The organism is Nocardioides sp. (genome assembly GCF_030149505.1).
Classification (GTDB): Bacteria; Actinomycetota; Actinomycetes; order Propionibacteriales; family Nocardioidaceae; genus Nocardioides.
Genome location: NZ_JASBRN010000057.1, coordinates 1 through 57,671, shown reverse-complemented (window position 1 = coordinate 57,671; position 57,671 = coordinate 1). Strand labels below are relative to the sequence as shown.

Below are 57,671 nucleotides of genomic sequence, written 5' to 3'. Positions count from 1 at the left end.
GTCGAACAGCGGGAGCTGGTCGGGCAGGGGGTCCACGACGGTGCCGTCCTGGAGCATCTCGGTGTAGCCCACGATGCTGGTCACGGGCGTGCGCAGCTCGTGGGAGACCGTCGAGACGAACTCGTTCTTCGCCTCGTCCAGGGCCCGCAGCCGCTCGACGGCGGTCCGCTCCTTCTCCAGCGCCGCCACCAGCATGTCCTGGCCCTGGCGCTGCTCGGTGACGTCGCGGCCCACGCAGAGGAAGCCCACGTGCGGGGTCACGCCGCCGGCGGTGGCGCTCAGGGACATCGAGACGACCCGGCGGCTGCCGTCCCGGGCCACCCACAGCCAGTCCCGGGCGGGCAGCTCGCCCGAGCCGATGCCCCGCACCAGCGTCGCGAAGGCCTCGTCCGGGTCCCGGCTGCCGAGCCGCTCGGAGACCTGGTCGGGGTCGAGCAGGTCGAGGAAGCGCTGCCCGACCTGGCGGCCCGCGTCGTGGTCGAGCATCAGCTCGGCGCCGGCGTTGAACACGGTGATCCGCCCGTGGTCGTCGACACCGATGATCGCGGTCGTGATCGCGGCCCGCATCAGGTGGGAGACGAGGCCGGCGCTCGCGCGCTCGGTGGTGACGTCGATGCCGGTGAGCACGGCGTACGCCGGCAGGTCCTGCTCGTCGCGCACCATGTTGTTGCTCCACAGCACCCGCAGCGTGGATCCGTCGCGGGTCGTCGCGTCGGCCTCGCGGACCACCGGCTGGCCCGACCGGTTGGGCCAGAGGAACAAGGCGTCGAGGTCGGGGGCGCTGGCCACCAGGCTGGTCTCGGCGATGGTGCGTCCGACCAGGTCCGCCTCGGTCCAGCCGGTGAGCCCGGTGGTCGCGGCGTTGACGCGCACGATCCGGCCCTCCAGGTCGGTGACGAGGATGATCGCGGCGGTCGTGTCGAGGGTCGCGGAGGTGAGCCGCTCGGCCGCCTCGAGCCGCTGGCGTGCCACGTGCTCGGCGGAGACGTCGAGCAGCTGGGCCGACCACACGACCCGGCGGTCGTCGTCGTCGCCGTGGGAGAGCCGGCTGAGCGCGACCTCGACCCGGGTGGAGGCGGCGCCGCGGACGCTGACCCGCCCACGCCACGACTGCCCGGCGGCGGTGCGCACGTCGAGCTCGGGCGGCGTGGCCAGCAGGTCGCCCAACCCCAGGCCGAGCAGCGAGCCGTGCGGGCGGCCGAGGACGTCCGCGGCGGTGTCGTTGGCGTCCACGACGCGCAGTGCCCCGCCCTCCAGCCGCAGCAGCAGCTGGCCGAGCAGGGAGTCGGTGAAGTTGCGCCGGAAGAGCACCTCCTCGGCGCTGGCCTGGACCGCCAGCCGGTTGCGCTCGGCCAGCAGCAGGGCCAGCGGGACGGTCAGCAGGGCGGCGCAGACGACGTAGAGCTGGCACAGCGACGCCGCACCGACCTGGCTCGTGAACCCCTCGTCGATCTCGGCGGCGAAGGGGCCCCAGCCCAGGGCGTTGAAGGAGGTGGTGGCCGCGGCGAAGCCCGCCAGCTGCACGGAGACGACCCGCAGGTCGAAGCGCAGCGCAGCCCACACCAGCAAGGTCAGGGGGACGAAGGTCAACGCCAGCTCCTGTGCCGGCATGAAGACGAGGCCGACCGACACCACGAGGAGCGTCACCTGCGCAGCGAGCTCGCGCCGGTCGACGACCGGGCCCCCGCGCAGGCGCCAGGTGAGCGCGAGCGGGAGCACCACGAGGATCGCGGCAGCGTGCGCCGGGAAGGTGGTCCGGGCGGTCGCGAGGAAGCCTCCGTCGAGCATCGCCCACACCACGGTGCCGCTGCCCACGGCGATGACGAGGCCGCCGAGCGCGGCCGCGACCAGGAGCCGCACGAAGTCCGGCAGCCTCACGAGCACCGGTGGTCCGGGCGTCGGTCGGGCGCGCAGCACCAGGCCTGCCACCACCGCCTCGGCCGCGTTCACCGCGCCGAAGGCGGCGGAGACGTCCAGGGTGCGGCCGCCGGTGAGGTTCGCCAGGCCCGTCGTGACCGCGATGCCCGCCGCCACCGCGGCCAGCCGACCCGCGCCGGGGCGCGCCAGCGCCACCAGGGCCACCGCCAGCCCTGCCGCCGGCCACCAGCCGGCGACCGGGTTGTCCGCGGGGCGCCAGGCCACCGACACGGTCGCCACGACGTACGTCGTCGCCAGCAGCAGCACGGCAACCCGCAGGCCCAGGGCGGGGGCTGCGGGCGCGGGCAGGGAGGTGACCGCGGTGGCCATGGGCCCATTCTCACGTCCCTGACCGCTGGCGGGGGCCGGTCCGGCTAGATTCGCCCCATGCTGGTCTCCGAGCGCGTCGGGCAGTTCTTCTTCCACACCGAGGACGGTCGGGACCGCCTGGAGTACACCGAGTACGGCTCGGGCGACTCCTGGGTCGTGCTCGTGCACGGCCAGCTGATGACCCGGCGCATGCACGAGCCGCTGGCCCGCGCCCTGGCCGGGTCCGGTCTGCACGTGGTGACCCTGGACCTGCTCGGGCACGGCCGCTCGGACCGCCCGGCGGATCCGCTCGCCTACTCCGTGCAGGCCTTCGGTGAGCAGGTTGTCGCCCTGCTGGACCATCTCGGGGCTCCCGAGGCCGTGGTCGGCGGGACGTCCCTGGGGGCCAACGTCGCCCTCGAGGTCGCCGTCGCCGCGCCCGACCGCGTGCGCGGCCTGCTGCTGGAGATGCCCGTCCTGGACAACGCCCTCGAGGCGAGCATCGTCGCGGCGTCCCCGCTGCTGCTCGCCTCGCGCCTGCTGCCCGTGAGCGTCGACGGTGCTCGTCTCCTGTCCGGGGTCGTGCCCCGCTCGCTGCTGCCCTTCTGGGCCGGGGTGGCCCTCGACGTGCTGGACCAGCGCCCCGGTGCGACCGCCGCGCTGCTCCACGGTCTCCTGTTCGGCAGGGTCGCGCCGATGTCGAGGGAAAGGCGCCGGATCACCGCCCCTGCGCTGGTGGTCGGGCACACCCGGGACCCCATCCACCCCGCGGCCGACGCGGCGATGCTGGCCGCGGAGATCCCCGACGCCGAGTTCGTCAGCGCCCGCAGCCTGCTGGAGTGGCGGCTGCGCCCCGAGCGGCTGACGGGTGCGGCCATCGGCTTCTGCCAGAGCTGCTGGCGCGTCCAGCGCCGCCGCCGGCGCTCCGCCACGCGCTAGACCCCCGGATCCTCGGGCCCGACGGGGCACAATGGCGCGGTGCCCCTCTACCGCGACGAGGCGGTCGTGCTGCGCACCCACAAGCTGGGGGAGGCCGACCGGATCATCACCCTGCTCACCCGCCGGCACGGCGTGGTGCGCGCGGTCGCCCGCGGGGTGCGACGCACCTCGTCGCGGTGGGGCTCGCGGCTGGAGCCCTTCACCCACGTCGACCTCCAGCTCGCCGACGGGCGCAACCTCGACACCATCACCCAGGCCGAGACGATCACGCCCTTCGCGGGCCGGATGGGAGCCGACTACGAGCGCTACACCGCCGGCACGGTGATGCTCGAGACGGCCGAGCGGCTGGTCGTCGAGGAGCGCGAGCCGGCGACGCAGCAGTACCTCCTGCTCGTCGGCGGGCTGCGGGCGATGGCCGCGGGTGAGATCGGGCCGGGCCAGGTCCTCGACTCCTACATCCTGCGCTCGCTGTCGGTCGCCGGCTACGCCCCGAGCTTCGAGGGCTGCGCCCGCTGCGGGCTCGAGGGCCCGCACCGCTGGTTCAACCCCTCGATGGGCGGGGTGCTGTGCAGCACCTGTCGCGTGCCCGGCTCCGCCAGCCCGGCCGCGGGCACCGTCGAGGTCCTCGGAGCGCTGCTCGCCGGCGACTGGCCGACCGTCGGCAGCGCCGACCCGCGCACCCTGCGCGAGGCGAGCGGGTTGGTGGCGGCGTACCTCTCCTGGCACCTGGAGCGCGGCCTGCGCTCGATGGAGCACCTGCAGCGCTGACGCCCGCGGATGACCCCCGCGGTGCCCCCGGGGGTGTCATGCTGGCCCCCGGTGGTCCGGGGGAGACCGGGGAAGGGAGTCCGATGCGGTCCTACCTCGCTGCCCTGCGACGGGTGGTCAACCTGGTCGACGACCCCGACCCCCGCCTGCTGCAGACCGCGTTCGCCGCCCTCGTGCTGCTCGACACCCTCCTGCGCTCCTCGGTCGGTACGCCGCTGGACGCGGCTCGCGGACCGCTGGTCGGGCTGGGCCTGCTGGCGCTGACCACCCTCGCGGTGTGGGTCGCGCCCGGCGCGGGGTCGGGCGTGCGACATGCTCCGCTGCTGGTGGTCGGGCTCGACCTGGCCGCGGTCGGGCTGGTGCGGCTGGTGCCCGAGGGCTCGGCGGCGGGGATCCTGGTGGTGCTGCCCGCGCTGTGGCTGGCCCGGCTCCACGGCGCCCGCGGAGCCGCCGCCGCGGGCCTGGCGGCCGCGGCGGTCGTGTCGGTCCCGGGGCTGCTCTACGTCGGTCTCTCCGGTGCCTCGCTGACCCGGGCCGTGCTGCCGCCCCTCGTCGCCTGGCTGGTCGGCCTGGGCGTCGCCTCGGCCGTGACCCGCGCCGAGTCCGAACGCCGGATCTCCACCGCGATCCTCGACACCGTCGACGTGGGGCTGGTGCTGCTCGACGCCGAGGGCCGCTACCTGCGCGCCAACCGTCGCCACCAGGACTTCATCGACCTCGCCTTCCCCGACGGCCATGCGGGGAGGGCCGGTCAGCTCGGGGCGGTCCACCACCCCGACGGCCGACGGGTGGCGCGCGAGGAGATGCCGAGCTTCCGCGCCGCCTCCGGCGAGGAGTACTCCGACATCCGGATCTGGTGCGGCGACGACCCGCTGACCCGGCGGGCGCTGTCGGTCTCAGCGCGCACGCTGCGCGACGACCAGGGGCGGCGCGTCGGGGCGGCGCTGGCCTACAAGGACATCACCGACCTGCTGAGCGCCCTGGAGGCCAAGGACGAGTTCGTCTCCACCGTCTCCCACGAGCTGCGCACCCCGCTGGCCTCCATCGCCGGTTACGTCGAGGTGGTGCTCGGGCGGGAGGACCTCCCGGCCCCGGCCGCCGACCACCTGCGCGTGGTCGAGCGCAACACCGTGCGCCTGGACCGGCTCGTCGGCGACCTGCTCGCCACGGCACAGGCCGGCAGCGGTCCGCTCCCCGTCCACCGCACCGAGAGCGACCTGGCGGTGCTGGTGCGAGAGGCCGTGGAGGTCGCCACCCCGGCAGCGGAGGCCGCCGGCGTCGAGCTCGACCGGCGCTGCCCGGGGTCGCTGCCCGTGCACGTCGACCCCCGACGGATCGGGCAGGTGCTGGACAACCTGCTCTCCAACGCGCTCAAGCACACCGGTGCCGGGGGGAGGGTCTGCGTCGAGGTCACCGAGCGTCCCGCCGAGAGCCAGGGCGGGCAGGGCGGGCTCGTCGAGCTGGCGGTGTGCGACACCGGCACCGGCATCCCGCCCGACGACCTGGACCGGCTCTTCGTCCGCTTCCACCGCAGCAGCACCAGCCGCGACCTGGCGATCCCGGGCCTGGGCCTGGGCCTGTGCATCGCCCGTGACATCGTCGCCGCCCACGGCGGACGGATCGACGTCGAGAGCGAGGTGGGGGTGGGCACGACCGTGCGGGTCCTGCTGCCCCGGCAGGCCCCCGCGGGCCCGTAGGCTCCGCTGTCGTGAAGCGCCCCGTCCGTCCGCCCACGCCGCACCCCTCGGGCGCCCGCCCGCCCGCGCTCCCGCCGGAGCTGGTGCCCGGCCACGTGGCGATCGTGATGGACGGCAACGGCCGGTGGGCCAAGCAGCGCGGCCTGCCGCGCACCCGCGGCCACGAGGCCGGCGAGGCCTCGCTCTTCGACGTCGTCGAGGGGGCCATCGAGATCGGCGTGAAGGCGGTCTCCGCCTACGCCTTCTCCACCGAGAACTGGCGGCGCAGCCCCGAGGAGGTGCGCTTCCTCATGGGCTTCAACCGCGACGTCATCCGCCGCCGGCGCGACGAGATGCACGAGCTCGGGGTGCGCGTGCGCTGGGCCGGGCGGGCGCCGCGGCTGTGGCGCTCCGTGGTCAAGGAGCTGCAGGTCGCCGAGGAGATGACCCGCGACAACGACGTGCTCACGCTGACGATGTGCGTCAACTACGGCGGCCGCGCCGAGCTCGCCGACGCCGCGCGCACCCTCGCCCGCGAGGTCGCCGCCGGTCGCCTGGACCCGGAGAAGATCGACGAGAAGCGCTTCGCCAAGGCGCTCTACCTGCCCGACCTCCCCGACGCCGACCTGGTCTGGCGCACCTCGGGGGAGCAGCGGCTGTCCAACTTCATGCTCTGGCAGGCCGCCTACTCCGAGATGGTCTTCACCGACGTCCTGTGGCCCGACGTGGACCGGCTCGCGCTGTGGCGCGCCATCGAGATCTACGCCGAGCGCGACCGCCGCTTCGGTGGCGCCCAGCCCAACCCCGGGCCGCCCACTCCCTGAGAACCCCGGCCGGGCGCGTGACCGGCCGGGCCGTGGCGTCGTTGTGACGTGCGTGACCCTGCGCACCCTGGCCTCTCGGAAGCTGGCCACCGCCACCCTGCTCGCCGCCGCCCTCGCGGCCCCGACGACGTACGCCGCCGCGGCACCCGACCGCGGGGCACCCGAGCCCGGCAGCCCGGAGTACGTCGCGCGCGACCTGCAGAACATCGACGACGCCTACGGGCGGATCACCGACGTGCAGCTGGCCGACCCCGACTACCTGCCGGCGCTGGCCACCGAGATCCCCGCCGTCGCCCTGGCCCAGCTGCTCGAGCAGGCGGCGACGCCGACCCGACCCTCGATCACCGCCGGCGCGTACTTCCCGGGGTGGAACGTCGGCAACCCGCTGCGCGCCGGCTGGGACGGCACCCGCGGCCGCGCGCTGCCGGTCTCGTTCACCAACCGGTACGGCGCGCTGCTGCGCGGCACCCTGCACGCCCCGCTCGAGGGTGCGCGGGACCCCTACACCGGCAAGCGCCTGCGCCCGCCGTTCCCCGGCGTCGTCATCACCGAGGGCTCGGTGCAGGGCAGCGAGAACATGTACCTCTGGCTGGCCCAGGACCTCGCCGAGCGCGGCTACGTCGTGCTCACCTACGACGTGCAGGGTCAGGGCACGAGCCAGACCCTCCCGAGCGACGGCTCGCTCAGCGGGGTGCCGTCCCAGCAGATCGACAACTTCGTCGTCGGCACGCAGGACGCGCTCACCTTCCTGCTGTCCACCCCGCAGGACCCGGCCCCGGCGTACGGCGCCACCGAGGGCGAGGTGACCGGCTCCAACCCCTGGCACGCGCTGCTGGACCGCCGCCCGGACCGCCGGCCCAGCGCCGCGGGGCGCACCGCCAAGATCGCCGTGGTCGGTCACTCCCTGGGCGCGGCGGCGATCTCGCAGGTGCAGGCGGTCGACGAGCGGATCTCGACGATCGTGGCGCTGGACAAGCTGCAGTCCGGGCCGGCCGAGGACGGCACCCCTGTCGAGCCGGTGGTGCCCGCGCTGGCGATCCAGTCCGAGTACGGCTTCACGGTCAGCCCCTGGTTCCTCTCCGGAGGGTCCTCGTTGCGTCCGGAGCCCTCGCCCGACGGCCCGTCCCCGACCCGGGAGAAGGAGACCGGCTTCGACGCCTGGCGCAGCGCCGACGTCGACTCGCTGCTCGTCGTCCCGCGGGCCTCGATGCACCTGGAGTACACCGACATCCCGCTCGCGCTGCCGGCCAGCCGGTGGGGCCAGGCGCTCACCAGCGCCTACACCCAGCGGTGGCTGGACCACTACCTCAAGAACAAGCCGCTGCGGCCGCTGCTGGCGGAGCGGTTCCGCTACCTCGAGCCGGTCGGCGGCGGCGTGTGGGAGCCGGTCGTGCTGGAGCGCGACCCGCTGCTGTCGTTCTACTACTGCTCGGCCATGCACCTGGCCGGCGGCGCGATCGACGACGGGGACCTCACCGGCGTCGGCTGCTGACCAGCCCCGGCCCCGCCGCGGACCGGTACGACGGACGGTCAGTGCTCGTCGTAGTGCCGGCCGTGCGGGGCGTGCCGGTGCCCGTCGTGCACGTAGTCGACGTGGTCGCCGTGGGGGACCGCGACGTGGCCGCAGTCGGGTCCGTGCGCGTGGTCGTGGTCGGCTACCAGGTGCTCGTCGGGCACCTCGTCCTCGAAGGGGCGCCGCACCCGCTGCCGGTGCCGCACGAGGATGCCGATCGGCCAGGTGAGGACGAAGCCGGCGAGCGAGAGCAGCACGATCGTGGGCCCGGTGGCGACGTCGGCGTCGAAGCGCAGCCCGACCCAGGCGGCGAGCAGCAGTCCACCGACCGAGGCGCCTGCGCCCAGGGCCACGGCCGCCAGGAGGGTGCCGCGGAAGGTCCGGGTCAGCTGCTGGGCCGTGGCGACCGGCACCACCATGAGCGCCGAGACCAGCAGCAGGCCGACGGTGCGCATCGCGACCGTCACCGTCACCGCGGCCAGCACCGCGACGAGCAGGTTGTAGCCGCGGACGCTGAGCCCGTTGACGCGGGCGAACTCCGCGTCGTGGGCGACGGCGAAGAGCTGCGGTGCCAGGCCGATCCCGAGGACGACCACGACGGCGGCGAGCAGCGTGGCGGCGAGCACGTCGTCGGGCCCGAGCGAGGTGAGGGCGCCGAAGAGGAACTGGTTGAGCCGGGCGGCGCTCTGGTCGCCCAGCCCCACGAGCAGCACGCCGCCGGCGATGCCGCCGTAGAAGAGCAGCGCCAGCGCGACGTCCCCGCTGGTGTGGCCGCGCTCGCGGATGACCTCGATCAGCACGGCGCCGAGCACGGCCACGCCGACGGCGGTCCACGTCGGGGAGGTGCCCGTCAGCAGGCCCACGGCCACGCCCGTGACCGCGACGTGGCCCAGACCGTCGCCCATGAGGGCGAGCCGGCGCTGGACGAGGTAGACGCCCACGACGGGTGCGGCGAGGCCGGTGACGAGCGCGGCGATCAGCGCCCGCTGCATGAAGCCGTAGCCGAGCAGGTCGATCATCCTCGACCGCCTCCCTCGTGCGAGCCGTCCAGGGGGCCGGCGACGTGCGGTGCGTGGTCGTGCCGGTGTGCCCGGCCCGTGCCGGGGTGGTCGTGGTCGTGGGCGTGGTGGTGCCCGTCGACCAGGGAGAGGTACGGCGCGTGCCCCGAGCCGCTCCCGGCCTCGGCCAGCGCAGGGCCGTCGTAGGCGAGCCGGCCGTGACGCACCACCACGACCCGGTCCACCAGCGGGGCCAGCGGCCCGAGCTCGTGGGCGACCAGCAGCACCGTGACCCCGCGCTCCTTGAGGGTGCCGAGCGCGTCGGCGAGGGCCTGCTGGTGCGGCAGGTCCACGCCAGCGGTGGGCTCGTCGAGGATCAGCAGCTCCGGCTGGCCGGCCAGGGCACGGGCGATGAGCACCCGCTGCTGCTGGCCGCCGGAGAGCGAGGAGACGCTGTCCCGAGCCTGGTCGGCGAGGCCGACCACGTCCAGGGCGTCCGCGATCGCGCGCCGGTCGACCGGGCGCAGCGGACGCAGGAGCCGGCGGTGGCCCAGCCGGCCTGCGGCGACGACCTCCGAGACCGACGCCGGGACTCCGCTGGCTGCGGTCGCGCGCTGCGGCACGTAGCCCACGCGGTGCCGGTCGCGCAGCGAGTCCTGCGGCTCCCCGAAGAGCCGCACCTCGCCGCGGGCCAGGGGGAGCAGCCCTGTCACGGCGCGCACGAGGGTCGACTTCCCGGAGCCGTTCGCGCCGAGGAGCGCGACGAACTCGCCGGCGCGGACCTCGAGGTCGATGCCGCGGAGGACGGGACGACCACCCAGCACCACCCCGCCGTCGTGGACGGCGACGACGGGGTGCGGGGTGGTCGGGGGGGACGTGCGGGTGCTCAGCACCCGTTCGCTGCCCGGAGTGCCTCGAGGTTGGCGCGCATGAGGGAAAGGTAGTCCTCGTCCGCGGTGGTGTCGGTCAGGCCCTCGATCGGGTCCAGCACGTCGGCCTCGACGCCGGCGTCGCGGGCCAGGGTCTCGGCGGTCTCCGGGCTCACGAGGGTCTCGGAGAACACGGTGGTGACGCCCTCGTCCTCGATCAGGTCCTGCAGCCGCGCGACGTCGGCGGCGGTGGGCTCGGAGTCGGGGGAGAGACCGGCGATCGCCTCCAGCTCCAGGCCGTACTTGGTGAGGTAGCCGAACGCGTCGTGGTTGACCACCACCAGGTCGCGCTCGCACGAGGCCAGGCCGGAGGCGTAGTCGGCGTCGAGCTGCTCCAGCTCGGCGCGCAGGTCGGCGGCGTTGGCGGCGTACTCCTCGGCGCCCTCGGCGTCGACCGCGGACAGCTCCTCGGCCACCGCGTCGGCCAGGTCGGCCATCTTCATCGGGTCGAGCCAGAAGTGCGGGTCCAGGTCGCCGGCGGCGTGGTCGTGCCCGTCGTCCTCGGAGTGGGCCTCGCCGAGCTGGCGCAGTCCCACGGTCTCGCCGACCTCGAGGACCGCACCGCCGGTGCCCTCCTCGACGGCGGCGTCGACCGTCGGCTGGAAACCGTCGAGGAAGACCGTCAGGTCGGCCTCGGCCAGGGTCGCGGTCTGCTGGATCGACAGCTCGGCGTCGTGGGCCTCCTGGCCGGGGGACGTGAGCCCCTCGACCACCGCGCGGTCACCGGCGACCCGGGACGCGACGTACTCCAACGGGTAGAAGGCGGCCGCCACGGTGACCGTGCCGTCCGACGAGCCGTCCCCCGCCGCGCCGGCGTCGGAGAACGCGGCGCAGCTGCTCAACGTGACCGTCCCGGCAAGGAGGAGGGCGGACAGGGCGGCAGGGCGGGCGGGGAACGAGCTCATGGGAACGATTCTCAGCAGTAGTGGGAATCATTGTCAACTTGATCGAGGCGGGCCGCCGGGACGGCTGCCGTAGGCTCGCCGCCGTGCTGGTCGTGACGCGCTTCCGGGTCCCCGTCGAGGACGTCGACTCCTTCCGGGTCGACCTGGCGACCGCGCACGAGGCGCTGGCGGCGCGGCCCGGCTACCTGGACGGCACGGTCGGGCGCAACGTCGACGACCCGACCCTGTGGGTGCTCACGACGCGCTGGGAGCACGTGGGCGCCTATCGCCGGGCCCTGTCGTCGTACGACGTCAAGATGCGCGCCGTGCCGGTGCTCTACCGGGCGCTGGACGAACCCAGTGCCTACGAGGTCGTCGAGGGCCCGGGGACCGACCTCAACGTGGCGTCGGCCCGCTCGTTAGGCTGAGCGCTCCCGTCGGCAGCCGGCCGGCGTCGAACCGCAGCAGAGAGCGAGCCATCCCGTGGCCAAGCCGCCCCCGTCCGCCGTCGACAACGTCGTCTCCCTGGCTAAGCGCCGAGGCTTCGTCTACCCGTGCGGCGAGATCTACGGCGGCACCCGCTCCGCGTGGGACTACGGCCCGCTCGGCGTGGAGCTCAAGGAGAACATCAAGCGCCAGTGGTGGAAGGCGATGGTCCAGCAGCGCGACGACGTCGTGGGCCTGGACTCCTCGATCATCCTGCCGCGCGAGACCTGGGTGGCCAGCGGCCACGTCGACACCTTCAACGACCCGCTGACCGAGTGCCAGTCCTGCCACAAGCGGTTCCGTGCCGACCACCTGCAGGAGGCCTACGCGGAGAAGAAGGGCATCGACGACCCCGACACCGTGCCGATGGCCGACATCGCCTGCGCCAACTGCGGCACCCGCGGCGCCTGGACCGAGCCCAAGCAGTTCTCCGGCATGCTCAAGACCCACCTCGGTGTCGTCGAGGACGAGTCGGGGCTGCACTACCTGCGCCCCGAGACCGCCCAGGGCATCTTCCTCAACTTCGCCAACGTCGTGACCAGCCAGCGGATGAAGCCGCCCTTCGGCATCGCCCAGATCGGCAAGTCCTTCCGCAACGAGATCACGCCGGGCAACTTCATCTTCCGCACCCGCGAGTTCGAGCAGATGGAGATGGAGTTCTTCGTCAAGCCCGGCGAGGACGAGGAGTGGCACCAGTACTGGATCGACACCCGGACGGCCTGGTATACCGACCTCGGCATCGACCCCGACAACCTGCGCCACTACGAGCACGCGCAGGAGAAGCTCTCCCACTACTCCAAGCGCACCGTCGACATCGAGTACCGCTTCCGGTTCGCCGGCTCGGAGTGGGGCGAGCTCGAGGGCATCGCCAACCGCACCGACTTCGACCTCTCCACCCACGCCAAGCACTCCGGCAAGGACCTGTCGTACTACGACCAAGCGGCGGGGGAGCGCTACACGCCGTACGTCATCGAGCCGGCGGCCGGCCTCTCGCGCAGCCTCATGACCTTCCTCGTCGACGCCTACGAGGAGGACGAGGCGCCCAACACCAAGGGCGGTGTCGACAAGCGCACCGTGCTGCGCCTCGACCCGCGCCTGGCGCCGGTCAAGGTCGCTGTCCTGCCGCTCTCGCGCAACGCCGACCTCTCGCCCAAGGCCCGCGACCTCGCCGCCGAGCTGCGCAAGAACTGGTACGTCGACTTCGACGACGCCGGCGCGATCGGCAAGCGCTACCGCCGCCAGGACGAGATCGGCACGCCCTACTGCGTGACCGTCGACTTCGACACCCTCGAGGACGGCGCCGTGACGGTGCGCGAGCGCGACTCCATGCAGCAGGAGCGGATCGCGATCGAGGGCATCAGCGGCTACTTCGCCCAGCGGTTCCTCGGCGCCTGAGCGGGTCGCGCGTGCACAATGGCGCGGTGCGCACCCGCCTCCTCGGACCTCTCGTCCTCGTCCCGGCCCTGCTGCTGAGCGCCTGCTCGGGCGGGGACGAGCCCGAAGGCGCCGCGCCGGAGGTGACGGAGTCGGCGACCCCGACCCCCGAGCCGCTGCCCACCCCGGACGTCGAGGTGCCCGAGGGCGTGGAGCTGACGGCCCAGGGCTCGGCGCTGGAGCTGGGTGACACCGCGACCGTCGGGTACGAGGTCGACCAGTCGACCGTGGGCGTCCTGGGCATCACGGTCACCGACATGCGGCGCACCACGTTCAAGGAGTCCTTCCAGGGCTGGAAGCTGGACAAGCAGCTGGCCAAGGCCAACCCCTACTTCGTCGAGGCGACCTTCAAGAACCTCGGTGAGACCGACCTCGGCGGCCAGCGCCCGCCGCTCTACATCGTCGACGGCAACGACACCCTGGTGGAGTCCTCCACCTTCGTGACCGAGTTCGAGCCCTGCCCGTCCACCAGCTTCCCCAAGAAGTTCCGGCCGGGCGACAAGGTCACGCGCTGCCTGGTCTTCCTCGCCCCGGACGCCGGGGAGCTGGTGTCGGTCTCCTTCCGACCCGCGCAGGAGTTCAACCCCATCACCTGGTCCGGCGACGTCCTGAAGCTCGGGGCCAAGCGCCCCGGGGACGGCAAGGGCACGGGCAAGGACCGGAACGCCGGCAAGGGCGGCGGCAACGGCAACGGCGGGAACGGCCGCTCCTAGCCGCCCCGGCCCCGGCGCGCCACGAGCAGCGGTCCCCAGCGGCGTACGCTCCCGCCCGCCTCGGCGAGCAGCAGTCCGCCCGGCAGGTGGTCCCACGGCTTCTGCTTGAGGTACGCCGCCACGTCGGCCTCGCCCGAGGCCAGCCTCGGGTAGTCGACCCCGCAGCAGGTGCCGGTCGGCCGGGGCGCTCGGCCGGCGGGCCGGCGCCGGCCCGGGGAGAGGCGGGTGCCGTCGCACCAGGCGCCGGCGCCGCGCTCCGCCACGTAGGCGCGCCCGTGCTGGGGCTGCCAGATCCAGCTGCGCACGACCTCGCCGCGGCGCAGCTCGGCGAGCATGGTGGCGTGGTCGGGGGAGCCGGCGACGAAGTGCCGGGTGCCGTCGACGGGGTCGACGGTGAAGGCGTGCTCGGCGGTGTCCAGCCCGCCCAGCAGGCGGGGGTCGGCGCTGACCGCCTCCTCGCCCACGACCAGCACGCCGCCGGGGTGCGCGGCGCGCAGCAGCCGGGTCAGCTCGACCTCGGCCTCGCGGTCGGCGACGGTCACGAGGTCGCCGGGGCGGCGCTTGCTGGCGACGTCGCCGTCGCCGAGCCGACCGAAGCGGGGGGTCACGAGGCGCGCCACGACGTCCTGGACCATCGCCAGCACCTCCTCGGTGCCCAGCGGGGACGGATTCACGGGGCCAGCCTCCCATCGCGCACCATGGGTCCCATGCACGACCCGTCCGCCACCGACGTCGCACAGCACCCCGGCCTGACGCTCGGGAACCTTCACGTGCCGACCCCCGTGGTGCTCGCGCCGATGGCCGGCATCACGAACGCGGCGTACCGCCGCCTGTGCGCGGAGCAGGGTGCCGGTCTGTACGTCTGCGAGATGATCACCAGCCGCGGCCTGGTCGAGGGCGACCAGCACACGCGCGACATGCTCGTCTTCGACGAGCTGGAGACCGTGCGCTCGGTGCAGCTCTACGGCACCGACCCGGTCCACGTCGGCAAGGCCGCCGAGATCCTCTGCGCCGAGCACGGCGTCGCCCACATCGACCTCAACTTCGGCTGCCCGGTCCCGAAGGTGACCCGCAAGGGCGGCGGCGGCGCGTTGCCGTGGAAGCGCGGGCTGCTCGCCGAGATCCTCGAGCACGCGGTGCGGGCCGCGGCGCCCTACGACGTGCCCGTGACGATGAAGACCCGCAAGGGCATCGACCAGGACCACCTGACCTACCTCGACGCCGGGCGGATCGCCCAGGAGAGCGGCGCCGCCGCGATCGCGCTGCACGGCCGCACCGTCGCCCAGGCCTACTCCGGGCAGGCCGACTGGGACGCGATCGGCGAGCTCGTGGCTGCCGTCGACATCCCGGTGCTCGGCAACGGTGACATCTGGGAGGCGGCGGACGCGCTGCGGATGGTCGAGCAGACCGGGGTGGCCGGCGTCGTCGTCGGCCGCGGCTGCCTGGGCCGCCCCTGGCTCTTCCGCGACCTGGCCGCGGCCTTCGCCGGTCAGGAGGTCGCGACGCTCCCGCGACTCGGCGAGGTCGCGGCGATGATGCGCCGGCACGCCGAGCTGCTGTGCCAGCACATGGGGGAGGAGCGCGGCTGCAAGGAGTTCCGCAAGCACGTGTCCTGGTACCTCAAGGGCTTCTCCGCGGGAGGCGAGAGGCGTCGTGACCTCGGCCTGGTCAGCACCCTGGCCGACCTCGACGCGCTGCTGGCCGAGCTGGACCCGGACGAGGAGTTCCCGCGCTCCGAGCTCGGCACACCGCGCGGGCGGCAGGGCTCCCCGCGCGCGCGGGTGGTGCTGCCGGAGGGCTGGCTCGACGACGCCGACGGCCGGGGCTGCGCGGTCGAGGAGGACCTGCACTCCGGCGGTTGAGAAGCCACCCCTCCGTCCGCGCGTCCCGGGTACGGTGTGACCTGGCCCACCACGGGTGAGCAGAGACACCCCTCATTTCCAGGTCACGATGCGGTCACGGTCTTGCGGCTGTGGTCCACTACTGACCGCGCACGAGCCTGGTACCCAGGAATCGCGCGCACATCCCCCGACCTCGACAGCTAAGGATCAGCGCTGTGGCAGATCATCGCCACAAGCGGGACACCGATGCCCGCCGGAAGCCCCGAGCCATCCTCGTGGCAGGCCCCCTCGCCCTGTTCGCGACCGCCTCCGTGGTCTCCCTGGGAGTCGCCTTCAGCGACGCCCCTGCCAGTGAGACCGCCGTCGCCCGCACCACCGCCGCCGACCTGCGCCAGGCCTTCGCGGGGACCGACGCCTCCGCCGGGCTGCCGGACCTGCGCGAGGAGCTGGTCTCCCGCACCGCGGACCGCTCGGCCCCCCAGCAGGAGAAGACCAAGCTCGAGCGCGTGACCTCGCGCCAGGCCGTCGCCAAGGCGATCAAGCGGGCCGACACGAAGCTGTGGGCCACCGCCCCGCTGAACCTGTGGACCGAGCCCGGCGAGAAGGCCAAGAAGGTCGGCGTGCTCGACGAGGGCAAGAAGGTCCTCGTCACCGGCCGCAGCCTCTACGGCCGCGACGAGGTCGTCGTCGACGGCGAGGCCCGCTGGGTCACCCAGGGCTACCTCTCCGACGAGAAGCCGGCCGCGCAGGTCGCGCCCTCGGAGGCCTCGTGCACCAACGGCACGAGCGTGCCCTCCGGCGTCAGCCCCAACATCGCGGCGGTCCACCGCGCGGTGTGCGCGAACTTCCCGAGCATCACGACCTATGGCACGCTCCGCAGCGACGGTGAGCACGCCCAGGGCATCGCGGTCGACATCATGGTCTCCGGCGACCTGGCCTGGCAGGTGGCGGAGTTCGTCCGCGCCAACTACGCCGACCTGGGCGTCTCCTACGTCATCCACGCCCGCAACATCTGGTCGGTCGAGCGCAGCGGCGAAGGTTGGCGTGGCATGGAGGACCGCGGCTCGGTCACGGCCAACCACTACGACCACGTCCACGTCACGACGTACTGACGCAAGGGCCGGGCCCGCGCGGGCCGGGTCGTCGGCTCGCTCCTCTAGGCTCCGCCTCGATGGACGCCCTGGAGCTGTACGACGACCACGCCCGCGCGCGCCTGGTCCCGGAGCCGCCGAAGCGGGTCGACGCCCCCGAGCGCACCCCGTTCGAGCGTGACCGGGCCCGCGTCGTGCACGCGGCGTCCTCGCGCCGCCTGGCCGCCAAGACCCAGGTGGTCGGGCCGCAGAGCGACGACTTCGTCCGCAACCGGCTGACGCACAGCCTCGAGGTCGCCCAGGTCGCCCGCGACCTCTCCCGCGCGCTGGGGAGCCTGCCCGACATCGCCGAGACCGCGGCACTGGCCCACGACCTGGGCCACCCGCCCTTCGGCCACAACGGCGAGCGGGTGCTGGCGGACCTGGCCGCGCAGGCCGGCGGCTTCGAGGGCAACGCCCAGACCCTGCGGCTGCTGACCCGGCTGGAGGCCAAGAGCGTCGACGCCGAGGGGCGCTCGGTGGGGCTCAACCTGACCCGGGCCACCCTGGACGCCTGCACGAAGTACCCCTGGCCGCTCGAGCAGGCGCGCGAGGGCAAGTTCGGCGTCTACGCCGACGACCTGCCTGTCTTCACCTGGCTGCGGCAGGGTGCCCCTGGGGGCCAGCGGCGCTGCCTGGAGGCGCAGGTCATGGACCTCGCCGACGACGTCGCGTACTCCGTGCACGACGTCGAGGACGGCGTCGTGGCCGGCCGGGTCGACCTCACCGCCATCGACCCGCCGGCAGTGTGGGCGACGCTGCGCGAGTGGTACTCGGTGTCCGCGACCGACGACGAGCTCGACGAGGTGCTGGCCGACCTGCGGGCGGTCGGCTCCTGGCCCACGACCGCCTACGACGGCACCCGCCGCTCGCTGGGTTCGCTGAAGAACCTCACCAGCGACCTGATCGGCCGCTTCTGCGGTGCCGTGCAGGCGGCGACCCACGCGGCCGGGCCCGGCCCCTTCGTCCGGTACGCCGCAGACCTGCAGGTCCCGCACCGCACCGGCCTGGAGATGCTGGTGCTCAAGGGCATCGCCGCGCACTACGTCATGCAGGCCGAGGACCGCCTGGCCGTCCTGGCCCGCCAGCGCGAGCTGCTCGGCGAGCTGGTCGCGCTGCTGGCCCACCGTGGGCCCGACGCCCTGGACCGGCCCTTCGCCGACGACTGGCACGCCGCGACCGACGACCCCGCGCGGCTGCGCGTGGTCGTCGACCAGGTCGCCTCGCTCACGGACGCCTCGGCCGTCTCCCGCTGGGAGGCCCTGCGCCTGCGTCGGTAGCCTCGCCGGGGTGAGCGACTCGCCCCTGGTCTGGCTGCCCTTCGACCCCTCCGAGCTGGGCGAGGTCCCCGACGGCCTGCGCTACGAGGTCGTCGACCCGACCGTGCACGTCCCGGACTCGGTCGGCGACGTGCGCTTCTACGTGGCGCCGTACCAGATGGGGCCCGCGGTGGGTGAGGTCCTGCCGCGGATGACCTCGCTCGAGGTGGTGCAGCTGCTCTCGGCCGGCGTCGACAACGTCCGTGACCGGGTGCCCGAGGGGGTGACGCTCTGCAACGGCCGCGGCATCCACGACACCTCGACCGCCGAGCTCGCGCTGACCCTCGTCCTCGCCTCGTTGCGCGACGTCCCCGGCATGGTCCGCGACCAGCACGCCCGCCGGTGGAACACCCGCTGGCGGCCGGCGCTCGCCGACCGCCGGGTCCTGCTCGTGGGGTACGGCGCCATCGGCCGCGCCATCGAGGAGCGGCTGCTCGCGTTCGAGACCGAGGTCGTGCGCGTGGCGCGGACCGCGCGCACCGACGAGCGTGGCCCCGTCCACTCCTTCGAGGAGCTGCCCGCGCTGCTGCCCGACGCCGACGTGGTGGTGCTGATCTGCCCTCTCACGCCCGAGACCCGCGGACTGGTCGACGCGGCTTTCCTGGCCCGGATGAGGGACGGTGCGCTGCTGGTCAACATGGCGCGCGGCCCGGTGGTGGACACCCCCGCCTTGCTTGCCGAGCTGCACGCCGGCCGGCTCACGGCGGCCGTCGACGTCGTCGACACCGAACCGCTGCCCGCCGACAGCCCGTGGTGGGAGGCCCCCGGCCTGTTGGTCTCCCCGCACGTGGGCGGCGCGTCCTCGGCCATGTGGCCGCGTGCCCACCGACTCGTCCGCGAGCAGCTGCGTCGCTACGCCGCGGGCGAGCCCCTCCACAACCAGATGACGGGCGCCTACTGAGCGAGCACGCGCGCCCGTAGGATCGCCGACGTGCCAGGCCGGATCCGAGACGACAGCATCGCCGAGGTGCGCGAGAAAGCTCGGATCGACGAGGTCGTGAGCCAGTACGTCACCCTGCGCAACGCCGGCGGCGGCTCGATGAAGGGGCTCTGCCCCTTCCACGACGAGAAGTCCCCGTCTTTTCACGTGACACCGAGTCGCGGTTTCTTTCATTGTTTCGGCTGCCAGGAGGGCGGCGACGTCATCACCTTCCTGATGAAGATCGACGCGCTGTCCTTCTCCGAGGCCGTCGAGCGGCTGGCCGACAAGACCGGGGTGGCGTTGCAGCGCGAGGACGGCGACGCCCCCGAGCGACCCAAGGGCCCCCAGCGCGGCCGGCTGGTGGAGGCGCACAAGCACGCCCAGGAGTTCTACGCCGACCAACTCGGCAGCCCCGACGCCCTGGTGGCGCGGCAGTTCCTCGCCGAGCGCGGCTTCGACAAGGCCGCGGCAGACACCTTCGGGATCGGGTTCGCCCCGCGTGCGGGGGAGGCGCTCTACCGGCACCTGCAGCAGAAGGGCTTCTCGGTCGAGGAGCTGACGGTGGCCGGGCTGGTGGCGGTCGGCCGTTCGCCGTACGACAAGTTCCGCGGCCGGCTGCTGTGGCCGATCCGCGAGCCGAGCGGGGAGACCATCGGCTTCGGTGCGCGCCGGATCTTCGACGACGACCGGATCGAGGCGAAGTACCTCAACACCGCCGAGACGCCGATCTACAAGAAGTCGCACGTCCTCTACGGCATCGACCTGGCGCGTCGCGAGATCGGGCGCACCAGCCAGGCGGTCATCGTCGAGGGCTACACCGACGTCATGGCCTGCCACCTCTCCGGCGTCGGCACGGCCGTGGCCACCTGCGGCACCGCCTTCGGCGACGACCACGCCCGGGTGCTGCGCCGCTTCCTGCACGACCACGAGGAGTTCCGCGGCGAGGTCATCTTCACCTTCGACGGTGACGCCGCCGGGCAGAAAGCTGCGCTGCGCGCCTTCGGCGGCGACCAGAACTTCGTGTCGCAGACCTACGTCGCCGTCGAGCCGTCCGGCATGGACCCCTGCGACCTGCGGATGTCCACCGGCGACCTCGCGACCGGCGAGGCGGCGGTGCGCGAGCTGGTGGCGCGCCGGGTCCCGCTGTACCGCTTCGTCATCGGCAACATCATCGGCAAGCACGACCTCGACCGCGCCGACGGCCGGATCGACGCCATGCGCGAGGCCGCGCGGGTCGTGGCCTCGGTGCGCGACCAGGCCAAGATCACCGCGTTCGCCCAGGAGATCTCGCGTCTCATCGGCGGGGAGGTCGACCCCAACGCCGTCCTGGCGGAGGTACGCCGGGCCGCCGCACGCCCCCCGGCCGAGCGCGGCCCGCGCACGCAGGCGCCCGCAGCGGTGGCCGCGGCGGCCCCGGCCCGGCCGGCTGTCCCCGACCTGCTCGACCCGCGGTTCCGCCTGGAGCGCGAGCTGCTGAAGCTCGTCGTGCAGCACCCCATGGGCATCGGCCGCCTCACCGGGGACATCGGACCCGACGACTTCACCCACCCCGTCTACCGCGGCGTGTGGGAGGCGGTCACCGCGCTGGGCGGTCCTGCGCAGGGCTCCGGCGACCCGACGTGGGCGGGTCGGCTGCGCGACGCCGCCACCGACCCCGAGGTCTCCTCGGCGGTCGCCGCGCTGGCGGTCGAGCCGGTGCTGACCCCCAAGCAGCCGGACGCCGCCTACGTCACCCACCACGTCCTGCGGCTGCTGGAGCTGACCTCGGCGCGCCGGATCGCCTCGGTGAAGTCGCGGCTGCAGCGCACCAACCCCGTCGAGGAACCGGAGGCCTACAACCGCATGTTCGGCGAGCTCGCCGCCCTGGAGCAGCACCGGCGCGGACTGCGCGACCAGCTCGTGGCAGGGGAGGCGGCGCACTGATGGGCCGGATCTCGAGAAGCCTGTTCAACCGCGACCCCCACGGTCTGTCCCTGCCGGGGGAGCGGGTCCTGGCCTGGGCCCGCGCGACCGACGGCGCGGTCGTCGCCGGCACCCGCGACGCCCTGCACGCGCGGGAGGGTGACGGCCGCACCCTGCGGGTCGTCTGGGAGCAGGTGGAGGCCGCCGACTGGGACGCCGACACCGGCATCCTGCGGGTCAGCCAGGTCGGCACGTGGGGCGAGGACCGACCCGAGCACGCGTGGACGCTGGAGGAGCCCGGCCGGCTCCTGGAGCTGGTTCGCGAGCGCGTGACCGCCTCGGTCGTGCACCAGCGGCACGTCCCCGTGACCGGCCGTCGGGGCCTGCGGGTGATCGCCCGGCGGGCGCCGTCCGGCGGCTCACCGATCCACTGGATCTACGAGTACGACGAGGGCGTCGACCCCCACGACCCTGCCGTCCGCGAGGTCGCGAAGGCTGCCCTGGCGCAGGCCCGCGAGCAGCTCGGCGGGCTCTGACGCGCCGGCCCCGGCCCGATTTCACCGGCCTCCTGGCCCCTTGCTACTGTGTGCGCGCTGCGCGATCCCCTGTAGCTCAACTGGCAGAGCATTCGGCTGTTAACCGGAGGGTTGTTGGTTCGAGTCCAACCGGGGGAGCAGAAAAGGGCCCCTCACCTGCACAAACAGGTGGGGGGCCCTTCTACGTGTTCGGGCTATCCGACGTTTACTCGACAAGAACCATCTAGAGAACCGCTGCCGAGCAGGTCTCAGCTCACCTCATGCAGTGGGAGACGACGTTCGACCAATACCGAGCCCGGGTCGGCGCCGACAGGCTGCGGAGTGCAGCACCTCAAGCCGACTCAGGTGCACAGGCTCCACTGGGTCACGGTCCGTAGCGGCGTCCAACCGGTGAAGGCGCCGACAGGGTGCGTCGTCTCCACGGCTAGGCGGGTGAGCTCGCCACCGTGTGTCCGGTAGGCGTCTGCGAGAAGGGACTCAGTCTCCAGGGTCACGCCGTGCACCACGAGTCGCCCACCCGGACCTAACGCGCCGATGCAGGCGTCCAAGACTCCGGGTCGGGTGGCTCCGCCGCCGATGAAGATCGCGTCCGCAGCCTGGAGGCCCGCGAGGGCGTCGGGGGCGCGGCCCTCGACCACACGTAGGTCTGGCACGCCCAGACGGGTCGCGTTGCGCGCTACCCGGGCTGCGCGCTCAGCATCCGCCTCCACCGCCGTCGTACGACAGGTGGGGTGCGCACGCATCCACTCAATACCCACCGAGCCGGCCCCTGCGCCCACGTCCCAGAGGTGCTGACCAGGCCCGGGGGAGAGGCGAGCCAAGGCCGAGGCCCTCAGGTCACGCTTGGTGAGCTGGCCGTCGTTGTCGAAGACGTGGTCGGGCAGTCCCGCCACCCAAGACGAGCGCCAGGGCTCAGCGTCCGCGGGGATCTCGATTGCCAGCACGTGCAGCGCCGGCACGTCCGCGGCGGTCACCCGGGCCCACTCCTGGGCGGTCTTCACGGACCGCGACTCGACGTCACTCCCGAGGTCACTGAGCAGGGTGATCGCAGCGTCCGGATGACCGGTCTCCGTCAGCAGCTCACCGACGATCGCCGGGGTCTCGGCGCTCGACGTCAGCACTAGGATCCGTCGCCCCGGAGCGACCTCCCGCAGCACCCGTGCCTCGTGACGACCGACCAGTGTGACGACCACGGATTCCTCGGCTGACCAGCGCATACGCGCTCGCGCCAAGGCCACGGACGACACCGCCGGGACGACCCGGACGGCATCCGCGCCGAGGGTACGGACCAGCGTCGTGCCGATGCCCGAGACCATCGGGTCGCCGGAGGCCAGGGCCACCACTCGACGCCCCTGCAGTTCGGCGAGCAAGTCCGGCATCGAGGGCAACAGCGGGGAGGGCCACGGGCGTCGTTCCTGTCCCGGCACTGCGGCCACGAGGTCGAGATGGCGTCGGCCACCGAGGACGACGTCCGCCTCCCGCAGGAGCGCTTCCGCCGCGGGCTCGAACGTCCCGTCTGCACCCACCCCGATCACCGTCACGAGCTGTCCACCGGGAGGGGGTGTCCTGTCATCCACGAGTCGGGAGGCTATCGTCAGCGCAACACGTGAGGTGCCCCTGCGCGCCAGCCATCGGAAACGGTGGAACCAGCAAAGGGGAGAATCTGGGAAGCCGGTGAGAGTCCGGCACAGGCCCGCTGCGGTGAGTCGAGCACTCCGTCAGGAGTGACCCGGCAAGTCCGAAGACCGGCCTCGCGTCTAGCCATCCATGGCCTACGAGCGGGAGCCTCAACGTGCCACTGAAGTACCCATTTTCTGCCGTCGTCGGCTGCGAGTACGACCCGACGACCGCCTCCGGCCTCGACGCCATGGGCCTCGCGCTGGTCCTGACCTCGATCAGCCCCCAGATCGGCGGCGTCCTGGTCCGCGGCGAGAAGGGCACCGCCAAGTCGACGACGGTCCGCGGCCTGGCCGACGTGCTGCCGTGGATCGACGTTCGTGACGGTGACCGATTCTCCGCGGACCCGCACGACCCCGAGGCGACCTCGCCCGACCTGGACGCCGATACGGGTGCCGTCGTGAGCCGCCCGGTGCGGCTGGTGGAACTGCCCGTCGGCGCCACCGAGGACCGGGTGCTCGGCTCGCTCAACCTGGAGAAGGCGCTCACCGCCGGCGCTGTCGAGTTCGAGCCGGGGCTTCTGGCCCGCGCCCACCGTGGCGTCCTCTACGTCGACGAGGTCAATTTGCTGCATGACCACCTCGTCGACCTCATGCTCGACGCCGCCGCCACCGGCCAGGTCACCGTGGAGCGGGACGGAGTCTCGGTGGGTCACAGCGCCCGGTTCGTGCTGATCGGCACGATGAACCCCGAGGAGGGCGAGCTGCGCCCCCAACTGCTCGACCGGTTCGGCCTCACCGTCGAGGTGGCCGCTCCGCGTGATCCCGCCCTGCGCGTCGAGGTGGTGCGTCGCCGTCTCGCGTTCGACCGCGACCCGGGCGCGTTCACCGCTGCGTACGCGGGCCGGCAGGAGGCGCTCACCCACCGCATCGAGGCGGCCCGCGCCCAGCTCGACGAGGTCACCCTCGGAGACGCGGCTCTGCTGAAGATCGCCGAGGTGTGCGCGGCCTTCGAGGTCGATGGTCTTCGTGCCGACATCGTCACCGCCCGTACCGCCGTGGCGCACGCCGCGTGGGCTGGCCGCGGGTTCGTCACACGGGCGGACGTCCGCGCCGCCGCCCTCCTCGCACTTCCGCACCGCCGTCGCCGCAACCCGTTCGACGCCCCCGGCCTGGACGAGACGCTGCTCGACGAGCTCCTCGGTGACGACGAGCTGCCAGAGCCCCCCGAACCAGACGGACCCACGGATTCCACTGACGGACCGGAAGCCCCGTCCGACGCGGGGCAGGACCCTGCGGCGCAGACCGATGCCTCCGGTGCAGACGGTTCAGAGGCCGACGGTGCACCGGTCGACACGCAGGGCGACGTGCCCGAGCCGGCGAGCGCTGACCAGACCGAAGACGTGGTCGCCGAGAAGACCCCGCCGGCCCCACCGGCACTGCCGCAGTCCACCGGTGACGGCAAGTCCAGCACGGTGAGGGCAGGAGACGCCTACCGCCCACGCCTCTTCACCGTCGACGGCGTTGGACAGGGGACGCCGGGACGTCGCAGCCGGGCGCTCAGCTCGAATGGCCGCCGAGTCGGTGCGGCCCCGGGGCGTGGAGCAGGCGCGCTCCACCTGGTCGAGACCCTCCGTGCCGCCGCCGAGCGGCACGCCTCAGAAGGGCCTGCTCAGGGCTCCACCCGCTTCTCCTTCGAGGTGGCCGACCTGCGTACCGCCGTGCGCGAGGGGCGCGAGGCCAACCTCCTCCTGTTCTGTGTCGACGCCTCCGGGTCGATGGCCGCGCGACGCCGGATGGCGCAGGTGAAGACGGCGATCCTCTCGCTGCTGACCGACGCGTACCGACGCCGGGACAAGGTGGCCATGGTCAGCTTCCGCGGCGCCGAAGCCGCCCTGACGCTCCCGCCCACGGCTTCCGTCGAGGTCGCCGCTGCGCTGCTCGACGACCTCCCCGCCGGGGGACGCACCCCCCTGGCCGAAGGGTTGCTGACCGCTGCGGACGTCGTACGGCGCGAGAGGCTCCGGGACGTGCGACTGCGACCGCTCCTCGTGGTCGTCACCGACGGTCGCGCCACCCTCGGAGCGGACGCCGTCGAACGGTCCAGGCTTGCGGCAGGCCACGTCGCGGCAATGCGGGTCCCCAGTGTCGTCATCGACTGCGAGGAAGGACCGCTACGGCTCGGACTCGCCCAGACGCTCGCCGCACACCTGAGTGCTGAGCACGTCCCCATGGCGAGGGTCAGCGCAGCCGGTCTGGTCGACGTCGTGAACGGGCGAGTTGCCTGATGAGTTCGCTGGCCCCTCTGTTGCCGGGCACAGTCGCGCTGGTCGGCGGCGGCCCCGGCGACGTCGGCCTGATGACGGTTGCCGGACGCGCCGCCGTCGAGCAGGCAGACGTCCTGCTGGTCGACCACCTCGCCCCCGCAGAAGCGGGGGCCTGGGCGTCCCCGCAGGCCCAGATCATCGACGTCGCCAAGCTGCCGCGCGGAGCCTTCACTCCACAGGAACGCATCAACGAGCTCCTGGTGGAGCACGCTCGCGTCGGGCGCCGCGTCGTCCGACTCAAGGGCGGCGACGGGTTCGTGTTCGGCCGCGGGATGGAGGAGCTCCAGGCCTGCGCTGAGGCCGGAGTTCCGGTACGGGTGATTCCCGGGGTCACCTCGTCCGTCGCCGTCCCGGCGCTGGGCGGCATCCCCGTCACCCACCGGGGACTCGTCCAGGGCTTCAGCGTCGTCTCCGGACATGTGCCTCCCGGTCACCCCGCCTCGACGATCGACTACGCCGCTCTTGCCCGCTCCGGCACGACCCTGGTGGTTCTCATGGGCGTCGCCACCCTGCCCGCGATCACCGCGGCCCTCGTGGACAACGGCCTGGACCCGGCCACGCCGGCTGCCATCGTCGCCCGTGGGGGGTACCCGGACCAGCAGGTCGTGCTGGCCGCGGTCGCGGAGATCGCCGACCGCGCCGCCCACGTCGAACCGCCCGCCATCACCGTCATCGGCGAGGTGGCGTCGTTCGCCGCCGTCACCGACGCCCCCGCATTCGAAGAGGTCATCTGATGCCCCAAGGCCAGCCGCTCACCGTCCCCGACGACGGTCTCACCACTCGCCAGCGGCGCAACCGCCCCCTGCTGATGGTGCACACCGGAGACGGCAAGGGGAAGTCCACCGCTGCCTTCGGCCTCTCCATCAGGGGCTGGAACCAGGGCTGGAACGTCGGAGTCTTCCAGTTCGTGAAGTCCGCCAAGTGGCGCATCGGCGAGCAGACCGTCCTCGAACGGCTGGGTCGCCTCCACGACGAGACCGGTGAGGGTGGCCCGGTCGAGTGGCACAAGATGGGGGCCGGGTGGTCGTGGACCAAGAAGCAGGGCGACGTCGAGGACCACGCCCGCACCGCCGCTGAGGGCTGGCAGGAGATCAAGCGGCGTCTGGCCGCCGAGACCCACGACCTCTACGTGCTTGACGAGTTCACGTACCCCATCGCCTGGGGCTGGGTCGACCTCGACGACGTTGTCACCACCCTGCGGGATCGGCCCGGACGCCAGCACGTCGTCGTCACCGGCCGTCGGGCAGCCCCCGCGCTGATCGAGGTCGCCGACCTGGTCACGGAGATGGGCAAGATCAAGCACCCGATGGACGCCGGCCAGAAGGGCCAACGGGGAATCGAATGGTGACGGTGCCCGACCCCGAGTCGTCGATCACGCCCACTCTGCTGCCGCGCGTCGTCCTGGCAGCCCCGTCGACCGGTCAGGGAAAGACCACCATCTCCACCGGGTTGATGGCCGCCCTGCGGGCCCGTGGACTCGAGGTCTCGGGTCACAAGGTCGGCCCTGACTACATCGACCCCGGCTACCACGCTTTGGCGGCCGGACGTCCAGGACGCAACCTCGACCCGCACCTGGTGGGAGAGGAGCGCATCGCCCCGTTGCTGCTGCACGGCGCACGTGGCGCCGACGTCGCAGTGATCGAGGGCGTGATGGGCCTGCATGACGGGCGCATCGGCACCGACGGCTTCGCCTCGACGGCGCACGTCGCGAAGCTGACGCGCACCCCCGTCGTGCTGGTCGTGGACATCGCCCGGATGTCGCGCTCCGTGGGGGCCGTCGTCGCGGGCATGGCGGCCTACGACCCCGAGGTCGACGTGGTCGGCGTGATCCTCAACCGAGCCGGTTCCGCACGCAACGTCGCCGAGGTGCAACGAAGCCTGCGCCTTCCGGTGCTGGGTGTGGTTCCTCGGGACGAAACGATCTCCTCACCGTCGCGACACCTCGGCCTGGTGCCGGCGGGGGAGCGGCACGAGTCCGCCGAGGTCGTCTCCCGCCTCGGCGAACAGGTCGCCCGGCACGTCGACCTCGACGCCGTGCTCGAGGTGGCACGTCAGGCATCCGACCTCACCGACAACGCGTGGGACCCTCGCCGTGAGGTGCGTCCCGTGGAGGGAAGGTCGCCGGTGGTCGCCGTCGCCGGGGGACGCGCCTTCACGTTCGCCTACCAGGAGACCGAGGAACTGCTGCGGGCCGCGGGTTGCACGGTCGTGCCGTTCGACCCCCTGCGGGACCGCTCGCTCCCCGAAGGGACCAGCGCGTTGCTGCTCGGAGGTGGCTTCCCCGAGATGCACGTGCAGCAACTCGCCCGGAACCGCGCGTTGCTCGAACAGGTGCGTGAGGCCGTACGCGCGGGGCTTCCGACGGTGGCGGAGTGTGCGGGACTGCTCTATCTCCTCGACGACCTCGACGGCTCTTCCATGGCCGGCGTCATCAGGACCGGTGCCGCGATGTCGCAGCGGCTGACGCTGCGGTACCCCGAAGCCGTCGCCGCCGGGGACAACCTGCTCACCCGCGCCGGTGAACGCGTCCGCGGGCACGAGTTCCACCGCACGACCCTGACGGCCCCCGCCCGCGGCTGGGCCCCCGCGTGGCAGGTCGACGGGGAGCTGATCGGTGTCGCCACCCCCACGCTCCACGCCTCCTACCTCCACACCCACTGGGCCGGGCACCCGGTGATGGCCGAACGTCTCGCGCACGCGGCGTCCTGCGCCACCCCGGTCACCGCACCCACGCCCCGCCCCTCCGTCGTTCCCTGCCCGCGGCCGGACGAGCCCGTCGCGGAGCCGCTGCTCCACCACGGCGACGTCGAGACCGGACGTGGCCTGATCGACTTCGCCGTCAACGTCCACCCCGAGCCCAGGCCCTCGTGGCTGGAGGCTGCGCTGCGTGACGGCATCGAGCAGTCGACCACGTACCCGGACGTGACACCGGCCCGCGACGCGATCGCCGAGCTCCACCACCGACGTGCCGACGAGGTGCTCGTGACCTCGGGGGCCGCCGAGGCGTTCGAGCTGATCGCCCGGTGGAAGCCGTGGCGGCGCCCCGTCGTGGTGCACCCCCAGTTCACCGAACCCCACGCGGCGCTCGAACGCGCAGGCCACCAGGTCACCGTCGTCAGCTGCCGGCCCGAGGACGGCTACCGCCTCGACGCGTCGGCCGTGCCCGAGGACGCCGACCTGGTGGTCGTGGGCAACCCCACCAACCCCACCGGCGTGCTCCACCCGGCCGAGGAGATCCTCAAGCTGCGCCGTCCCAAGCGGGTCGTCGTCGTCGACGAGGCGTTCATGGACGCCGTGACCGACACTGGAAACTCGCTCGCCACCGACCGGCGCCGAGGGCTCCTGGTCGTACGCAGCCTCACGAAGCACTGGTCGATCCCGGGTATCCGGGCGGGCTACGTGCTCGGCAACGAACGCGCCGTCGCCGCCCTCGCCGCCCGGCAGGTGCCCTGGTCGGTCTCCGCGCCGGCGATCACGGCCGCGGTGGCTTGCTGCTCCGGCGAGGCGTCCATGGAGGCGGCCAGGCGCGCCGAACGCATTGCGCAGTGGCGTGCCCACCTCGTCGCGGCCCTCACCGGACGCGGGTACGAGGTGCTGGGCTCCCAGACCTCCTTCGTGCTGGCGCGTCTGGGCCGTGGCACCCGTGAGGCGCTGCGCGACCACGGTGTCGCGGTGCGCCGCGCCGACACGTTCCCGGGGCTCGACGCCACCTGGGTCAGGATCGCGGTGCGACCGCCCAAGACAGTCACCGACCTGCTCCGCGCCCTCGACGACGTACGGGCTGGCACCCCGGCCGCGATCGGCGCATGAACTCTCCGCGCGGGGCGACGAGAGCCGCAGGACTCCTGCTCGGCTTCGCCGCCGACCGGCTCCTGGGCGACCCACGCCGCGGCCACCCCGTCGCCAGCTTCGGCACCCTCGCCACCCGCCTCGAACGAAGCCTGTACGCCGACTCGCGGGCCCGCGGCGTGCTGTACACGTCGGTGCTCGTCGGTGCCAGCGCTGCCCTCGGGGCCCCCCTCGAACGCGCCACCCGCGAGCGTCCCCTGGCGCACACCGCGGTCACCGCCGCCGCGACCTGGACGGTCCTGGGCGGTCGCAGCCTGGAGCGCGAAGCCCTGGCCGTACACGAGTTCCTCGCCGCCGACGACCTCGCCGGGGCACGGCACCGCCTCACCTACCTGGTGGGGCGCGACACGACCACGCTCTTGTCGGGCGAGATCACCCGGGCCGTGGTCGAGTCGGTCGCCGAGAACACCTCCGACGCCGTCACCGCACCGCTCGTCTGGGGTGCCATCGCAGGCATCCCGGGCCTCCTGGCCCACCGGGCGGCCAACACCCTGGACGCGATGGTCGGTTACCGCAACCCCCGGTACGAGAACTTCGGGTGGGCGTCGGCCCGCCTCGACGACCTGGTCAACCTGCCCGGGTCGCGACTGGCAGGCCTGGCCGTGCTGGTCGCGCGGCCTCGACAGGCAACCGCCGCCCTGGCTGTGTGGCGGCGCGACGCCGCAGGACACCCGAGCCCCAACGGCGGCGTCGTAGAGTCCGCCTTCGCCGGCGCCCTCGGCATCACCCTGGGAGGGACCAACCGGTACGGCGACCGCGTCGAGCACCGACCCACCATGGGGGACGGGCCCCCGCCCGCCCCGGACGTCGTCGTACGAGCCACCGGGCTCGCCACCCACGTCGGAACCGTCGCCGCACTGGCTGCCTCAGCGCTGGCCGCCGCCGCGGGTGGGCTCCTGCGCGCCGTGCGACCGAACCCCGTCCGGTAGGGGAACGCGAGGCGGGCTCAGGCCCGACGACGTCGCGGCAACCGCAGACGTTCCACGGGGGTGCCGCCTACGAGGTGCGTGGCCACGATCTCGTCGGCCGCAGCCTCGTCCACGCGGCCGTACCAGACGTCGTCGGGCTGCACGGCGACGACCGGTGCGTGGTTGCAGGGGAACTGGCACCCGGTCTGCGTGACGAGGACGTCGTCGTCCCCCTGACCTGCCCGCATCAGACCCAGCACCAACGCCTTCCAGCTGTCCTCCGCGCCCCGGACGGTGCACCTGGGACCACGACAGACCAGCACCTGGTGACGGTGCTCGGGGACGTCCTCCCACGCCGCTGACGTCAGCCCGGCTCCGCCGAGGGTGACGGGTCGGGCCAGGTCGACCAGCGCCTTCCACTCCCGGACGTCGTCCATGAACGCGGGGGCCGTACGGACCTCAGGCGCGCCGTCGCCGTACGAGCGCCACCAGTCAGCCGCGATCCGGCGCAGCCAGGAGACGCCCGGCCCACCCAGCCCGCTCGAGACCCCGACGAGGGTCACCGAGGTCTCGCGCCGGGCGGCGAGCCGGTCCAGGACCTCCCCGAGGGAGGGGGAGGCCAGCTGCAGGAAGGCCAGGTCGGCTCCCAGCTGCCCGGCGGTCGTCACGAGCTCGGCGTGGCGGGTGGCGTCGGCGGGCGACGTGCCCACCAGGACGTGGGTGGTCATCGGGCTTGTTCTCCAGGCACCTCGTGGATGTGAACACGCCGTGGCCGGTCTCCTGGCTCGCGCATCCACACTGCCCGACGGGCCTTCCCGGACCTGCCGGTCCAGTGGCCTCGGTGCCTCAGCACCGACGAGGTCGCGCAGCTCCGCGCTCACAGTGGCGAGGGCCGCGCCGGTCTTCCACCGGCTTCCCGTGCACCACGGCGACACGCAACGTACCAGTCCGTGGGGCGGCGCTGGACCGGGGCGCTCCACGTCGTACGCTGTCGCGAGCGAACGCCATGGAAGCCGGTGTGAATCCGGCACAGTCGCGCTGCTGTGACACCGACGTCAGTCGGTGAAGTCAGACCCAGGCGTTCGTCCATTCCCACATCACCAGGGCGCAGAACCCTGAGGAGGAAACATGTCGCACTCTGTTGCCGCACCGCTTTCCGGCGCCACGGCCATTCCCGCCGTCGAGATCCCGACGGTCGACCTGCGCGAGCTCGCCCCCTGGGCCCTGTTCGCCGGACTGCTCGCGGTCCTGGTCGTCTTCTTCGTCAGCACCGACCAGGGCGCCGTCTCTCTCTTCGCCGGCAGCGCGATCCACGAGTGGGTCCACGACGGTCGTCACCTGCTCGGCTACCCCTGCCACTGACTCTGTCGCAGGAACCGGGCTGCTGAACCCGCGCCGTCCCTGAGGGACGGCCCCGAGCCGACCCCGCGCCGTTCGCGACGCGGCGACCTCGGCCTGCGGTGCTGTGTGCACGGCCCGTTGACGACCACAGAAACTGGAACCACAAGTGAACGCACGTACATTCCTGGTCCGCGGCCTGCTCGCGGGCCTCATCGCCGGCATCGTGGCCTTCGTCGTGGCCTTCACGGTCGGCGAGCCGCCGATCGACACCGCCATCGGCATCGAGGAGGCCTCAGCCGCGGAGGCTCCCGCCGAGCCCGCCGCGGACGAGGCGCACACCCACACCCACGCCGAGGAGGGCCACACTCACTCTCACAGCGACGAGGAGGGCGGCATCACCCGCACCAACCAGAAGACCTGGGGCCTGGCCACCGCGACCATCGCCATCGGCGTCGCCCTGGGCGGCATCATCGCCCTCGTCGCCGCCGCCGTCGCCGGGCGCCTGGGACGACTGTCGGTGGTCGCCTCCACCGCGCTCGTGACCGCCCTCGGGTTCGTCGCGTACGCGCTGGTGCCCTTCCTGAAGTACCCGGCCGCTCCGCCGGCCGTGGGCAGCGGTGACACCATCGAGGAGCGCACCGCGTACTACTTCGCCTTCGCGCTGATCTCGATCGTCGCGATGGTCGCCGCCGTGGTCCTCGGACGCCGGCTCGCTGCCGAACGGAGCGCGTGGACGGGCGTCGTCGTGGCCGGTGTGGGCTACGTCGTCGTGGTCGCCGTCGCTGCACTCGCCATGCCGGCGGTCAACGAGCTGGGCGACTTCCCGGCTGACGTGCTGTGGGAGTTCCGGATCTCCTCGATCCTGACGCTCGCGGCCCTGTGGGCCACGCTCGGCATGGCCCTCACGTGGCTGCTCGGACGGGTCGAGACCACCCCGAGGGCGGTCGCCTGACTCAGCGGTGCGCCAGCACCCACTCGAGGGCCGGGCCCACCGCGTGCACGACCTGCGCGCGGGGGTCCGGCTCCGGTCGTTCCACCACCACGACGGGGATGCCCAGTTGGGCGGTGGCCTGCATCTTGGGCCAGGTGTACGTCCCGCCGGAGTCCTTCGTCACCAGGACGTCGGTGCCGTGTTCCCGCATGACGGCCAGGTCGCCCTCGAGCGTGTACGGGCCGCGGCTGGTGAGCAGGCGCCAGGAGGCAGGAAGGGCCACCTCGGGCGCGTCGACGACCCGGGCCAGGACGGGGAGCTGCTCCAGTGCGGGCACGAAGCGGGCCAGCTCCTGGCGGCCGACGGTCAGGAACGGGCGCTCACCGAGCTCCCCGGCGAGCGTGGCCGCCTCGTCGTGCGTCCGGACGTACCTCCAGGCAGGGTCCCGTTCCCAGCCGGGACGCTCGAACCGCAACAGGGGCACCTGCTCGGCCGTGCAGGCCTCGACGGCGTTGGCGCTCATGCCGCGCGCGAACGGGTGGGTCGCGTCCACCACGAGGTCGTACGCGGCCAGCGTTGCGCACAGCCCGGCGACCCCGCCGAACCCACCGATGCGGACCGGGCCCACCGGCAGCCGCGGGCGCGCCACCCGGCCGGCGAGCGATGAGGTCACGTCCACCTGCTCGTCGACGAGGAGGCGGGCGAGGTCGCGTGCCTCCGCGGTGCCGCCGAGCAGCAGAACCTTCACCGTGCACCTTCGCGGGGGAGAGCGGGAACGGTCAGGACGGGCAGCGACGCAGGCGCCCCTCCCCGGGCCAGCGCCAGCAGGGCGTCGACGTCGAGGTGCTCCTCGACGAGGTCGGCGAGCAGCTCCATGCGCCGTTCCCGGGCAGCGGGGAAGCTCGCGCCCGACGGCGGCAGGTCGGCGACCTCCGCCAGGAACGCGGCCCGGAACGCGTCACCCTCCAGGCTGCCGTGCCACATGGTGCCGGACACCTGACCCACGCGGGCGCCACCCAGGAACTCCTCGGCGTCAGGGTCGCGGGTGATGCGGCCGTGGTGGATCTCATAGCCTTTGGTGGAGGCGCCCAGCGCCTCGCCGGCGGGCAGGCGCAGCGCCTTCTCCGGCGCGAAGGTCGTGCTCACCGGCAGCAGACCCAGCCCCTCGGCGTACGCGCCGGCGGCCCCTTCGACGCCCGCCGGGTCGTGGACGCTGCGCCCCAACATCTGGAACCCGCCGCAGATCCCCAGGACCGGGCGGCCCGATGCGGCGTGCGCGGTGATCGCGGCGTCGAGGCCGCGCGACCGCAGCCACGCGAGGTCGTCCATGGTGGCGCGGGTTCCCGGCAGCACCACGAGGTGGGCGTCGGCGAGGTCACGCGGGTCGGAGACGAAGACGACGTCGAGATCCGGTTCGAGGCCGAGCGCGTCGACGTCGGTGAAGTTGCTGATCCGGGGGAGCCGTACGACCGCGACCCGCACTCGGGCACCCGTACGGCTGCGGCGGCCCTCGAGGTCGAGGGCGTCCTCGGAGTCGAGCCACAGATCCGGGTGCCACGGCAGCACGCCGTGCACCGGGCGTCCGGTCAGACGTTCCAGCTGCTCCAGCCCCGGGCGCAGCAGCCCCAGCTCGCCGCGGAACTTGTTGACCACGAAGCCGGCCAGCAACGCCTGGTCCGCGGGTTCGAGCAGCGCCAGGGTGCCGAACATCGAGGCGAAGAGACCGCCCCGGTCGATGTCGCCGACCAGCACCACCGGCAGGTCCGCGTGGCGGGCCAGGCCCATGTTGACGTAGTCGCTGGAGCGGAGGTTGATCTCCGCCGGACTCCCGGCGCCCTCGGCCACCACGACGTCGAAACGCGAGGCGAGGTCGTCGTACGCGGCGTGCGCCGCCTGTGCGAGGTGCCGGCGATCGGTCGCGAAGTCGGTCGCGGAGACCTCGCCGGCCGGGTGCCCCATCACCACGACGTGACTTCGCCGGTCGGAGCCGGGCTTCAGGAGCACCGGGTTCATGGCGGGCTCAGGGGTGACGCGGGCGGCGAGAGCCTGGACCCACTGGGCACGGCCGATCTCGGCGGTGCCCCCGTCGGCGGCCGTGCAGACCATGGAGTTGTTGGACATGTTCTGGGCCTTGTACGGAGCCACCCGGACCCCGCGACGCGCGAAGGCCCGGCACAGGCCGGTGGTCACCACCGACTTGCCGGCGTCCGAGGTGGTGCCCGCCACGAGCAATCCGCTCACACGTCCCCCACCGGGTCACGCAGCAGGTAGACGTCCATGACCCAGCCCGCGAGTTCACGGGCCCGTGCCCGAGCGGCCCGCACCTGCGGCAGCACGTCGCGCACCGGCCCCGCGACCAGCTCCTCGCCGGCAGAACCCAGGTTGGCCCCCCACCAGATGGTCCACCCGGGCAGCTTCTCGAGCAGGTCAAGGCTGGCCTCGGAACCGAGCATGACCAGCACGTTGCGCTGGCCCTCGTCGATCGTGTCGCGCAGGCGGCGGGCGGTGGTGACGTGTACAGGCGCGCCGATCGGGTGCAGCACGACGCGGTGGCGGGCAGCAAGGAGCTGGGGAGCGCTGATGCCGGGCACCACGTCCCAGGTCAGGCCGGCGAGGCGCGTATCTGCCGCCAGGCCTTCGACCACACGCAAGGTCGAGTCGTACAGCGAGGGGTCGCCCCACACCAGGAAGGTCGCGCGGCCACCCCTGTCAGCCAGGATGTCGGCGAACGCCGCGACCCGCGCGGCATGCCAGTCGCGCACTGCGGCCGGGTAGTCGGTCGGGTCGTCCCGGTCACGCTGCGGATCGGGCACCTCGACCAGTTCGACCTCGAACTCCTCGCAGATCGCGCGGCGTACTCTCAGCAGATCGTCGTCCTCTTGCTTGCGCACCGCCAGCACGTAGTCGGTGTCCAGCAGCGCGCGGACGGCGTCGCGGGTCAGGTGGTCGGGGCCGGTGCCGAACCCGACGACGTGCACGTGGGCACTCACGCGTCGTCCTCCAGGTCTCCTTCGACCTCGAGGTAGACCTTCTGCAACTGGGCCAGCGTCTCCGGGTCGGGCTCGGCCCAGAGGCCGCGCTCGGCGGCCTCGTGCAGCCGTTCTACGATGCCGCGCAGCGCCCACGGGTTCGAGGTGCGCAGGAAGTCCTGGTTGGTCTCGTCCAACACGTACGAGGACGCCAGCGACTCGTACATCCAGTCGTGGACGACACCGGCGGTGGCGTCGAACCCGAACAGGTAGTCGACGGTGGCCGCCAGTTCGAAGGCGCCCTTGTAGCCGTGACGCTGCATCGCGCCGATCCAGCGCGGATTGACCACCCGGGCCCGGAAGACCCGGTTCGTCTCCTCCTGCAGTGACCGGGTGCGCACGGAGTCGGGGGAGGTGGAGTCGCCGACGTACGCCTTCGGGTCGGCGCCCGTGAGCGCGCGCACCGTGGCCACCATGCCGCCGTGGTACTGGAAGTAGTCGTCGGAGTCGGCAATGTCGTGCTCGGTGCTGTCGACGTTCTTCGCGGCCACCTTGATCCGGCGGTAGGCGGTACGCATGTCGTCGGCCGCAGCGACCCCGTCCAGGCCACGGCCGTAGGCGAAGCCGCCCCACGCGGTGTAGACCTCGGCCAGGTCGTTGTCGTCGCGCCAGGAGCCCGACTCGACCACCTGGAGGATGCCCGCCCCGTAGGAGCCCGGCTTCGAGCCGAAGATGCGGGTCGTGGCCCGGCGGGCGTCCCCGTGCTGGGCCAGGTCGGCCCGGCTGTGGGCGCGCACGAAGTTCATCTCCTCCGGCTCGTCCAGGTCCGCCACCAGCTGGACGGCGTCGTCCAGCATCGCCACCACGTGGGGGAACGCGTCCCGGAAGAAGCCGGAGATCCGGACGGTGACGTCGATGCGCGGGCGGCCCAGCTCAGCCAGGTCGATCACCTGCAGGTTGTTCACCCGACGCGACATGTCGTCCCACTCCGGACGGACACCGAGCAGCGCCAGCACCTCGGCGACGTCGTCGCCCGAGGTACGCATCGCGCTGGTGCCCCACACCGAGAGGCCGACCGAGGTGGGATGCTCGCCGGTCTCGTCGAGGTAGCGCTGCACGAGGGACTCGGCCATCGCCTGACCGGTCTGCCAGGCCAGGCGCGAGGGGATGGCGCGAGGGTCGACGGTGTAGAAGTTGCGGCCGGTCGGCAGCACGTTGACGAGGCCGCGCAGCGGTGAGCCGGAGGGCCCGGCGGGCACGTAGCCGCCGTCGAGGGCGTGCAGGAGCGTGTCCATCTCGTCGGTGGTGCTGGCGAGGCGCGGGACCACTTCGTCGGCGGCGAAGGTGAGTGCGGCCTGCACGCCGGCGTCCTCGTGGAGCCCGGGCACGACCGTGGGGTCCCAGTCCGCCGCGGCCAGCGCCTCGACGAGTCGGCGCGCCTCGGCCTCGAAGGCGTCGACCTCGGCGGTGATCGCTCCCTCGCCCAGGCCCAGGGCAGAGCGGAGGCCCGGGACGGCGTTACCCACCCCGCCCCAGACCTGGGAGGCGCGCAGCGCAGCCAGGACCAGGTTCACCAGTGCCTCGTCCGCGGGTGCCTGCCCCAGGACGTGCAGGCCGTCGCGGATCTGGACGTCCTTGATCTCGCACAGCCACCCGTCGACGTGCAACAGGAAGTCGTCGAACTCCTCGTCGTCGGGGCGCTCGTCGAGGCCGAGGTCGCGGTGCAGCTCCGCGGCCTTCATGAGCTGCCAGATCTCGCCACGGATGGCGGGCAGCTTGGCCGGGTCCATCGCGGCGATGTTGCCGTATTCGTCCAGCAGTTGCTCGAGACGGGCGATGTCGCCGTATGTCTCGGCGCGCGCCATCGGCGGGATGAGGTGGTCGACGATGGTGGCGTGGGCACGTCGCTTCGCCTGGGCCCCTTCACCGGGGTCGTTGACGAGGAACGGGTAGAAGAGCGGCAGGTTGCCCAGCACGGCATCGGTGCCACACTCGGCCGAGAGCGCAGCATTCTTGCCCGGCAGCCACTCCAGGGAACCGTGCTTGCCGACATGGACGACCGCGTGGGCACCGAAACCACCTGAGTTCGGGGACTCCTCCAACCAGCGGTAGGCCGCCATGTAGTGGTGGGTCGGCGCCAGGTCAGGGTCGTGGTAGATCGCCACCGGGTTCTCGCCGAAGCCGCGGGGCGGCTGGATCATGATGACCACGTTGCCGGCGACCAGCGTGGCGATCACGATCTCGTCGGCCTCGTTGACGAAGAGCGAGCCGGGAGCCTCACCCCACGCCTCGGTCATCTCGTCGCGCAGAGCCTGGGGAAGATGTGCGGTCCAGCGTCGGTACTGCTCGGTGCTGATGCGAACGTGAGCGTCAGTGAGCTGTCCGGACGTCAACCATTCCTCGTCCTGGCCGCCGGCCGCGATCATGGCGTGGATCAGCGTGTCGCCGGCCTCGGTGTCGTCGGTGAGGTCGAGGCCCGGCACGGCGCCGGGGCCGCCCAGGTCGTACCCGGCGTCTCGGAGCCGTCGGAGCAGGCGAATGGTCGAGACCGGGGTGTCAAGGCCCACGGCGTTGCCGATGCGGGAGTGCTTGGTGGGGTACGCGGAGAGGACGAGGGCGATCTTCTTCTCGGCGTTCGGGACGTGACGCAGGTGGGCGTGGTTGACCGCGATGGTGGCGACGCGGGCACACCGCTCACGGTCGGCGACGTAGCGGGGTAGCCCCTCGTCGTCGATCTCCTTGAAGGAGAACGGCGCGGTGATGATGCGTCCGTCGAACTCCGGGATGGCGATCTGGTTCGCCGAATCCAGCGGGGTCACGCCGTCGTCGTTGGCCTCCCACTCCTCACGGCTGCTGGTCAGGCACAGGCCCTGGAGGACGGGGATGTCGAGGGCGGCGATCCGCTCGACGTCCCAGGTCTCGTCGTCACCTCCTGCGCTGACCGAGGCCGGGACGCTGCCGCCGGCGGCCAAGACAGTCACCACGAGTGCGTCGAGCTGACCAAGGGCGTCGAAGAGGTCGTCGGGGGCGCTCCGCAGCGAGCCAGCGAAGATGGGGACGCCCACACCTCGGCCGGTGGCGTCCACGGCGTCCGCCAGCGCGTGTGCGAAGGCGGTGTTGCCGCTGGTCTGGTGGGCGCGGTAGTAGAGGATGCCGACCTTCGGCAGCGACGCGTCGGCGGGGGCGCTCCGCTCGGCGAAGCCCCACGACGGCACGACCGCCGGTGGCTCGAACCCTTCGCCGGTGAGCAGGACTGTGTCGGAGAGGAAGGCGTGCATCTGCGCGAGATTCGCCGGACCGCCTTCGGCCAGGTAGCGGTGCGCCTCGGCGGCGACACCGATCGGGACGGTGCTGAGCTCCATCAGCTCGGCGCTGGGCTGCTGCTCGCCACCCAGGACGACCAGGGGAGTGCCGGACGCGCGCACAGCGGACAGTCCGTGCCACAGGTCGTGGGGCGAGCCCAGCTGGCGGACGACGACGAGGTCGGCTCCCTCGATCACCGCGTCCAGCTCGGTGTCCGTGCTGCGCGCCGGGTTGGCCAGCGCGAAGCTCACGCCGCTTGCCCGGGCCGAGAGCAGGTCCGTGTCGGACGTGGAGAGCAGGCAGACGTGTACGGACGCGGCCATGTGCCGGGGTCCTCCTCCGGGGTTCTCGCCCCGTGTAGCGGTCGGATTCACCCACGGCCAGTGTCTGGCTTCGAGCACGCGTGCTCGGTCACAGTGGCGGAACCGCCCCGGAGTCTCACCGGGTTCCTGCGCCGTGGATCCCAGGCAGCCTACGGGAGGATGGGACGCGTGCAGGAGTCGGTGTACCTCGTGAGGCACGGGGAGTCGGAGTGGAACATCAGCGGCGTGACGCAGGGGCAGACCGCCCATCCCCGACTCACCGTTCGGGGGCGCGAACAGATGGTCGCCGCTGCCGCGAGAATCGCGGGCCTCGTGTCCGGGGAGGGGGCTGTGCACGTGACATCGAGCGATCTGGGCCGAGCGGTCGCGGGCGCCGAGATCATGGCCCGGCGGTTGGGGGCGAGTCGTGGGGAGGACGTCCGGCTGCGCGAGCGTTCCTTCGGCCTGTTCGAGGGGACACGGCACACTCGCACCGTCGCGTGGACCGGCGGGGCTTCCCTGGTGGCTCTCGCCCACGGTGGCGTAGAGGATTCCGCCAGTGCGTGCAGCCGGGGCCAAGCAGCCCTGGGCTCCCTGGCTGAAGGGGTGACCCACGTGGTCGTGGGTCACGGCGAACTCTTCCGCCTGCTGCCTGGAGGTACCGAGCTGGGCGTGGTCGGCAATGGCGACGTGCTTGTGTGGGACGGAACGTCGGTACGTCGGGCGTGACGGTGGCATCTCTCGTGCTGCGCCGAGAACCGGCGGGCGGTAGGGAGACGAGGGCCGTCCCTTGGACTTGACCGGGTCGAGCCCCGACGTCCTACCGGCGGTGGGCTGCGTCGACGCTCAGGAGCGCACCGGTGGCGGGGGCCCGGCGTCGCCCGTGATCGGTCGCGGTATGGTCGCCCAAGCCAGTCGTACTCCCAGGTGGAGTCAGGGAATCCGGTGAAAGTCCGGAACTGACGCGCAGCGGTGAGGGGACGGGACGGACACGCCAGCAATGGCAGCCACTGGGGTCTTCGGATCCTGGGAAGGCGTCCTCTCCCGGTTGATCCGAGTCCGAAGACCTGCTGGCCCTGACGACAACCGTCGTCGGGTCATGATGGGTCCCGCGTACGGGCCCGGACTCGAAACATGGTGATTTTCGGTGATCCGGTCACGTCCCGACCGTTGTCCTGGCGCCCTGCGCCCGTGGGCCGCGACCGATGGTCTTCTCGTCCGACTGCGTCTGCCGGGCGGTCACGTGACGTGCCGCGAGCTGCTCGAGCTGCTCACGTTCGCGGAGCGACACGGCGACGGACGGGTGTACGTCACCACCCGTACCAATCTTCAGGTCCGCGGCCTGCCTGCCACCCCGGGGACCGATCAGCTCCCCCAGGACGTGCTGAACGCGCTCGAGGTCACGGGCCTCCTTCCCAGCCGAACGCACGACCTGGCGAGGAACATCATGGCGTCGCCCCAGACGGGACTGGCCGGCGGTCGCGCCGACCTACGTCCCATGGTGAGGGCACTGGACGCTGCCCTGCTGAGTGAGCCTGCGCTCGGTGCGCTGCCCGGCCGCTTTCTCTTGGTGCTCGATGACGGTCGCGGTGACCTGCTCGATCGCACCTGCGACCTCGGGTTCGTCGTGCTCGACTCCCACTCCGCGCAGCTGAGGATCAGCACGGGGTGGGGACCGGTGGTCGGGCTGGACGTGGTGATTGGTCGCCTGATCCAGCTCGCGCACCGGTTCCTCGACGTCCGGGGCATCGGACCACAGGCGCCGTGGCACGTCCACGAGCTACCAGCACCGTTGGCAGCGTCCGTGCCGCCGTCCCCACACCTACCCGCCGCAGCACCACCACTTCCGTACGGGCGTGTCCTCGGTGGGGAACACGTCCCCGTGCCCGAGGACGGACTGGACCGTCCCGCCGTGGAGCGGCTCTGCGCCGCGGCGTCCACACTCGTCGTCACCCCGTGGCGTGGCGTTCTCATTCCCGAGGAGACCCCGTGAGCACCACCTCGGCCTTCCAGCCCCGGCGTCCGGGGCGTCACTACCCCTACACCGACCGGGGACCGGCGATCTACGTCGACTCGTTCGCCACCATCCGCCGCGAGGCTGACCTCTCGAAGGTCCCGGTGAACGCCGAGAAGGTGGCCGTCCGGATGATCCATGGCAGCGGGCAGGTCGACCTGGTCGACGATCTGGTCATTCACCGGGAGCTCGTGCAGGCCGCCCGGGCGGCCCTGGAGGCGGGGGCGCCCGTGCTCTGCGACGCCACGATGGTGGTGAAGGGCGTGACGCGCAGCCGTCTTCCCGCCGACAACGACGTGCTCTGCACCCTGAACGACCCCGCGGTGCCGGCCCTTGCCGACGCGTGGGGCACCACCCGCACGGCGGCCGCGGTGTCGCTGTGGGAGCCGCACCTCGAAGGTGCGGTCGTCGCCATCGGTAATGCGCCCACCGCCCTCTTCCACCTGCTCGAGATGCTGGTCGACGGCGCCCCGCGTCCCGCAGCGATCGTCGGCTGCCCTGTGGGCTTCATCGGCGCCGCCGAGTCCAAGCAGGCCCTCGAGGACTTTCGCGTCGACCACGGGATCGACATCCCGTTCGTCACCGTGCGCGGACGTCGGGGCGGTTCCGCCATGACGTCGTCGGCCCTCAACGCGCTGGCACAGGAGCAGGAATGAGCACGACCACCATCCCCGTCAGCGGTCACTTCTCCGGGGTCGGCGTCGGCCCCGGCGACCCGGAACTGATCACCCTCAAGGCCGCTCGACTGATCGAGAACGCCGACGTGATCGCGTACCACGCGGCCCGCGACAAGCAGTCCAACGCGCGACGAATCGCCGTGGAGCTCTTCCCCACCGGTGTGCTGGAGGAGGAGCTGACTTACCCGATCACCACAGGCACGACCGACCACCCCGGCGGGTACACCGGGGTGCTCGCGGAGTTCTACGAGGAGTCGGCCGAGCGCCTGGCCGCCCACCTCACGGCCGGTCGTAACGTCGTGCTCCTCTCGGAGGGAGACCCGCTGTTCTACGGCTCGTACATGTACATGCATGACCGGCTGGCCGATCGCTTCCCGACCGAGATCGTGCCGGGCGTCCCTGCCTTCCTGGCCGCCACCGCCGCGACCGCGAGTCCACTCGTGCGTCAGACCGACGTGCTGACTGTGCTGCCCGGGACCCTGCCCGAGCCCGAGCTCGCGCGACGGCTGGCCGACACCGACGGCGCGATCATCATGAAGCTGGGGCGCACCTTCCCGGCCGTACGCCGTGCTCTCGCCGCAGCGGGGCGCCTTGACCATGCTCTGTACGTAGAGCGCGCCTCGATGCCGGAGGAGCGCTGGATCTCGGTGAGGGACGTCGATGAGGCATCGGTGCCGTACTTCTCGCTGATCGTGGTCACCGGCGACAGCCTCAACGGACGGCGCTCGCGTGAGTGCGGCAAGCACGCCGTCGCGGCCGCGCTCCCGGCCCGCGACGTGGCCCCGGCCGAACTGCTGGTCGTCGGGCTCGGGCCGGGCCCAGAAGGCTGGCTCACGCCGGAGGTGAGCGCGGCGCTGGCCGACGTCGACCACGTCGTGGGATACGCGCCGTACATCAACCGGGTGCCGCAGCGAGCAGGACTGACCCGACACGCGTCGGGCAACACCGTCGAGGTCGACCGGGCCGGGTTCGCGTTGGACCTCGCCAAGCGCGGCGAGAAGGTCGCCGTCGTCTCGGGCGGCGACGCGGGTGTGTTCGGCATGGCCGCCGCTGTCTTCGAGGCCGCCGAGGACCCGGCGTACGCCGACGTCTCCATCCGGGTGCTTCCCGGGGTGAGCGCGGTGCAGGCCGTGGCCGCCCGCGCGGGCGCCCCCGTCGGGGCCGACTTCGCGGTGATGAGCCTCTCTGACCGCCTCAAGCCGTGGGAGGTCGTCGAGAAGCGGCTACGGGCTGTGGCCGAGGCGGACCTCGTCCTCGCCATCTACAACCCGGCCTCACGCAGCCGCACCGAGCAGGTCGCGACGGCACGCCGGGTCTTGCTGGAGCACAAGAGTCCGGACACCGTCGTCGTCGTGGGACGCGACGTCGGGCGCGCGGAGGAGGCCTTGACCGTGACCACGCTGGGTGAGCTCGACCCCGCCACCATCGACATGAAGTGCCTGCTCATCGTGGGCGCCTCGTCGACGCGCGTCTCGCCCGCAGGCGTCTGGACCCCGAGGTTCGTGCGATGACCGTGCACTTCGTGGGCGCTGGACCGGGTGCCGCCGACCTGCTGACCGTGCGGGCCACCCGGCTGCTGGCGTCGGCCGACCTGGTGCTCTATCCGGGCACCTACCTCGACCCGGAGGTGCTCGCCCACTGCGGCCCACGGGCGACGCTCGTGGACACTCAGGACCTCGACCTCGACCAGATCACGGCATTGCTCGTGGACGGCTTCCGGACCGGACGCGTGATTGTCCGCCTCACCTCCGGCGACCCGTCGCTGTACTCCGCACTGCACGAGCAGACCAAGCGGCTCGACGCCGCCGGCGTGACGTGGTCGGTGACGCCCGGCGTGCCCGCGTACGCCGCGGCGGCCGCGCGGGTGGGCAGCGAACTGACAGTGCCTCTGGTAGCGCAGTCCGTGGTGCTGACGCGCACGAGGGCCCGGTCGACCGCGATGGGCGCGGGGGAGTCGCTGACAGACTTCGCCGCCACCGGCGCGACCCTGGTGCTTCACCTGGCGATCACCCGGACGCGGACCCTGATGGGCCAGTTGGAGCCGGTCGTCGGTGGAGACTGCCCGGTGGTGGTCGTGTACCGGGCCAGCCAGCCAGAGGAGCTGGTGCTGCGCGGAACTGTCGACACGATCGCCGAGGCCGTGGAGACGGCCGGACTGCGACAGGCGGCCGTCGTTCTGGTGGGCCGTGCGCTGGCCGAACCCGCGGAGCGTGCGGGCGGGGAATCCCACCTCTACAGCCCCGGACGCGATCGGTTCGTCAAGCGGCTGCTGGACTAGAACACAATCCCCGGAGACTCTGTGTCTTCCCGGGTTCCGGTGTCCGTCGGAGGGCCCTCCCTCAGCCGTCGACGCGGTCGCTGGCCGCGCGGAGCCGCTCGATGTGCTCGGACGCCTCGGCCTTGCTCAGGTCCGCGGGCAGGGTCTCCCCGGCCTCGCGGGCCAAGGTGTCGAGGTAGGAGCGCTGGGCGCCCGTCATGGGCTCGTCCCCGGTCACCCAGTCCGAGGGGTCCTTCTCCGTGGCGTCGGTGCTGGGGGCCTCGGCTCCCAGAACGTCGTTTGGGCGTGTTCGCACTGGTGTTCGACTCGGTCATGCGTCCACCGTGGCACGGACCGGGCTCGGACCCTGCCACCCGGGCGGGTGGCCTCGGGCTGCGCCGGCCGCGACCGATAGGGTCGCGGCCGACGTACGCGGCAACAGTGCGCACGCTCGCGGGGCGGTAGCTCAGTCGGTCAGAGCAGAGGACTCATAATCCTTGGGTCGTGGGTTCGAGCCCCACCCGCCCTACTCCGAGGGCTGCGGCAGCTCGTCGGGCAGCTCCTCGCAGTCGATCTTCGGGTTCACACCGACGTAGTTCAGCGGACCGGCCACGACCGTCAGTGCGGTGTCACCGATCGTCTTGCAGCTCACGTCGCGGTCGTCACCGAAGTAGCCCCGCTGGGCTGCGGCGACCACACCGATCACGAGCCACACCACCACCAGGATCCCGACGATCCCTCTCACACCTCCACGCATGACGCACCTCCCTGTTCCGCCCCGGGACCCGGGGCACACGCCGGACGCTTACCCGGGGGTGCGTGCGGCCATCCCACCCCACCGGCGGTCCCACCCGTGCGGATGGGTCCGGCGCCGTGCTCCCGGGGTCCCGGGGTCCCGGCCGACCGTGGCGTGTCCCCGGGACCCGTGCGTCGTTGAGACCGTCGTCACCCCCCGACCACAGGAGAACCCGTGCGCCGTCCCGCCCTCGCCGCCCTCGTGGCGACCTCCACGCTCGCGCTGCTGGCCCCGTCCCTCGGCTCCCTCAGTGCCACCGCGGCACCGGGCGCACCGGGCGCCCTGAGCGCGCAGGCGCAGCGGCGGGCAGAGGCCGACTTCGGCGGGGTGCGCAACATCCTGCCGCCGGGATCGAACGGCAATGCCACGGCGCTGGACCTGCTGGCCCTGGGGGGCACCACCGCCGACGAGTCGACGCCGACCAACTTCGCCGACCAGCTCGAGGTCTACGACGCCCTGACCACCGCGGAGCCCGACGCCCTGACCGGCACCGACCTCGACCGGTTCTTCAAGGACGCCTCCTTCACGCCGCAGGAGGTCGTGTCCACCGAGAGCCCCCGTGAGGGCGTGGTCATCGAGCGTGACCAGTGGGGAGTCCCCTTCATCACCGGGGAGACCTTCGAGGACGTCGAGTACGGCGCCGGCTACGCAGCCGTGCAGGACCGGATGTTCCTCATGGACGTCCTGCGCCACACGGGTGCAGCCCGGATGACCGAGTTCGTGGGGGACACCCCCGGCAACGTCGCGATGGACCAGGCCCAGCTGCGCTCGGCCTTCTACACCCGCGAGGAGGCGGCTGCCCAGATCGACATCGCCGCCGAGCGGGCGGAGGCCGCCGGCGCGGACGCCGAGCGTCTCGAGGCGGGCGTGGACGCCTTCATCGCGGGCATCAACGACGCCCAGGCCGACCTGTGCCCGGTGGTCGTGGCGCCCTCCTGCCCCGCCGAGTACGCCGTGCTGCAGAAGCAGCCCCGGGACTGGGACCGGGCCGACGTCGTCTACGTCGCCTCGCTGGTCGGCGGGATCTTCGGCAAGGGCGGTGGCGGCGAGGCCGCCAACGCCGACTGGTACCAGCGGCTCGTCGACGCCCTGGGTGCCGCGCGCGGCACCGCGGCCTACCGCGACCTGCGCGAGAAGGAGGACCGCGAGGCACCGGTGACCACGACGGTCGCTGCGCCGTACGGCAGCGAGGCGTTCCGCCCCGGCAAGCCCGGCGTCGCGCTCCCGGACCTCGACGGACCCTCGGGTGGCGGGACCGGCGAGCCCGTCGGTGCCACCGCGAGCCGGGTCGCCTCACCCGGTGCGGTCGAGCCGCTCCTGGAGCTGCCCGGCGGCATCGAGGTGCCCCTCGAGCCGCGCGGCATGAGCAATGCGCTCCTGGTCACCGGCAAGGAGTCGACGACCGGCAAGCCGCTGGCCGTCATGGGCCCGCAGACCGGCTACTACGCTCCGCAGCTGCTGGTCGAGCAGGTGCTCATGGGCCCGGGCATCCGCGCCCGGGGCGTCGCCTTCGCCGGCACCAACCTCTTCGTCCAGCTCGGCCGCGGCACCGACTACGCCTGGTCGGCGACCAGCGCCGGCTCCGACAACATCGACACCGTGGTCGAGCGGCTGTGCAACGTCGACGGCAGCGAGCCGAGCGTGGAGTCGACGGGCTACCGCGTGGGCGAGCGGTGCGTGGAGATGGAGCAGTTCGTCCACACCCAGACCACCACCCCGAACGCCACCGCCCCCACGCCGCCGACCACCTACGAGTTCCAGGTGCTGCGCACCCGCCACGGCATCGTCCAGGAGCGCACCACCGTCGACGGTGAGCCCGTCGCCGTGGTCAAGCAGCGTTCCACCTACGGCCGTGAGGTCGACTCGGTGATCGGGTTCAGCCAGCTGAACGACCCGGGCTTCGTGCGTGATGCCCGCACCTTCCAGCGGGCCGCGGGCAACATCGACTTCACGTTCAACTGGTTCTACGCCGACGACCGCGACATCGCCTACTTCTCCTCGGGGCTGCTGCCGCAGCGGGCCCGCGGGGTCGAGCCGGACCTGCCGCGCTGGGGGGAGAAGAAGTACGACTGGAAGGGCTGGCTGCCCTACGCCGCCCACCCGCGCGAGATCGACCCCGACCGCGGCTACCTGGTGTCCTGGAACAACAAGCCCGCCCCCGGCTTCACCGCCGCCGACGACAACTGGTCCTACGGCTCGGTCTACCGCTCCGCAGCCCTGGAGGACCGGGTCCGCGCGGCCACGCGGGGCACGCGCCGCGTCGACCTGCCGACCGTGGTCGGGATCATGTCGGAGGCCGCCACGGTCGACTCGCGCGCCGCCGCCACGCTGCCCGAGCTGCTCGCGGTCCTCGGCCGCGACCTCGACGGGGACGAGCAGGCGCAGCGGGCGGTCGGGCTGCTGCGTGCGTGGCTCGCCGACGGCGCCCCTCGCGTCGACCGGGACCGCGACGGTGCGTACACCCACGAGCAGGCCATCGCGCTGTTCGACACCTGGTGGCAGGACGGCCAGGAGTCGGTGGCCCGCGACGTGCTGCGCGGCCGGCTGGGCGACCTCGTCGCGGCGCTGCCCCAGGGTCTCGACGACCACCCCCGCCACGGGATCGGCTCGGCCTGGAACGGCATCGCCTGGTACGGGTACGTCGACAAGGAGCTGCGCTCGGTCCTCGGTCGACGGGTCCAGGACCCCTACCGCCTCACCTACTGCGGCGACGGCCGCCTGCAGGCCTGCCGCACCGACCTGGTCGCCTCCTTCCGGGACGCGGTCGCCCGGGCCCTCGCGGCCCAGGAGGTCGCGTCGGTCGAGGAGCTGACCTACGACAAGACCCAGGACCAGATCCGCGCGGTCACCGGTGGCGCCGTCGGCGTACGACCCATCGACTGGCAGAACCGGCCCACGTTCCAGCAGGTGGTCGCCTTCGAGGGTCACCGACCGCGCTGAGTCCTACCGGCCGGCCCGCCGCACCCTGCCCGGGGTGGGGCAGGGTCGGCCGGGACCTGTTCACCTTGCGCTGGCAGGATGCGCCCATGCTGGCCGTCCCCAAGCACGGGTTCGTCGTCCTCGCGGTGCCGAAGTCCGGGTCGACCGCCCTCGAGGCCGCCTTCACCAAGCACGCGCAGCTGGTCACCTCCGGCCCGCCGTCGCTGAAGCACGTGACCGCCCGGGAGTTCGAGGCGCGCTTCGTGCCGCTGCTCGCCGAGCACGGCTACGCCCGCTCCGACTACGAGGTGACCGCCCTCCTGCGCGAGCCGGTCTCGTGGCTGGCGTCGTGGTGGCGCTACCGGTCCCGGCCCGGGATCGCCGGCAAGCGCAGCTATGTCGGCGACCTGGGCTTCGACGAGTTCGTCGGACGCGTCGTGAGCGGAGAGATCCGGTTGCGCCCGCAGACCGACTACGTCACCGGCGAGGACGGCCACCTGGGCGTGGATCGGCTCTGGCGCTACGACGACCTCGAGGTCGCGTTCGAGTGGATGCGTGGCAAGGTCGGCAAGAAGAAGGTCCGGCTGCCCCAGCGCAACGTCTCCCCGCCCCGCGAGCACGAGGTCAGCGCTTCGACGCGGGCGCTGATCGAGGAGGCGTACGCCGCCGACCTCACGCTCTACCGCTCGATCGGGTGATATTTTCGCCGCGCGTGGGCTGACCCGGCCAGCGCTCCGCCCTTCCCTCATGAGGTTTCCGTGACCGAGCCGGCCGACCGCGCCCCGGAGCCCCGGGCCCCACGCACCGGCCGTCGTCGCGCCACCACCCCTCGTCAGTCCCGGGCGGCCCGCAAGGCCAGCGCCCTCGGGCGAGCCCAGGCGCTGCCGGCAGCGGTGGCGCCGGACGGGGCCGCGCCGATGGTCCCCTCGCGTCCCGTCGGTCACCGGGCGCGACGGCGTCCCTGGCGCCGCGCCGCCGGCCTGCCCGGCACGCTCGCCGTCACCCTGCTGGGCGCCCTCGTGCCCGGCAGCGGCTTCCTGTGGACGGGCCGTCGCCTGCTCGGCGTGCTGGTGCTCCTGCCGACCCTCGCGCTGGCCGGCTTCGCTGGCTGGTACGCCGCCCGCGACCTCGACGCGGCGCTCGACCTCGCCCTGGACCCGACCCGGCTGAAGGTCGCGGCCGGCGTCATCGTCGCCGCCCTGGCCGTGTGGGCCGTGGTGGTCTACCTGACCTACCGCCAGGTGCGACCCACCCAGCGCCGCCCGTGGACGACCCTGGTCGGCCACGCCTTCGTGCTGGCCCTGGTGGGGGTGGTCGGTGCGCCGTTCGCGGTCGCCGCACGCTACGCCACCGTCCAGGCGGACCTGGTGGAGACCGTCTTCAGCGACAACACCACCTCCACGATCCCGCGCGACGTGACCGCCGAGGACCCCTGGGGCGGCCGCGACCGGGTCAACGTCCTGCTCCTCGGCGGTGACGGGGGAGAGGGGCGCGACGGTGTCCGCACCGACACCGTCATCCTCGCCAGCATCGACACCCTCACGGGCAAGACCCTGCTCTTCAGCCTGCCGCGCAACATGGTCAACGCCCAGTTCCCCGAGGACAGCCCGCTCCGCGACCTCTACCCGACGGGCTTCACGCTGCCCGGCGACCCGGGCTCCTCGATGCTCAACGCGATCTACAAGGTGGTCCCCGACCTGCACCCCGGCGTGCTGGGCCAGAGCACCAACGAGGGCGCCGACGCCCTCAAGCAGGCGGTCGGCGGCAGCCTGGGCCTCGACGTCGACTACTACGTCCTGGTCAACCTCGCGGGCTTCCAGGAGATCGTCGACGCCATCGGCGGGATCACCGTCAACGTCAACACCCGCGTCGCGATCAACGGCAACACCGACGCCGGCATCCCACCGACCGGCTGGATCGAGCCCGGCCCCGACCAGGAGCTCGACGGCTTCCGGGCGCTGTGGTTCGCCCGCGGTCGCTACGGCAGCGACGACTACGAGCGGATGGACCGCCAGCGGTGCGCCGTGGCGGCGATGATCGAGGCTGCCGACCCGATCACCCTGCTGCGCCGCTACACCGCGCTGGCCGCGGCAGGCAAGGACGTCGTCTACTCCGACATCCCGCAGCGGCTGCTGCCGGCCTTCGCCGGGCTGGCGCTGAAGATGAAGGACGCCAAGGTCCGCTCGGTCGTCTTCCGCACCAGCGAGGCCTTCTTCTCCGGCGACCCCGACTTCGACTACCTCCGCGAGACCGTCGCCAAGGCCATCGACCCGCCCGAGCAGCGCCGCAAGAAGGACGACCCCGCACGCCCCAAGAACACCGCGAACTCCTGCGCCTACGACCCGGTCGACCCGACCGCGCCGCCGACCGAGGAGCAGGTGGACAGCGTCACGGCCGAGGAGGCCACCCTCGACTGAGGCGTGGCTGCCGCGCGGCCTGCCTGGTCAGTCCTGGCCGGCGCCGAGCGCGGCCTGGTAGCGCTCCTGGTACGCCGCGAGCGCCTCGCGACCCCGTGCCAGCGCCTCCTCGACCTGCCCGAGCAGCGCCTCGGCGCCCTCGGTGGTGCCGGTGTCGGCGATCGCCTCGATGAGCCGCACCGCCTCCCCGGCGTACCCGACCCCGAGGTTGAGCGCGCCCCCGGCCAGCTTGTGCGAGGAGTGCCTCAGGGCGGTGGCGTCGCCGGCGGCGATCGCCGCGCGGATGTCCTCCATCCCGGTCACGCTGTTGCGCATGAAGTTGCCGATCGCCCGGTCGAGGTAGGCGGTGCTCCCGGGGTCCAGGTCGAGCAACATGTCGAGCCGGTCGGTGTCCAGCCCGTCCTGGTCAGGGTCCGCGGCCGTGTCCGCGCCGGCGTCGGGGGTCGGGGTGTCGTGCTCCACGGGAGTGCCTTCCAGCCAGTGCGACAGGGTCGCCGCGAGTGCCGCCGGGTCGACGGGCTTGGTGAGGTAGTCGTCCATGCCGGCGGCCAGGCAGCGCTCGCGCTCCCCGTCGACGGCGGCGGCGGTCATGGCGATCACGGGGGTACGCCGCCCGGTGCCCCGCTCTGCCTCCTGCTCGCGCAGGGCGCGGGTCGCGGCGTACCCGTCGAGCACCGGCATCTGCACGTCCATCAGGACCGCGTCCCACCCGCCGGCGGCCCAGGCGGCCAGGCCTGCTCGGCCGTCGTCGACCACGTGGTGGTCGTAGCCCAGGAACTCCAGGATCCCCGCGGCGACCATCTGGTTGACCGGGTTGTCCTCGACCACCAGCACCCGGCGCTCGTCCGAGGGTGAGGACGCGCCCGGCGTGGCGTCGGCGTGCGGCAGGCCGGCCGGACCCGGGTCGCGCGCCGGGACGGAGCCGGCCCCGCCGTCGCCGTCCAGGAGGTCCAGCACCGTGCTGCGCAGCACCCCGGAGGGCACCGGCTTCACGACCAGGTCGTCGATGCCGGCCGCCTCGACCTCCTGGCGCGAGACCTCGGTGAGGGAGGTGAGCACCAGCAACCGCAGGTCCTCGCCGCCGGGCTCGGCGCGCAGCCGCCGGGCCAGCCACAGTCCGTCGTGGTGCGGCATCGCCATGTCGAGCAGCACCGCCTCGAACGGCAGCCCGCGCGAGGCCGCGGAGCGGACGGCCGCGAGCGCCTCGACGGCGGAGTCGACGGCCACCGCGCGGACCCCCCACCAGCCCAGCTGCTCGGCCAGGATCGTCCGGTTGTGCGGGTTGTCGTCGACCACGAGCACCCGGCGGCCGCCGAGGACGCTGCGGGCGTGCTGGTCGGCGCTGTCGTCCAGGGTGCCCGCCGAGGGGCGCATCAGCACGGTGACCACGAAGACGGAGCCGCCGCCGGGGTTGTCGTGGTGGCTGATGCTGCCGCCCATGGCCTGCACGATCTCGCGGCAGATCGCCAGGCCGAGCCCGGTGCCGCCGTACACGCGGGTGGTGGAGGTGTCGGCCTGGGTGAAGGGCTCGAAGAGCGCCTCGACCTTCTCGGCCGGGACCCCGATGCCGGTGTCGCTGACCGCGATCCGCAGGACGGTCCGGTCCTCGGGGCCGGGCTCGGCGGTCGCGCGGACGACGACCTCGCCCTCGTCGGTGAACTTCACCGCGTTGGACACCAGGTTGGTGAGGACCTGCGCCAGGCGCGTGGGGTCGCCCGCCAGCATCCGGGGCACCTCGGGTGCGCAGGAGACGACCAGCTCCAGCCCCTTGGTGCGGGCGGACTCGCCGAGCACGCCGACCACCTGCTCGACGACCTCGCGGACCTCGAAGTCGAGCACCTCCAGCTCGAGGTGGCCAGCCTCGATCTTGGAGAAGTCGAGGATGTCGTTGAGCACGCCGAGCAGGGCCCGGCTCGCCACCTGGACCCCCGCGGCGAGCCGCTGCTGGTCGGGGTCGAGCTCGGTGCGGAGCAGCAGGTCGTTGAGGCCGATGACGCCGTTGAGCGGGGTGCGGATCTCGTGGCTCATCGTGGCCAGGAAGTCCGACTTCATCCTCGAGGCCTCCATGGCTCCGTCGCGGGCCTGCTCCAGCTCCGCCGCGGTGCGCTCGCGCCAGGCGACGCGGGCCATCTGGTCGGCGACGTGGAGCACCATCTGCTCGATCATCGCGTGCCGGAAGAGCGGGGGAGCCGACGTGATGGTGACGACCGCCAGGACCTCGTCGTCCAGGAGCACCGGGAAGGCGATCGTCAGCCGCGCCTCGTCCCAGACGGGCGCCCGCTGCTCGAGCGCCCGGTGGGCCAGGGCCAGCTCGCGATCCTCTCGCTCCGGGTCCGGCACCTCGCCGGGCACCGCGATGGGGACCAGCCGTCCGTCGTCGTACCGGAAGCCGACCGCGCGCTCCCAGTCGTCGTGCAGCAGCACGAGCTCGCGGGCCCGCAGGAGCAGCTCGTCGAGGCTGGAGGCGGCGTTGGCCGCGCTGGCCACGGCCTGCATGAGGGTGTTCTGCGTGACCTGGTCCTCGAGGGCGATCCGGGTCTCGACGACCTCGGTGACGTCCTGCAGGGTCCCTGAGAGCAGCAGCCGCCCGTCCCGGTCGTGGTGCACGACGCCCCGCCCGCGCGTCCACATCCACCGCTCGTCGGCGAGCACGCGCACGGTCACGTCGAAGGAGCCGCCCTCGCCGATCGCGGTCTCGACCGCCTCCTCGACGAGCGGCTGGTCCTCGGGGTGCACCTGGTCCAGGAACCGCTCGTAGCCCCACGGCCGGGTGGCGCTGGAGGAGCCGAACATGGCGTCGACCTCCTGCGACCCGGTGATCGTGTCGGAGGTCAGGTCCCACTCCCAGCTCCCGATCCGCGCGATCCGCTGCGCCTCCGCGAGGCTGCGACGGCTCGACCGGAGGGCCTGCACGATCTCGTGGCGGGAGGTGTAGTCGCTGAAGACCGTGCACAAGCCCGGTCGGCCCGGCTCGAGCTCGACCAGCGACTCGCGCACCAGGCACCAGACCAGGCTGCCGTCGGCGCGGACGACCTGGACCTCGACCTCGCCGTCGTTGATCCGGCCCTCCCGCACCTGGCGCAGGTGCTCGTCGAGCTGGACACGACCCAGCTCGTCGACGATGTCGTACATCGAGACCTCGGCCATCTCCTCGTGGGAGACGCCGTAGAGCCTGGCCATGGCGGCGTTGGCGTGGACGGTCCGGCCATCGAGGTCGATGACCCAGATGCCGTCGGGGGAGCCCTCGACGACGTCGCGGTACAGACCCGCCAGGTCCACGTCCCACCTCCCCGGCCACGCTGCCGATCCCGTGCTGCCCACCCTAGGGGCTGGCGAGCGGCCGAGGGCCAGGTCGGGCAAAGGCCCGGCGCGTCCCTGTCAGCTCGTCAGCCAGGGGCCTCGGGAGGAGGCTCAGATGGTGCGCGCGCCGGCGATGAGCAGCGAGCCGTCGGGCTGCTGCTCCAGGGTCAGCTCGACCACGTCGGTGCGTCGCTGCCCGTTGCCCAGCACGTAGGAGTACTCGTAGGTGACGGTGCCCTGCTCGGCGTCGGTGCCGCGGATGTTGAACCCCGTCACCTCGCGCACGCCGCCCCAGAAGCCGGTGTAGCCGTCCAGCCCCTGGCTGGCCTCCTGGTACGGCGGGGTGAGCAGCTCGAAGCCGGCCGCGGGGTCGGCCACCGCCGTCTCGACGTACGACGTCGCGAACTGCTCCAGGTCCTCGGCCGTCACCGGCTCCGGCTCGCTCGGGGCCTCCTGCGACGGGCCGGCCGCAGCCGGCGCGGTCGGTTCCTGCGGGTCGTCGTCGCCGCGGCCCTGGCCCAGCACGAACGCCAGGACGATGACGGCTGCGCCGGCCACCAGGCCGAGCAGCACCGGCACCGTCCGGCCCCCTCGACGCTGCGGCGAGCCGGTCGCGGCGGCGGCGCTGCCGGGAGGCCGGCCCCGGCGCTGGCCCGGGGAGTCGGAGGAGACGGGGGAGTCGGGGGAGTCGGGGGACGCGACCACGGGCTGCGGGCCGGTCGTCACGGCCGGCACCGCGGACAGGACCTGGGTCCCCTCGGTCCGGCCGCCCCCGGCGGCCGCGGGCGCGCGGACCGCCTCGGCAGCGGGCAGGGCCGCGGTGTCCTCGGCGCCCGCCGGCAGGCCGGCGGCCCCGCCGACGGTGCTCGGCCCCTCGAGCAGGAAGTCGCGCACCTGCGCCATCGACCAGCGCGCGGCCGGGTCGCGGTGCATCGTCGCCTCCAGGACCGGCCCCAACCAGCCCGGGTCGGGGACCCGCGGCGGCTCCTCGTGCACGATCCGGAAGAGCGCGCCGAGCACGTTGTCGGTGACCTCGTACGGCGGGTGGCCGGTCAGCGCGTGGAAGAGCGAGGCCCCCAGCGACCAGACGTCGCTGGCGTCGGTGGCCGTGCCGCCCGAGGCGACCTCGGGCGCGAGGTAGGCGGGCGATCCCGTGACCAGGCCGGTCTGGGTGAGGGAGGCGTCGGCGTCGGCGCGGGCGATCCCGAAGTCCGACAGCTTCAGCTGCCCGTCCTCGCCCACCAGCATGTTGGACGGCTTGACGTCACGGTGGACGATGCCGGCCTCGTGCGCGGCGGCCAGTGCGTCGGCGGCCTGGCCGAGCAGGGCCGCGGCGGCGTCGGGCAGCAGCGGTCCGCGGGCGCGCAGCAGTCCGGAGAGGTTGGTGCCCTCGACGTACTCCATGACGAGGTACTGCTGCTCCTCCTCGTCCACGAGGTCGTAGACCGCGACGACGTGGGGGTGGCTGAGCCGTGCCGCGAGCCTGGCCTCCCGCTCGGCCCGCTCGAGGTCGGGGCTCTCGGCGCCCGGGGCCAGCCCCAGCCGCTTGACCGCGACCTCGCGTCCGAGCACCTCGTCGCGACCCAGCCAGACGGCGCCCATGCCGCCCCGGCCGAGCTCACGGTCCAGCGAGTACCTGCCAGCGATCACTGATGGGCACCTCCTCAGCCCGTCAGGATAGGTGCACCGGTGCGGGGCACTGCTCCCTCGTGCGGGTGGGCGGAACCCGATGGGTGTGCGACGTGGTCATGAGGCAGGCTTGGACCGCGCGCCCGCTCCCGGGCGGCGCACCCATGACGACGGCCGGGCTCCCGGCCCGCGGACGGAAGGCGGCACGGTGTCCCTCGACCCCACCCTCCTCGACGACCTCGAGTGGCGCGGCCTCATCGCGCACTCGACGGACCTCGACGCCCTGCGCGAGGCGCTCACGTCGGGCAGCGTGCGGTTCTACGTGGGCTTCGACCCGACCGCGCCGAGCCTGCACTTGGGCAACCTGATGCAGATCCTGACCGCCAAGCGGCTCCAGGACGCGGGCCACACGCCGTACGCGCTGGTGGGCGGTGCGACCGGCATGATCGGCGACCCCCGTGACTCCGGGGAGCGCACCCTCAACGACGCCGCCACGGTCTCGGAGTGGGTGGGCCGGGTACGCCGCCAGATCGAGCCGTTCCTGTCGTTCGAGGGCGCGAACGCCGCGACCATGGTCAACAACCTGGACTGGACCCAGGGCCTGTCGACCATCGACTTCCTGCGCGACATCGGCAAGCACTTCCCGGTCAACCGGATGCTGGCGCGCGAGACCGTCAAGCGCAGGCTGGAGGCCGGAGGCATCTCCTACACCGAGTTCTCCTACGTCCTGCTGCAGTCGATGGACTTCCTCTCCCTCTACCGCGAGCACGGGGTCACGCTGCAGTTCGGCGGCTCCGACCAGTGGGGCAACATCACCGGCGGCGCGGAGCTGATCCGTCGCGCGACCGGCGACTCCGTGCACGCCTTCGCGACGCCGCTGATCACCAAGGCGGACGGCACGAAGTACGGCAAGACCGAGGGCGGCGCCCTGTGGCTCGACCCGGAGATGCTCTCGCCGTACTCCTTCTTCCAGTTCTGGCTCAACGTCGAGGACGAGAAGGTGGGCGAGCTGCTGCGCATCTTCACGTTCCTGCCGCGCGAGGAGATCGAGGCGCTCGAGGCCACGCACGCCGAGAAGCCGTTCCTGCGCGCCGGGCAGAAGGCGCTGGCCGAGCACGTGACCACGCTGGTGCACGGGCCTGCGGAGACCGCCCGCATCCAGGCGGCCTCCGCCGCGCTGTTCGGGGGCGGCGACATGAGCACCCTCTCCGCCGACACGCTGGGCGCGGCGCTGCGCGAGGCCGGCGCCGTCACGGTCGAACGGGGCGCCCTGCCGACCATCACCGACCTGCTCGTGGAGACCGGTCTGGCCAAGAGCAAGGGGGAGGCGCGCCGGACGATCGGCGAGGGCGGGGCCTACCTCAACAACACGCGGGTCGAGGACCCCGAGGCCGTCCCGGCGGAGTCGGACCTCATCGGTGGCAGGTGGCTGGTCCTGCGCAAGGGCAAGAAGAGCTTCAAGGGCGTCGAGGTGGCATGAGCCCGGCACCGGGGGCAGCACGCGCGGGTCGGCCCGGGTGGGCCGACCCCTGCCGTCGCGGGTGGCAGGCCGAGCTGGCCGAGCGCGCGCGAGCCGTCCTCCCCGCACCGATGTGGGCCTACCTGGAGTCCGGCGCCCGCGAGGGCGTGACCCGGGACGAGGCCCACGACGCGTGGCGCTCGGTGCGGCTGTGGCCGCGGGTCCTGCACGGGGAGGACGCCCCCGACGCCCGCACGTCGGTGCTGGGCACGCCGGTGCGCACCCCCGTCGGGGTGGCGCCCACGTCGCTGCAGCGGGTCGCGCACCCCGACGGAGAGCTCGCGATGGCCGCGGGCGCGGCCGCGGCTGGCGCAGTGCACGTCGTGTCCAGCAACGCCGGTCACCTGCTCGACGAGATCGGCGCCGCCGCGCGGGCGGTCGACCCCGCCGCCGTGTGGTGGCTGCAGGCCTACCTCCCGCCGGACCGCGAGCAGGCCGCCCCGGTCCTGCGCGCCGCCGCCGCCGCAGGGGCCCGGGCCGTGGCGCTCACTGTCGACACGCCCTTCCCCGGCACGAAGTACGAGCCGGCGGAGGAGGACTGGGAGGGCATCGACCTCTCCTGGCACCGCATCAACTTCACCGACCCAGCGGCCTACCGCCACCACCGCGGCCTCCGCCCGGAGGACCTGGCGTGGATCCGCGAGACCTGCGGGCTGCCGGTCGTGGTGAAGGGAGTGCTGCGACCCGACGACGCACGCCGCTGCGTGGAGGCCGGAGCCGCCGCCGTGTGGGTCTCCAACCACGGGGGGCGTCAGCTCGACCGTGTGGTCAGCACCGCCACCGCCCTGCCCCAGGTCGTCGCCGCGGTGGGAGCCGAGGCCGAGGTGTACGTCGACGGGGGAGTGCGCTCCGGCATCGACGTGCTCACCGCACTGGGACTGGGTGCCCGCGCCGTCCTCGTGGGTCGACCGGCGCTGCACGCGCTCGCCAGCGACGGCGCCGCCGGAGTCGCGGGGCTCCTCGACACGCTCACCGAGGAGCTGCTCGAGGCCCTGGAGCTGGCCGGTTGCGGCTCCCTCCAGGGCGCCAGGACCGTCGTGGCACCCCCCGATTTGTGCAGTCCCTGAGCGTCGTCTACTGTTCTTCTCGTCGCCAGGGAGCGGCGGGGAGCAAGGCCGGTCTGGCCGGGCTCCCGGCCCCGAGGTGACCACCCCAGCACCATCACCACCCGGTCACCGGTGTGTCCGCCACAGCGGCCACCGAAGTACTGGGAGGCGGAGCAATGGGGAAAGGCGAGGGAAAAGCGCGGATTTGCACCGCGAGAAACCAAGCCGCTAACGTAGGACAAGTCAGCGCGGGAATGCGAGCCGAAAGGCGAGTGGCCCGGTGCGTCTGATTCTTGAGAACTCAACAGTGTGTCATAGTCGACGAATTAGTTTGTTATGCCCCGTTGACTGGTCTGAACTTTCGGGTTTTGGTTGGTTGATGGTTTCTTTGACAATGATTCTGACAATTTGCCTGATCGGTGTGAATCGGTTGGGTGTCAGTGTCTCCTGTCAGGCATCTCTTTTTCCATGATCGCGTTTGTGGTTGTGGTGTTGTTTTTCAACGGAGAGT

Annotated in this window: 46 protein-coding genes, 2 tRNA genes and 5 riboswitches (1 of these 53 running past the window's edge); of the genes, 33 read left to right on the top strand and 15 right to left on the bottom strand. The window is 72.7% G+C overall.

Going from position 1 to position 57,671, the window contains the following annotated elements:
* Positions 1-2,247 carry the 5' portion of an ATP-binding protein gene (locus Q1V71_RS12755; protein ID WP_300644199.1) on the bottom strand. The gene continues 552 nt to the left of window position 1, outside the view, so 2,247 of the gene's 2,799 nt are visible here — the first part of the coding sequence; its start codon is at positions 2,245-2,247; its stop codon lies off the left edge, out of view.
* Between the two features lie 57 nt (positions 2,248-2,304).
* On the opposite strand from Q1V71_RS12755, the gene Q1V71_RS12750 reads away from it, so the two are divergent.
* The 5 genes from Q1V71_RS12750 (at position 2,305) to Q1V71_RS12730 (ending at position 7,925) form a co-directional block, all read left to right on the top strand.
* A complete protein-coding gene (locus Q1V71_RS12750) occupies positions 2,305-3,165 on the top strand; it encodes an alpha/beta fold hydrolase (protein WP_300644198.1) in 861 nt (286 codons plus the stop codon).
* A 39-nt stretch (positions 3,166-3,204) separates the two neighbouring features.
* Entirely contained in the window at positions 3,205-3,933 is a 729-nt protein-coding gene (gene recO, locus Q1V71_RS12745) for a DNA repair protein RecO (RefSeq protein ID WP_300644197.1), read from the top strand.
* 83 nt (positions 3,934-4,016) lie between these two features.
* Positions 4,017-5,630, top strand: a complete 1,614-nt coding sequence (locus Q1V71_RS12740; RefSeq protein WP_300644196.1) for a cell wall metabolism sensor histidine kinase WalK — start codon at positions 4,017-4,019, stop codon at positions 5,628-5,630.
* Between the two features lie 11 nt (positions 5,631-5,641).
* Complete coding sequence (locus tag Q1V71_RS12735) at positions 5,642-6,433, top strand: isoprenyl transferase (protein WP_300644195.1); 792 nt, start codon at positions 5,642-5,644, stop codon at positions 6,431-6,433.
* Between the two features lie 52 nt (positions 6,434-6,485).
* A complete protein-coding gene (locus tag Q1V71_RS12730) occupies positions 6,486-7,925 on the top strand; it encodes an alpha/beta hydrolase (protein ID WP_300644194.1) in 1,440 nt (479 codons plus the stop codon).
* Between the two features lie 38 nt (positions 7,926-7,963).
* Here the strand turns inward: Q1V71_RS12730 and Q1V71_RS12725 are convergent, their stop codons facing one another.
* From Q1V71_RS12725 to Q1V71_RS12715, 3 genes are read right to left on the bottom strand one after another with little or no spacing between them, the layout of a single operon-like run.
* Entirely contained in the window at positions 7,964-8,965 is a 1,002-nt protein-coding gene (locus Q1V71_RS12725) for a metal ABC transporter permease (protein ID WP_300644193.1), read from the bottom strand.
* Entirely contained in the window at positions 8,962-9,837 is an 876-nt protein-coding gene (locus Q1V71_RS12720; protein ID WP_300644192.1) for an ABC transporter ATP-binding protein, read from the bottom strand. Before Q1V71_RS12720 ends, Q1V71_RS12725 begins: the two co-directional genes overlap by 4 nt.
* Positions 9,831-10,778, bottom strand: a complete 948-nt coding sequence (locus Q1V71_RS12715; RefSeq protein ID WP_300644191.1) for a metal ABC transporter substrate-binding protein — start codon at positions 10,776-10,778, stop codon at positions 9,831-9,833. The genes Q1V71_RS12720 and Q1V71_RS12715 overlap by 7 nt, the downstream gene beginning before the upstream one ends.
* A gap of 83 nt (positions 10,779-10,861) precedes the next feature.
* On the opposite strand from Q1V71_RS12715, the gene Q1V71_RS12710 reads away from it, so the two are divergent.
* Genes Q1V71_RS12710 through Q1V71_RS12700 form a run of 3 tightly spaced genes read left to right on the top strand, consistent with a single transcriptional unit; the run spans position 10,862 to position 13,390 of the window.
* On the top strand, positions 10,862-11,185 hold the full coding sequence (locus tag Q1V71_RS12710) for an antibiotic biosynthesis monooxygenase family protein (RefSeq protein WP_300644190.1): 324 nt from the start codon (positions 10,862-10,864) through the stop codon (positions 11,183-11,185).
* A 55-nt stretch (positions 11,186-11,240) separates the two neighbouring features.
* A complete protein-coding gene (locus Q1V71_RS12705) occupies positions 11,241-12,638 on the top strand; it encodes a glycine--tRNA ligase (protein ID WP_300644189.1) in 1,398 nt (465 codons plus the stop codon).
* Between the two features lie 26 nt (positions 12,639-12,664).
* On the top strand, positions 12,665-13,390 hold the full coding sequence (locus tag Q1V71_RS12700; protein WP_300644188.1) for a hypothetical protein: 726 nt from the start codon (positions 12,665-12,667) through the stop codon (positions 13,388-13,390).
* Here the strand turns inward: Q1V71_RS12700 and Q1V71_RS12695 are convergent.
* Positions 13,387-14,064, bottom strand: a complete 678-nt coding sequence (locus Q1V71_RS12695; RefSeq protein ID WP_300644187.1) for an inositol monophosphatase family protein — start codon at positions 14,062-14,064, stop codon at positions 13,387-13,389. The genes Q1V71_RS12700 and Q1V71_RS12695 overlap by 4 nt on opposite strands.
* A gap of 33 nt (positions 14,065-14,097) precedes the next feature.
* On the opposite strand from Q1V71_RS12695, the gene dusB reads away from it, so the two are divergent.
* From dusB to Q1V71_RS12660, 7 genes are all read left to right on the top strand, one after another.
* Positions 14,098-15,252: a tRNA dihydrouridine synthase DusB gene (gene dusB, locus Q1V71_RS12690; RefSeq protein WP_300644186.1), complete on the top strand. Its 1,155-nt coding sequence runs from the start codon at positions 14,098-14,100 to the stop codon at positions 15,250-15,252.
* A gap of 194 nt (positions 15,253-15,446) precedes the next feature.
* Positions 15,447-16,343: a hypothetical protein gene (locus Q1V71_RS12685; RefSeq protein WP_300644185.1), complete on the top strand. Its 897-nt coding sequence runs from the start codon at positions 15,447-15,449 to the stop codon at positions 16,341-16,343.
* A 59-nt stretch (positions 16,344-16,402) separates the two neighbouring features.
* Entirely contained in the window at positions 16,403-17,641 is a 1,239-nt protein-coding gene (locus tag Q1V71_RS12680; RefSeq protein ID WP_300644184.1) for a deoxyguanosinetriphosphate triphosphohydrolase, read from the top strand.
* Between the two features lie 10 nt (positions 17,642-17,651).
* Positions 17,652-18,581, top strand: coding sequence for a 2-hydroxyacid dehydrogenase (locus tag Q1V71_RS12675; RefSeq protein WP_300644183.1), 930 nt, complete (start codon positions 17,652-17,654; stop codon positions 18,579-18,581).
* A 30-nt stretch (positions 18,582-18,611) separates the two neighbouring features.
* Positions 18,612-20,525 carry a DNA primase gene (dnaG, locus tag Q1V71_RS12670; protein WP_300644182.1) on the top strand — a complete coding sequence of 638 codons (1,914 nt, stop codon included), beginning with the start codon at positions 18,612-18,614 and terminating at the stop codon, positions 20,523-20,525.
* Positions 20,525-21,040, top strand: a complete 516-nt coding sequence (locus tag Q1V71_RS12665) for a hypothetical protein (protein ID WP_300644181.1) — start codon at positions 20,525-20,527, stop codon at positions 21,038-21,040. Before dnaG ends, Q1V71_RS12665 begins: the two co-directional genes overlap by 1 nt.
* A 65-nt stretch (positions 21,041-21,105) precedes the next feature.
* Positions 21,106-21,178: transfer RNA gene (locus Q1V71_RS12660), tRNA-Asn, on the top strand.
* Between the two features lie 203 nt (positions 21,179-21,381).
* Here Q1V71_RS12660 and cbiE read toward each other — a convergent pair.
* The gene (gene cbiE / locus Q1V71_RS12655) at positions 21,382-22,581 is read right to left on the bottom strand and encodes a precorrin-6y C5,15-methyltransferase (decarboxylating) subunit CbiE (RefSeq protein ID WP_300644180.1); all 1,200 of its coding nucleotides are present in this window, start codon (positions 22,579-22,581) and stop codon (positions 21,382-21,384) included.
* A gap of 51 nt (positions 22,582-22,632) precedes the next feature.
* A riboswitch (cobalamin riboswitch) is annotated at positions 22,633-22,809 on the top strand.
* A gap of 23 nt (positions 22,810-22,832) precedes the next feature.
* Between cbiE and Q1V71_RS12650 the strand changes: the two genes are divergently transcribed.
* Genes Q1V71_RS12650 through Q1V71_RS12630 form a run of 5 tightly spaced genes read left to right on the top strand, consistent with a single transcriptional unit; the run spans position 22,833 to position 29,761 of the window.
* Positions 22,833-24,944: a magnesium chelatase subunit D family protein gene (locus tag Q1V71_RS12650; RefSeq protein ID WP_300644179.1), complete on the top strand. Its 2,112-nt coding sequence runs from the start codon at positions 22,833-22,835 to the stop codon at positions 24,942-24,944.
* Entirely contained in the window at positions 24,944-25,717 is a 774-nt protein-coding gene (cobA, locus tag Q1V71_RS12645; protein ID WP_300644178.1) for a uroporphyrinogen-III C-methyltransferase, read from the top strand. Before Q1V71_RS12650 ends, cobA begins: the two co-directional genes overlap by 1 nt.
* A complete protein-coding gene (gene cobO / locus Q1V71_RS12640; protein ID WP_300644177.1) occupies positions 25,717-26,331 on the top strand; it encodes a cob(I)yrinic acid a,c-diamide adenosyltransferase in 615 nt (204 codons plus the stop codon). Before cobA ends, cobO begins: the two co-directional genes overlap by 1 nt.
* Positions 26,332-26,333: 2 nt before the next feature.
* Positions 26,334-28,793 (top strand): cobyrinate a,c-diamide synthase, encoded by a 2,460-nt coding sequence (locus Q1V71_RS12635; protein ID WP_300644176.1) that lies wholly within the window; start codon positions 26,334-26,336, stop codon positions 28,791-28,793.
* On the top strand, positions 28,790-29,761 hold the full coding sequence (locus Q1V71_RS12630) for a cobalamin biosynthesis protein (RefSeq protein WP_300644175.1): 972 nt from the start codon (positions 28,790-28,792) through the stop codon (positions 29,759-29,761). The genes Q1V71_RS12635 and Q1V71_RS12630 overlap by 4 nt, the downstream gene beginning before the upstream one ends.
* Before the next feature lie 17 nt (positions 29,762-29,778).
* Here the strand turns inward: Q1V71_RS12630 and Q1V71_RS12625 are convergent, their stop codons facing one another.
* On the bottom strand, positions 29,779-30,468 hold the full coding sequence (locus Q1V71_RS12625) for a (2Fe-2S) ferredoxin domain-containing protein (RefSeq protein WP_300644174.1): 690 nt from the start codon (positions 30,466-30,468) through the stop codon (positions 29,779-29,781).
* A 24-nt stretch (positions 30,469-30,492) separates the two neighbouring features.
* A riboswitch (cobalamin riboswitch) is annotated at positions 30,493-30,683 on the bottom strand.
* Between the two features lie 38 nt (positions 30,684-30,721).
* Positions 30,722-30,867: riboswitch (adenosylcobalamin (AdoCbl) riboswitch) on the top strand.
* Between the two features lies 1 nt (position 30,868).
* Between Q1V71_RS12625 and Q1V71_RS12620 the strand changes: the two genes are divergently transcribed.
* Both Q1V71_RS12620 and Q1V71_RS12615 read left to right on the top strand, forming a co-directional pair.
* Positions 30,869-31,102, top strand: a complete 234-nt coding sequence (locus Q1V71_RS12620; protein ID WP_300644173.1) for a CbtB-domain containing protein — start codon at positions 30,869-30,871, stop codon at positions 31,100-31,102.
* 145 nt (positions 31,103-31,247) lie between these two features.
* Positions 31,248-32,033, top strand: coding sequence for a CbtA family protein (locus Q1V71_RS12615; RefSeq protein WP_300644172.1), 786 nt, complete (start codon positions 31,248-31,250; stop codon positions 32,031-32,033).
* A 1-nt stretch (position 32,034) separates the two neighbouring features.
* Here Q1V71_RS12615 and Q1V71_RS12610 read toward each other — a convergent pair whose 3' ends face one another.
* Genes Q1V71_RS12610 through cobN form a run of 4 tightly spaced genes read right to left on the bottom strand, consistent with a single transcriptional unit; the run spans position 32,035 to position 38,607 of the window.
* Positions 32,035-32,760 (bottom strand): cobalt-precorrin-6A reductase, encoded by a 726-nt coding sequence (locus tag Q1V71_RS12610; RefSeq protein ID WP_300644171.1) that lies wholly within the window; start codon positions 32,758-32,760, stop codon positions 32,035-32,037.
* A complete protein-coding gene (locus tag Q1V71_RS12605) occupies positions 32,757-34,253 on the bottom strand; it encodes a cobyric acid synthase (protein ID WP_300644170.1) in 1,497 nt (498 codons plus the stop codon). Before Q1V71_RS12605 ends, Q1V71_RS12610 begins: the two co-directional genes overlap by 4 nt.
* Positions 34,250-35,002, bottom strand: a complete 753-nt coding sequence (cobF, locus tag Q1V71_RS12600; RefSeq protein ID WP_300644169.1) for a precorrin-6A synthase (deacetylating) — start codon at positions 35,000-35,002, stop codon at positions 34,250-34,252. The genes Q1V71_RS12605 and cobF overlap by 4 nt, the downstream gene beginning before the upstream one ends.
* Positions 34,999-38,607 carry a cobaltochelatase subunit CobN gene (gene cobN / locus Q1V71_RS12595; RefSeq protein ID WP_300644168.1) on the bottom strand — a complete coding sequence of 1,203 codons (3,609 nt, stop codon included), beginning with the start codon at positions 38,605-38,607 and terminating at the stop codon, positions 34,999-35,001. The genes cobF and cobN overlap by 4 nt, the downstream gene beginning before the upstream one ends.
* A gap of 37 nt (positions 38,608-38,644) precedes the next feature.
* Positions 38,645-38,775: riboswitch (cobalamin riboswitch) on the bottom strand.
* Between cobN and Q1V71_RS12590 the strand changes: the two genes are divergently transcribed.
* The 5 genes from Q1V71_RS12590 (at position 38,776) to Q1V71_RS12570 (ending at position 43,555) form a co-directional block, all read left to right on the top strand.
* On the top strand, positions 38,776-39,315 hold the full coding sequence (locus tag Q1V71_RS12590; RefSeq protein ID WP_300644167.1) for a histidine phosphatase family protein: 540 nt from the start codon (positions 38,776-38,778) through the stop codon (positions 39,313-39,315).
* 166 nt (positions 39,316-39,481) lie between these two features.
* Positions 39,482-39,676: riboswitch (cobalamin riboswitch) on the top strand.
* A gap of 57 nt (positions 39,677-39,733) precedes the next feature.
* Positions 39,734-40,579 (top strand): nitrite reductase, encoded by an 846-nt coding sequence (locus Q1V71_RS12585; RefSeq protein ID WP_300644166.1) that lies wholly within the window; start codon positions 39,734-39,736, stop codon positions 40,577-40,579.
* Positions 40,580-40,647: 68 nt separating this feature from the next.
* Positions 40,648-41,256 (top strand): precorrin-8X methylmutase, encoded by a 609-nt coding sequence (locus tag Q1V71_RS12580; protein WP_300644221.1) that lies wholly within the window; start codon positions 40,648-40,650, stop codon positions 41,254-41,256.
* Positions 41,253-42,788 (top strand): precorrin-2 C(20)-methyltransferase, encoded by a 1,536-nt coding sequence (locus tag Q1V71_RS12575; RefSeq protein WP_300644165.1) that lies wholly within the window; start codon positions 41,253-41,255, stop codon positions 42,786-42,788. The genes Q1V71_RS12580 and Q1V71_RS12575 overlap by 4 nt, the downstream gene beginning before the upstream one ends.
* Positions 42,785-43,555, top strand: coding sequence for a cobalt-precorrin-4/precorrin-4 C(11)-methyltransferase (locus tag Q1V71_RS12570; protein WP_300644164.1), 771 nt, complete (start codon positions 42,785-42,787; stop codon positions 43,553-43,555). Before Q1V71_RS12575 ends, Q1V71_RS12570 begins: the two co-directional genes overlap by 4 nt.
* A 61-nt stretch (positions 43,556-43,616) precedes the next feature.
* Here the strand turns inward: Q1V71_RS12570 and Q1V71_RS12565 are convergent, their stop codons facing one another.
* A complete protein-coding gene (locus Q1V71_RS12565; protein ID WP_300644163.1) occupies positions 43,617-43,850 on the bottom strand; it encodes a DUF3072 domain-containing protein in 234 nt (77 codons plus the stop codon).
* Between the two features lie 139 nt (positions 43,851-43,989).
* Here Q1V71_RS12565 and Q1V71_RS12560 point away from each other — a divergent pair.
* Positions 43,990-44,063: transfer RNA gene (locus Q1V71_RS12560), tRNA-Ile, on the top strand.
* On the opposite strand, the gene Q1V71_RS12555 is transcribed toward Q1V71_RS12560, so the two are convergent.
* Complete coding sequence (locus Q1V71_RS12555; RefSeq protein WP_300644162.1) at positions 44,061-44,279, bottom strand: hypothetical protein; 219 nt, start codon at positions 44,277-44,279, stop codon at positions 44,061-44,063. The genes Q1V71_RS12560 and Q1V71_RS12555 overlap by 3 nt on opposite strands.
* A gap of 225 nt (positions 44,280-44,504) precedes the next feature.
* Between Q1V71_RS12555 and Q1V71_RS12550 the strand changes: the two genes are divergently transcribed.
* The 3 genes from Q1V71_RS12550 (at position 44,505) to Q1V71_RS12540 (ending at position 49,666) form a co-directional block, all read left to right on the top strand.
* Positions 44,505-47,270 carry a penicillin acylase family protein gene (locus Q1V71_RS12550; protein ID WP_300644161.1) on the top strand — a complete coding sequence of 922 codons (2,766 nt, stop codon included), beginning with the start codon at positions 44,505-44,507 and terminating at the stop codon, positions 47,268-47,270.
* Between the two features lie 86 nt (positions 47,271-47,356).
* The gene (locus Q1V71_RS12545) at positions 47,357-47,947 is read left to right on the top strand and encodes a hypothetical protein (RefSeq protein WP_300644160.1); all 591 of its coding nucleotides are present in this window, start codon (positions 47,357-47,359) and stop codon (positions 47,945-47,947) included.
* Positions 47,948-48,007: 60 nt separating this feature from the next.
* A complete protein-coding gene (locus Q1V71_RS12540; protein ID WP_300644159.1) occupies positions 48,008-49,666 on the top strand; it encodes an LCP family protein in 1,659 nt (552 codons plus the stop codon).
* 27 nt (positions 49,667-49,693) lie between these two features.
* On the opposite strand, the gene Q1V71_RS12535 is transcribed toward Q1V71_RS12540, so the two are convergent.
* Both Q1V71_RS12535 and Q1V71_RS12530 read right to left on the bottom strand, forming a co-directional pair.
* Complete coding sequence (locus Q1V71_RS12535; protein WP_300644158.1) at positions 49,694-52,945, bottom strand: response regulator; 3,252 nt, start codon at positions 52,943-52,945, stop codon at positions 49,694-49,696.
* Between the two features lie 132 nt (positions 52,946-53,077).
* Complete coding sequence (locus Q1V71_RS12530) at positions 53,078-54,616, bottom strand: serine/threonine-protein kinase (protein ID WP_300644157.1); 1,539 nt, start codon at positions 54,614-54,616, stop codon at positions 53,078-53,080.
* Positions 54,617-54,803: 187 nt separating this feature from the next.
* On the opposite strand from Q1V71_RS12530, the gene tyrS reads away from it, so the two are divergent.
* Both tyrS and Q1V71_RS12520 read left to right on the top strand, forming a co-directional pair.
* Positions 54,804-56,075 (top strand): tyrosine--tRNA ligase, encoded by a 1,272-nt coding sequence (tyrS, locus tag Q1V71_RS12525; protein ID WP_300644156.1) that lies wholly within the window; start codon positions 54,804-54,806, stop codon positions 56,073-56,075.
* On the top strand, positions 56,072-57,181 hold the full coding sequence (locus tag Q1V71_RS12520; RefSeq protein ID WP_300644155.1) for an alpha-hydroxy acid oxidase: 1,110 nt from the start codon (positions 56,072-56,074) through the stop codon (positions 57,179-57,181). The genes tyrS and Q1V71_RS12520 overlap by 4 nt, the downstream gene beginning before the upstream one ends.
* Positions 57,182-57,671: the final 490 nt, after the last annotated feature.

Coding starts and splice junctions, on each gene's coding strand:
- cobA (WP_300644178.1), top strand. CDS start 24,944: ATGAGTTCGCTGGCCCCTCTGTTGCCGGGCACAGTCGCGCTGGTCGGC.
- Q1V71_RS12545 (WP_300644160.1), top strand. CDS start 47,357: ATGCTGGCCGTCCCCAAGCACGGGTTCGTCGTCCTCGCGGTGCCGAAG.
- Q1V71_RS12725 (WP_300644193.1), bottom strand. CDS start 8,965: ATGATCGACCTGCTCGGCTACGGCTTCATGCAGCGGGCGCTGATCGCC.
- Q1V71_RS12680 (WP_300644184.1), top strand. CDS start 16,403: ATGGACGCCCTGGAGCTGTACGACGACCACGCCCGCGCGCGCCTGGTC.
- Q1V71_RS12750 (WP_300644198.1), top strand. CDS start 2,305: ATGCTGGTCTCCGAGCGCGTCGGGCAGTTCTTCTTCCACACCGAGGAC.
- Q1V71_RS12625 (WP_300644174.1), bottom strand. CDS start 30,468: ATGACCACCCACGTCCTGGTGGGCACGTCGCCCGCCGACGCCACCCGC.
- Q1V71_RS12740 (WP_300644196.1), top strand. CDS start 4,017: ATGCGGTCCTACCTCGCTGCCCTGCGACGGGTGGTCAACCTGGTCGAC.
- cobO (WP_300644177.1), top strand. CDS start 25,717: ATGCCCCAAGGCCAGCCGCTCACCGTCCCCGACGACGGTCTCACCACT.
- Q1V71_RS12630 (WP_300644175.1), top strand. CDS start 28,790: ATGAACTCTCCGCGCGGGGCGACGAGAGCCGCAGGACTCCTGCTCGGC.
- Q1V71_RS12715 (WP_300644191.1), bottom strand. CDS start 10,778: ATGAGCTCGTTCCCCGCCCGCCCTGCCGCCCTGTCCGCCCTCCTCCTT.
- Q1V71_RS12575 (WP_300644165.1), top strand. CDS start 41,253: ATGAGCACGACCACCATCCCCGTCAGCGGTCACTTCTCCGGGGTCGGC.
- Q1V71_RS12570 (WP_300644164.1), top strand. CDS start 42,785: ATGACCGTGCACTTCGTGGGCGCTGGACCGGGTGCCGCCGACCTGCTG.
- Q1V71_RS12520 (WP_300644155.1), top strand. CDS start 56,072: ATGAGCCCGGCACCGGGGGCAGCACGCGCGGGTCGGCCCGGGTGGGCC.
- Q1V71_RS12620 (WP_300644173.1), top strand. CDS start 30,869: ATGTCGCACTCTGTTGCCGCACCGCTTTCCGGCGCCACGGCCATTCCC.
- Q1V71_RS12665 (WP_300644181.1), top strand. CDS start 20,525: ATGGGCCGGATCTCGAGAAGCCTGTTCAACCGCGACCCCCACGGTCTG.
- cobN (WP_300644168.1), bottom strand. CDS start 38,607: ATGGCCGCGTCCGTACACGTCTGCCTGCTCTCCACGTCCGACACGGAC.
- dusB (WP_300644186.1), top strand. CDS start 14,098: ATGCACGACCCGTCCGCCACCGACGTCGCACAGCACCCCGGCCTGACG.